General features: G+C 68.6%; 56 protein-coding genes (2 of these 56 cut by a window edge). 22 read left to right on the plus strand and 34 right to left on the minus strand.

Annotated features, from left to right (window positions below):
* A protein-coding gene (gene kynU, locus CF8_RS15990) for a kynureninase (protein WP_036491243.1) crosses the window boundary here: on the plus strand, positions 1-222 show its end. The gene continues 1,014 nt to the left of window position 1, outside the view; only the last 222 of its 1,236 coding nucleotides appear in the window; the start codon falls outside the window, past its left edge; the stop codon is at positions 220-222.
* Between the two features lie 51 nt (positions 223-273).
* Here kynU and CF8_RS15995 read toward each other — a convergent pair whose 3' ends face one another.
* Positions 274-1,137: a DUF559 domain-containing protein gene (locus tag CF8_RS15995; protein ID WP_156887246.1), complete on the minus strand. Its 864-nt coding sequence runs from the start codon at positions 1,135-1,137 to the stop codon at positions 274-276.
* A gap of 143 nt (positions 1,138-1,280) precedes the next feature.
* The gene (galE, locus tag CF8_RS16000) at positions 1,281-2,300 is read right to left on the minus strand and encodes a UDP-glucose 4-epimerase GalE (RefSeq protein ID WP_010834149.1); all 1,020 of its coding nucleotides are present in this window, start codon (positions 2,298-2,300) and stop codon (positions 1,281-1,283) included.
* A 43-nt stretch (positions 2,301-2,343) separates the two neighbouring features.
* On the opposite strand from galE, the gene CF8_RS16005 reads away from it, so the two are divergent.
* Genes CF8_RS16005 through CF8_RS16015 form a run of 3 tightly spaced genes read left to right on the plus strand, consistent with a single transcriptional unit; the run spans position 2,344 to position 4,975 of the window.
* Entirely contained in the window at positions 2,344-3,324 is a 981-nt protein-coding gene (locus CF8_RS16005) for a GDP-mannose 4,6-dehydratase (RefSeq protein WP_010834150.1), read from the plus strand.
* On the plus strand, positions 3,321-4,265 hold the full coding sequence (locus CF8_RS16010) for a GDP-mannose 4,6-dehydratase (RefSeq protein WP_010834151.1): 945 nt from the start codon (positions 3,321-3,323) through the stop codon (positions 4,263-4,265). Before CF8_RS16005 ends, CF8_RS16010 begins: the two co-directional genes overlap by 4 nt.
* A 44-nt stretch (positions 4,266-4,309) precedes the next feature.
* Positions 4,310-4,975, plus strand: a complete 666-nt coding sequence (locus tag CF8_RS16015) for a sugar transferase (RefSeq protein WP_010834152.1) — start codon at positions 4,310-4,312, stop codon at positions 4,973-4,975.
* On the opposite strand, the gene rfbA is transcribed toward CF8_RS16015, so the two are convergent.
* Positions 4,969-5,844, minus strand: a complete 876-nt coding sequence (rfbA, locus tag CF8_RS16020; RefSeq protein ID WP_010834153.1) for a glucose-1-phosphate thymidylyltransferase RfbA — start codon at positions 5,842-5,844, stop codon at positions 4,969-4,971. The genes CF8_RS16015 and rfbA overlap by 7 nt on opposite strands.
* Before the next feature lie 43 nt (positions 5,845-5,887).
* On the opposite strand from rfbA, the gene CF8_RS16025 reads away from it, so the two are divergent.
* Genes CF8_RS16025 through CF8_RS16040 form a run of 4 tightly spaced genes read left to right on the plus strand, consistent with a single transcriptional unit; the run spans position 5,888 to position 12,105 of the window.
* Positions 5,888-7,771, plus strand: coding sequence for a DUF4012 domain-containing protein (locus CF8_RS16025; RefSeq protein ID WP_010834154.1), 1,884 nt, complete (start codon positions 5,888-5,890; stop codon positions 7,769-7,771).
* A 5-nt stretch (positions 7,772-7,776) separates the two neighbouring features.
* On the plus strand, positions 7,777-9,627 hold the full coding sequence (locus CF8_RS16030) for a DUF4012 domain-containing protein (protein WP_156887247.1): 1,851 nt from the start codon (positions 7,777-7,779) through the stop codon (positions 9,625-9,627).
* A gap of 10 nt (positions 9,628-9,637) precedes the next feature.
* Positions 9,638-10,636: a dTDP-glucose 4,6-dehydratase gene (gene rfbB / locus CF8_RS16035; RefSeq protein WP_010834156.1), complete on the plus strand. Its 999-nt coding sequence runs from the start codon at positions 9,638-9,640 to the stop codon at positions 10,634-10,636.
* A 56-nt stretch (positions 10,637-10,692) separates the two neighbouring features.
* On the plus strand, positions 10,693-12,105 hold the full coding sequence (locus tag CF8_RS16040; RefSeq protein WP_010834157.1) for a sugar nucleotide-binding protein: 1,413 nt from the start codon (positions 10,693-10,695) through the stop codon (positions 12,103-12,105).
* Positions 12,106-12,123: 18 nt separating this feature from the next.
* Here CF8_RS16040 and CF8_RS16045 read toward each other — a convergent pair whose 3' ends face one another.
* Positions 12,124-13,299 carry a hypothetical protein gene (locus CF8_RS16045; protein WP_156887248.1) on the minus strand — a complete coding sequence of 392 codons (1,176 nt, stop codon included), beginning with the start codon at positions 13,297-13,299 and terminating at the stop codon, positions 12,124-12,126.
* Between the two features lie 154 nt (positions 13,300-13,453).
* Entirely contained in the window at positions 13,454-13,807 is a 354-nt protein-coding gene (locus CF8_RS16050) for a phosphomannose isomerase type II C-terminal cupin domain (RefSeq protein ID WP_232211525.1), read from the minus strand.
* Between the two features lie 79 nt (positions 13,808-13,886).
* Here CF8_RS16050 and CF8_RS16055 point away from each other — a divergent pair, with 79 nt between their 5' ends.
* Positions 13,887-14,174 carry a DUF2516 family protein gene (locus tag CF8_RS16055; protein ID WP_010834160.1) on the plus strand — a complete coding sequence of 96 codons (288 nt, stop codon included), beginning with the start codon at positions 13,887-13,889 and terminating at the stop codon, positions 14,172-14,174.
* Positions 14,175-14,280: 106 nt separating this feature from the next.
* Here CF8_RS16055 and CF8_RS16060 read toward each other — a convergent pair whose 3' ends face one another.
* Both CF8_RS16060 and CF8_RS16065 read right to left on the minus strand, forming a co-directional pair.
* Positions 14,281-14,979 carry a hypothetical protein gene (locus CF8_RS16060; RefSeq protein ID WP_010834161.1) on the minus strand — a complete coding sequence of 233 codons (699 nt, stop codon included), beginning with the start codon at positions 14,977-14,979 and terminating at the stop codon, positions 14,281-14,283.
* 1 nt (position 14,980) lies between these two features.
* Positions 14,981-15,376, minus strand: a complete 396-nt coding sequence (locus CF8_RS16065) for a helix-turn-helix domain-containing protein (RefSeq protein ID WP_010834162.1) — start codon at positions 15,374-15,376, stop codon at positions 14,981-14,983.
* Positions 15,377-15,507: 131 nt separating this feature from the next.
* Here CF8_RS16065 and CF8_RS16070 point away from each other — a divergent pair, with 131 nt between their 5' ends.
* Positions 15,508-15,921, plus strand: coding sequence for a VanZ family protein (locus tag CF8_RS16070; protein ID WP_010834163.1), 414 nt, complete (start codon positions 15,508-15,510; stop codon positions 15,919-15,921).
* On the opposite strand, the gene CF8_RS16075 is transcribed toward CF8_RS16070, so the two are convergent.
* Positions 15,915-16,874 carry an asparaginase gene (locus tag CF8_RS16075; RefSeq protein WP_010834164.1) on the minus strand — a complete coding sequence of 320 codons (960 nt, stop codon included), beginning with the start codon at positions 16,872-16,874 and terminating at the stop codon, positions 15,915-15,917. The two genes, CF8_RS16070 and CF8_RS16075, sit on opposite strands and share 7 nt — an antisense overlap.
* 40 nt (positions 16,875-16,914) lie before the next feature.
* On the opposite strand from CF8_RS16075, the gene cysC reads away from it, so the two are divergent.
* The 3 genes from cysC (at position 16,915) to CF8_RS16090 (ending at position 20,240) form a co-directional block, all read left to right on the plus strand.
* On the plus strand, positions 16,915-18,144 hold the full coding sequence (gene cysC, locus CF8_RS16080; RefSeq protein WP_010834165.1) for an adenylyl-sulfate kinase: 1,230 nt from the start codon (positions 16,915-16,917) through the stop codon (positions 18,142-18,144).
* Between the two features lie 106 nt (positions 18,145-18,250).
* On the plus strand, positions 18,251-19,261 hold the full coding sequence (locus tag CF8_RS16085; RefSeq protein WP_010834166.1) for a sulfite exporter TauE/SafE family protein: 1,011 nt from the start codon (positions 18,251-18,253) through the stop codon (positions 19,259-19,261).
* 139 nt (positions 19,262-19,400) lie between these two features.
* Positions 19,401-20,240: a DUF559 domain-containing protein gene (locus CF8_RS16090; RefSeq protein ID WP_010834167.1), complete on the plus strand. Its 840-nt coding sequence runs from the start codon at positions 19,401-19,403 to the stop codon at positions 20,238-20,240.
* 95 nt (positions 20,241-20,335) lie between these two features.
* On the opposite strand, the gene CF8_RS16095 is transcribed toward CF8_RS16090, so the two are convergent.
* Positions 20,336-21,160 (minus strand): 3-keto-5-aminohexanoate cleavage protein, encoded by an 825-nt coding sequence (locus tag CF8_RS16095; RefSeq protein WP_051204242.1) that lies wholly within the window; start codon positions 21,158-21,160, stop codon positions 20,336-20,338.
* Positions 21,161-21,178: 18 nt separating this feature from the next.
* Here CF8_RS16095 and dtd point away from each other — a divergent pair, with 18 nt between their 5' ends.
* The 4 genes from dtd to CF8_RS21610 all read left to right on the plus strand — a co-directional run bounded on the left by dtd (position 21,179) and on the right by CF8_RS21610 (position 25,574).
* A complete protein-coding gene (dtd, locus tag CF8_RS16100) occupies positions 21,179-21,625 on the plus strand; it encodes a D-aminoacyl-tRNA deacylase (protein WP_010834169.1) in 447 nt (148 codons plus the stop codon).
* Positions 21,626-21,692: 67 nt separating this feature from the next.
* On the plus strand, positions 21,693-22,607 hold the full coding sequence (gene cysD, locus CF8_RS16105; RefSeq protein WP_010834170.1) for a sulfate adenylyltransferase subunit CysD: 915 nt from the start codon (positions 21,693-21,695) through the stop codon (positions 22,605-22,607).
* Complete coding sequence (locus tag CF8_RS16110) at positions 22,607-23,893, plus strand: sulfate adenylyltransferase subunit 1 (RefSeq protein ID WP_010834171.1); 1,287 nt, start codon at positions 22,607-22,609, stop codon at positions 23,891-23,893. The genes cysD and CF8_RS16110 overlap by 1 nt, the downstream gene beginning before the upstream one ends.
* A gap of 289 nt (positions 23,894-24,182) precedes the next feature.
* Positions 24,183-25,574, plus strand: a complete 1,392-nt coding sequence (locus tag CF8_RS21610; RefSeq protein ID WP_198016867.1) for an O-antigen polymerase — start codon at positions 24,183-24,185, stop codon at positions 25,572-25,574.
* A 598-nt stretch (positions 25,575-26,172) separates the two neighbouring features.
* Here the strand turns inward: CF8_RS21610 and CF8_RS16115 are convergent.
* The 19 genes from CF8_RS16115 to CF8_RS16210 form a co-directional block, all read right to left on the minus strand.
* Positions 26,173-27,363, minus strand: coding sequence for a hypothetical protein (locus CF8_RS16115; protein ID WP_036491253.1), 1,191 nt, complete (start codon positions 27,361-27,363; stop codon positions 26,173-26,175).
* A 65-nt stretch (positions 27,364-27,428) separates the two neighbouring features.
* Positions 27,429-28,124: a hypothetical protein gene (locus CF8_RS16120; protein WP_156887250.1), complete on the minus strand. Its 696-nt coding sequence runs from the start codon at positions 28,122-28,124 to the stop codon at positions 27,429-27,431.
* Positions 28,121-29,053, minus strand: coding sequence for a hypothetical protein (locus CF8_RS16125; protein ID WP_156887251.1), 933 nt, complete (start codon positions 29,051-29,053; stop codon positions 28,121-28,123). The genes CF8_RS16120 and CF8_RS16125 overlap by 4 nt, the downstream gene beginning before the upstream one ends.
* Before the next feature lie 53 nt (positions 29,054-29,106).
* Positions 29,107-30,063, minus strand: a complete 957-nt coding sequence (locus CF8_RS16135) for a glycosyltransferase family 4 protein (RefSeq protein ID WP_156887252.1) — start codon at positions 30,061-30,063, stop codon at positions 29,107-29,109.
* Positions 30,060-31,181 (minus strand): non-hydrolyzing UDP-N-acetylglucosamine 2-epimerase, encoded by a 1,122-nt coding sequence (gene wecB, locus CF8_RS16140; protein WP_036493394.1) that lies wholly within the window; start codon positions 31,179-31,181, stop codon positions 30,060-30,062. The genes CF8_RS16135 and wecB overlap by 4 nt, the downstream gene beginning before the upstream one ends.
* A 5-nt stretch (positions 31,182-31,186) precedes the next feature.
* Positions 31,187-32,296: a polysaccharide biosynthesis C-terminal domain-containing protein gene (locus CF8_RS16145; protein WP_036491265.1), complete on the minus strand. Its 1,110-nt coding sequence runs from the start codon at positions 32,294-32,296 to the stop codon at positions 31,187-31,189.
* Positions 32,293-33,420 (minus strand): DegT/DnrJ/EryC1/StrS family aminotransferase, encoded by a 1,128-nt coding sequence (locus CF8_RS16150; protein ID WP_036491266.1) that lies wholly within the window; start codon positions 33,418-33,420, stop codon positions 32,293-32,295. The genes CF8_RS16145 and CF8_RS16150 overlap by 4 nt, the downstream gene beginning before the upstream one ends.
* Positions 33,417-34,049 (minus strand): sugar transferase, encoded by a 633-nt coding sequence (locus CF8_RS16155; protein WP_010834177.1) that lies wholly within the window; start codon positions 34,047-34,049, stop codon positions 33,417-33,419. The genes CF8_RS16150 and CF8_RS16155 overlap by 4 nt, the downstream gene beginning before the upstream one ends.
* Entirely contained in the window at positions 34,039-34,905 is an 867-nt protein-coding gene (locus CF8_RS16160) for a sulfotransferase family protein (protein WP_010834178.1), read from the minus strand. The genes CF8_RS16155 and CF8_RS16160 overlap by 11 nt, the downstream gene beginning before the upstream one ends.
* The gene (locus CF8_RS16165) at positions 34,902-36,149 is read right to left on the minus strand and encodes a glycosyltransferase family 4 protein (protein ID WP_010834179.1); all 1,248 of its coding nucleotides are present in this window, start codon (positions 36,147-36,149) and stop codon (positions 34,902-34,904) included. The genes CF8_RS16160 and CF8_RS16165 overlap by 4 nt, the downstream gene beginning before the upstream one ends.
* Complete coding sequence (locus CF8_RS16170) at positions 36,146-37,174, minus strand: polysaccharide biosynthesis protein (RefSeq protein WP_269634794.1); 1,029 nt, start codon at positions 37,172-37,174, stop codon at positions 36,146-36,148. The genes CF8_RS16165 and CF8_RS16170 overlap by 4 nt, the downstream gene beginning before the upstream one ends.
* A 23-nt stretch (positions 37,175-37,197) precedes the next feature.
* Complete coding sequence (locus CF8_RS16175; RefSeq protein WP_084623142.1) at positions 37,198-38,988, minus strand: polysaccharide biosynthesis protein; 1,791 nt, start codon at positions 38,986-38,988, stop codon at positions 37,198-37,200.
* 330 nt (positions 38,989-39,318) lie between these two features.
* Positions 39,319-40,452, minus strand: coding sequence for a glycoside hydrolase family 16 protein (locus CF8_RS16180; protein ID WP_156887253.1), 1,134 nt, complete (start codon positions 40,450-40,452; stop codon positions 39,319-39,321).
* Positions 40,453-40,467: 15 nt separating this feature from the next.
* Positions 40,468-40,881: a DUF4395 domain-containing protein gene (locus tag CF8_RS16185; protein WP_036491268.1), complete on the minus strand. Its 414-nt coding sequence runs from the start codon at positions 40,879-40,881 to the stop codon at positions 40,468-40,470.
* Complete coding sequence (locus CF8_RS16190; RefSeq protein WP_010834184.1) at positions 40,878-41,300, minus strand: TlpA family protein disulfide reductase; 423 nt, start codon at positions 41,298-41,300, stop codon at positions 40,878-40,880. Before CF8_RS16190 ends, CF8_RS16185 begins: the two co-directional genes overlap by 4 nt.
* 63 nt (positions 41,301-41,363) lie before the next feature.
* A complete protein-coding gene (locus tag CF8_RS16195) occupies positions 41,364-41,660 on the minus strand; it encodes a DUF1416 domain-containing protein (RefSeq protein WP_010834185.1) in 297 nt (98 codons plus the stop codon).
* Positions 41,660-42,514 carry a sulfurtransferase gene (locus tag CF8_RS16200; protein ID WP_010834186.1) on the minus strand — a complete coding sequence of 285 codons (855 nt, stop codon included), beginning with the start codon at positions 42,512-42,514 and terminating at the stop codon, positions 41,660-41,662. Before CF8_RS16200 ends, CF8_RS16195 begins: the two co-directional genes overlap by 1 nt.
* A gap of 355 nt (positions 42,515-42,869) precedes the next feature.
* On the minus strand, positions 42,870-44,117 hold the full coding sequence (locus CF8_RS16205) for a glycosyltransferase family 4 protein (RefSeq protein WP_010834187.1): 1,248 nt from the start codon (positions 44,115-44,117) through the stop codon (positions 42,870-42,872).
* Between the two features lie 4 nt (positions 44,118-44,121).
* The gene (locus tag CF8_RS16210) at positions 44,122-45,096 is read right to left on the minus strand and encodes an NAD-dependent epimerase/dehydratase family protein (RefSeq protein WP_010834188.1); all 975 of its coding nucleotides are present in this window, start codon (positions 45,094-45,096) and stop codon (positions 44,122-44,124) included.
* Positions 45,097-45,245: 149 nt separating this feature from the next.
* Here CF8_RS16210 and CF8_RS16215 point away from each other — a divergent pair, with 149 nt between their 5' ends.
* The 3 genes from CF8_RS16215 to CF8_RS16225 are packed head-to-tail and all read left to right on the plus strand — an operon-like array spanning position 45,246 to position 48,219.
* Positions 45,246-46,400, plus strand: coding sequence for an acyltransferase family protein (locus tag CF8_RS16215; protein WP_156887254.1), 1,155 nt, complete (start codon positions 45,246-45,248; stop codon positions 46,398-46,400).
* Positions 46,397-47,125: an FkbM family methyltransferase gene (locus tag CF8_RS16220; RefSeq protein ID WP_010834190.1), complete on the plus strand. Its 729-nt coding sequence runs from the start codon at positions 46,397-46,399 to the stop codon at positions 47,123-47,125. The genes CF8_RS16215 and CF8_RS16220 overlap by 4 nt, the downstream gene beginning before the upstream one ends.
* A 5-nt stretch (positions 47,126-47,130) precedes the next feature.
* A complete protein-coding gene (locus CF8_RS16225; protein WP_036491271.1) occupies positions 47,131-48,219 on the plus strand; it encodes a glycosyltransferase in 1,089 nt (362 codons plus the stop codon).
* On the opposite strand, the gene CF8_RS16230 is transcribed toward CF8_RS16225, so the two are convergent.
* Positions 48,152-49,426 carry a lipopolysaccharide biosynthesis protein gene (locus CF8_RS16230; RefSeq protein ID WP_010834191.1) on the minus strand — a complete coding sequence of 425 codons (1,275 nt, stop codon included), beginning with the start codon at positions 49,424-49,426 and terminating at the stop codon, positions 48,152-48,154. The genes CF8_RS16225 and CF8_RS16230 overlap by 68 nt on opposite strands.
* A gap of 2 nt (positions 49,427-49,428) precedes the next feature.
* The gene (locus CF8_RS16235) at positions 49,429-50,487 is read right to left on the minus strand and encodes a Wzz/FepE/Etk N-terminal domain-containing protein (RefSeq protein WP_010834192.1); all 1,059 of its coding nucleotides are present in this window, start codon (positions 50,485-50,487) and stop codon (positions 49,429-49,431) included.
* A gap of 80 nt (positions 50,488-50,567) precedes the next feature.
* Here CF8_RS16235 and CF8_RS16240 point away from each other — a divergent pair, with 80 nt between their 5' ends.
* Positions 50,568-51,875: an O-antigen ligase family protein gene (locus tag CF8_RS16240; RefSeq protein WP_010834193.1), complete on the plus strand. Its 1,308-nt coding sequence runs from the start codon at positions 50,568-50,570 to the stop codon at positions 51,873-51,875.
* Here the strand turns inward: CF8_RS16240 and CF8_RS16245 are convergent.
* The 3 genes from CF8_RS16245 to CF8_RS16255 form a co-directional block, all read right to left on the minus strand.
* Complete coding sequence (locus tag CF8_RS16245) at positions 51,788-52,663, minus strand: FkbM family methyltransferase (RefSeq protein WP_036491274.1); 876 nt, start codon at positions 52,661-52,663, stop codon at positions 51,788-51,790. The genes CF8_RS16240 and CF8_RS16245 overlap by 88 nt on opposite strands.
* A 100-nt stretch (positions 52,664-52,763) precedes the next feature.
* On the minus strand, positions 52,764-54,911 hold the full coding sequence (locus CF8_RS16250; RefSeq protein ID WP_156887255.1) for a carboxypeptidase-like regulatory domain-containing protein: 2,148 nt from the start codon (positions 54,909-54,911) through the stop codon (positions 52,764-52,766).
* A gap of 171 nt (positions 54,912-55,082) precedes the next feature.
* Positions 55,083-55,382 (minus strand): MoaD/ThiS family protein, encoded by a 300-nt coding sequence (locus tag CF8_RS16255; protein ID WP_010834195.1) that lies wholly within the window; start codon positions 55,380-55,382, stop codon positions 55,083-55,085.
* Positions 55,383-55,427: 45 nt separating this feature from the next.
* Here CF8_RS16255 and CF8_RS16260 point away from each other — a divergent pair, with 45 nt between their 5' ends.
* A complete protein-coding gene (locus CF8_RS16260; protein ID WP_010834196.1) occupies positions 55,428-56,153 on the plus strand; it encodes a response regulator transcription factor in 726 nt (241 codons plus the stop codon).
* A 36-nt stretch (positions 56,154-56,189) separates the two neighbouring features.
* Here the strand turns inward: CF8_RS16260 and mshD are convergent, their stop codons facing one another.
* Positions 56,190-56,563 carry the 3' end of a mycothiol synthase gene (mshD, locus tag CF8_RS16265; protein WP_010834197.1) on the minus strand. Its footprint extends 424 nt past the window's final position, so 374 of the gene's 798 nt are visible here — the last part of the coding sequence; its start codon lies off the right edge, out of view; its stop codon occupies positions 56,190-56,192.

Below are 56,563 nucleotides of genomic sequence, written 5' to 3' on the forward strand. Positions count from 1 at the left end.
CAGGTCTCGCTGCGCCACGAGGACGGCTACGCCCCCATGCAGGCCCTGATCGAGCGCGGAGTCATCGGCGACTTCCGCGCTCCCGACCTGATGCGCTTCGGCTTCACACCGCTCTACGTCGGGTACGCCGATGTGTGGGACGCCGTCGACGTGCTTGCCGACGTCCTGACGACCGAGGTCTGGCGCGAGCCGCGCTACGCGACCCGGAACGCCGTCACCTGACTCAACTGCAGGCAGCTCAACGCCGTTGGCTTCGCCTCCACGCTCAGTCACTCAGATCGGCATCCGAACTGCCTGCAGTTGGCGGACCGCGACCACGTCGGCCAGCGCCTGACGGACGTAGTCGGGCGCGTACATCACCTCGGCCCAGGTGAACCGGACGACGACGTACCCGAGCCGCGCAAGCGCGGTGTAGCGCCTCACGTCTCGTGCAAGCGCTTCCTTGGTCCCGTGGTGCGCGAAGGATTCACACTCGACGACGATGCCGAGCTCCTTGTCCAGCAGATCGACCCGCGCCGTACGACCGATCCATGCCTGCGGCCGCACACACAGGCCTGGCACCGAGTTGGCGATCGCCCGGGTGCAGGACTCGAAGGCATTGGCGGACCGGTAGTCGGCGTCCCTCGCGACTCGGAGTGCCTTCGCTCGACCCGACCTGGGTGACGCCAGCGCCGCCGCGATGAGCTGGGTCTGGGTCACGGTGCGCTCGCGAAGGGCGGAGTCGGCCACGCACAAAGCCACGTCGTAGTCATAGCTGCGAGCGCACGCGATCACTGTGTCGATGCGCGAGGTCACGCGGTCTTCGAGCTCATCGGTCCGGAGCGGGCGCCAGTGGCATTCGAAGCCGGACACGGCCCGTGAGGTGCGTGGGAGGGTGATGGTCGACCGGCTCGGGACGGACTTGAGGGTCCACTCGTAGTGCAGCGCCGCACTCAGGTGCGACACCACGCCGCCGAGGGCTTCGGCCGTCGCGATCAGGCCTGCCCCGTCGCCGGCGACGTACTTGCCGTGCCGGACGCGGGTGATCTCCTTGGCCTCCAGCGCCTTCGTGATGGCCGTGATCGGCACGCCCATGGCCACCAACTGCTTGCGGCTGGCCACGCACCCGAGCTCCTCGAGAGCGGCCAGTGGAGTCATGCCCTCCACCTTGCCCGGGATCGCGCTCAGGCGTCGCCCGTCATCCACAGGCGATCAACTGCAGGCAGTTCGAGGCGCCGTACGGCGTTGCGGAGCGTGACAGCCGCAGCGCCGCGTCCCAACTGCCTGCAGCTGGTGGTGGATCAGCCCCCGAAGCCCTCGGCGTTCTGCGACTGCCAGCGCCACAGGTCGGTGAGCATGTCGTCGATGGAGCGGGTGGCCTTCCAGCCCAGCTCGGCCTCGGCGCGGGTGGGGTCGCCGAAGGACTCGGTCAGGTCGCCGGAGCGGCGCGGGCCGACGGTGTAGGGGACCTTCACGCCGGTCGCCTTCTCGAAGGCCGCGATCACCTCGAGGACCGACGAGCCGTGGCCGGTGCCGAGGTTCCACGCGCGGGCGCCACCCTCCATGGCGGCGAGGTGCTCCAGCGCGGCGACGTGGCCCGACGCGAGGTCAAGGACGTGGATGTAGTCGCGCAGCGGGGTGCCGTCGGGGGTGTCGTAGTCGTCGCCGAAGACGGTCAGCGACTCGCGTCGGCCGACCGCGACCTGGGCGATGTAGGGGGTGAGGTTGTTGGGGATGCCCGACGGGTCCTCCCCGATCTCGCCCGACTCGTGGGCCCCCACGGGGTTGAAGTAGCGCAGGATGCCGATGCGCCACGACGAGTCGGACGCGGCGACGTCGCGCAGGACCTGCTCGATCATCACCTTGGTCCAGCCGTAGGGGTTGTTGGCGCCCAGCGGCTCGTGGTCCTCCTGGTAGGGCACGGGGGCGTGGTCGCCGTACACCGTCGCGGAGGAGGAGAAGACCAGCTGGCGGGTGTCGGAGGCAGCCATGGCGCGCAGCAGGACGAGGGTGGACTCGAGGTTGTTGCCGTAGTAGGCGAGCGGCTTCGCCACGCTCTCCCCCACCGCCTTGAGGCCGGCGAAGTGGATCACCGAGTCGTAGCCGCCGCCGGCGAACAGCGCCGTCACCGCCGGCTCGTCGCGCAGGTCGAGCTCGTGCACGGCCACCGTGCGCCCGGCCAGCTTCTCCACCCGCCGGATCGACTCGGCCGAGGAGTTGTCGAAGTTGTCGAGCACCTCGACGTCGTGTCCGTGGGCGAGCAGCTCGAGAACCGTGTGCGAGCCGATGTAGCCGGCGCCGCCGGTGACCAGGATCTTCATGGTGCGGAAGCCTACGGCCAACGCGGCTGCCAGACTCACCCTCATGCCCACCGCACTCATCACCGGCATCACCGGCCAGGACGGCCTCTACCTCGCTGAGCTGCTGCTCGCGAAGGGGTACGACGTCCATGGCGTGATCCGCGGCCAGAACAACCCGCGACGCGAGCTCGTCGAGCGCCTCGTGCCCGACGTCCGGCTGCACAACGGTGACCTCACCGACCTGTCCAGCCTGATGCGGGCGCTGCGCGAGTCGCAGCCCGACGAGGTCTACAACCTCGGTGCGGTGAGCTTCGTGGCCTACTCCTGGGAGAACGCCTTCGTCACCAGCGACGTCACCGCGATCGGGGTGCTCAACCTCCTCGAGGCCGTCCGTCTGCACTGCGGCGACGACCCGTCGGCGGTGCGCTTCTACCAGGCGTCGAGCTCGGAGATGTTCGGCAAGGTGCAGGAGACCCCGCAGCGCGAGTCGACGCTGCTGTGGCCGCGCTCGCCCTACGGCGTGAGCAAGGTCTACGGCCACTACATGACGATCAACTACCGCGAGTCCTACGGAATGCACGCCAGCTCCGGGATCCTGTTCAACCACGAGTCCCCGCGCCGCGGCGAGGAGTTCGTCACCCGCAAGGTCAGCAAGGCCGTCGCCGCGATCAAGCTCGGCATGCAGGACGAGCTGGTCATGGGCAACCTCGACGCGCGCCGCGACTGGGGCTTCGCCGGCGACTACGTCGACGCCATGTGGCGGATGCTGCAGCAGCCCGAGGCCGACGACTACGTCATCGCGACCGGCGAGACCCACACGATCGAGGAGCTGGTCCGGGTCGCGTTCGCCCACGTCGGCATCGACGACTGGAAGCGCTACGTCCGTCAGGACCCTGCGTTCATGCGCCCCGCCGAGGTGGACGAGCTGATCGGCGACGCCAGCAAGGCGCGCGAGGTTCTCGGCTGGGAGCCGACGGTCCGCTTCGAGGAGCTCGTCGCGATAATGGTCGACGCCGACGTCGCCGCCCTGAAGGCGGGCTGGTGACCCGGGCCCTGGTCACCGGCATCGGCGGCCAGGACGGCAGCTACCTCGCCGAGCGGCTGCTCGCCGACGGCACCGAGGTGCACGCCCTCGTCCTGCGCGACGACGCGTCTCCGCCGTACTGCCCGCCCGAGGTGACCCTGCACGTCGGCGACCTCGCCGACGTCGAGGCCACCCGCCGGCTCGTGCTCGACCTGGCGCCCGACGAGGTCTACAACCTCGCGGCGATCAGCTCGGTCGCGCAGTCGTGGGACGAGCCCGACCTGACGGCGCGGGTCAACGGCTTCGCGGCCGTCGCGCTGATGGAGTCGGCGCGACTGGTAGGCGAGCACGTGCGGATCGTCCAGGCCTCCAGTGCGGAGATCTTCGGGCAGCCCGACCACTCGCCGCAGACCGAGCACACGCCCGTCCGCCCGCTGAACCCGTACGGCGCCGCGAAGGCCTTCGCACATCTCGCGGTCGCCGTACACCGCCAGCGAGGCGTGCACGCCTCGAGCCTGGTGCTCTACAACCACGAGTCCCCGCGCCGGCCGACGAGGTTCGTGACCCGCAAGATCACGGCCGGCGTCGCTGCCATCGCCCAGGGGCGGGCCGAGAGCCTCACCCTCGGCAACCTCGACGCCCGCCGCGACTGGGGCTGGGCGCCCGACTACGTCGACGCGATGGTGCGGGCCGCCCGGGCCGACTCTCCGGACGACTACGTCATCGCCACGGGCGTGGGCCACACCGTCCGCGACTTCGTGGCCACCGCCTTCCGGCACGCCGGCATCAGCGACTGGGAAGGGCTGGTGAGCAGCGACGCCGCGCTGACCCGACCGGCCGACGCCACCGACCTCACGGGCGACGCCTCGCGGGCCCGCGAACGGCTCGGCTGGGCCCCCACCGTCGACTTCGACGGCGTCGTCTCGGCCATGGTCGAAGCAGACCTTCGTGAGATCACCTGACGATGGCGCGGTGACCTGAGAGGGTTGTCAGCGTTGTCAAGGGCATGAACACCGTCGAGGCGAGGTCGAGCGTGAGGCTGGAGAGTGCGGACACCGTGCGCTCTGCCGCCGCGACCCGCTGGGCCAAGCGCACCTTCGACGTCGCGGGGGCGCTCGCCCTGCTGGTGCTCTTCGCGCCGGTGATCGCGCTGGCCGCGGCCCGCATCCACCTGCACGACCGCGGCCCCGTGTTGTTCCGGCAGCGCCGCGTCGGTCGCGACGGCGAGCACTTCAGGTGTCTCAAGCTGCGCTCGATGGTGGTCGACGCCGAGGACCTGCTGCCCGACCTGCAGACCCGGAGCGGGCACACCGAGGGCCTGTTCAAGCTGCGCGACGATCCCCGCATCACGAGGCCGGGCGTGTGGCTGCGCCGTTTCTCGCTGGACGAGCTGCCCCAGCTGGTCAACGTGCTGCGCGGCGAGATGAGCCTGGTGGGCCCCCGCCCGCCACTGCCGACCGAGGTCAGCGCCTACACCGACGAGATGCATCGACGACTGCGCGTGCGCCCCGGGATGACCGGCCTGTGGCAGGTCTCCGGGCGCTCGGAACTGTCGTGGGACGAGGCGATCCGCCTCGACCTCCACTACGTCGACAACTGGTCGATGCTGCAGGACCTGGTGATCCTGGCCCGTACCTTCACCGCCGTGATGAGCGGCCGCGGGGCCTACTGACCCTGCAGCTCCTCGAGCAGTCCGAGGAGGTAGGCGCCGTAGCCGCTCTTGACCAGGGGTTCGGCGCGCTCGGCCAGCTCGGCATCCGAGAGGAAGCCCATCCGCCAGGCGACCTCCTCGGGCGCACCGATCTTGAAGCCCTGCCGGCCCTCGATCGTGCGGACGAAGTTGCTCGCGTCGTTGAGCGAGTCGAAGGTGCCGGTGTCGAGCCACGCGGTGCCGCGCGGCAGAACCTCCACCTGGAGGTTGCCCTGCTCGAGATAGATCCGGTTGAGGTCGGTGATCTCGAGCTCGCCGCGCGCCGACGGCTCGAGGTCGGCGGCGTGGCCGATCACGTCGTTGTCGTAGAAATAGAGGCCCGGGACCGCGAAGTGGCTCTTGGGGTGTTCCGGCTTCTCCTCCAGCGAGAGCGCCCGGCCCTCGTCGTCGAACTCGACCACGCCGTAGGCCTTGGGGTCGGCCACGTGGTAGCCGAACACCGCTGCGCCCTGCAGGTCCTCGAAGCGTCGCAGCCGGGTGCCGAGGCCGGTGCCGTAGAAGATGTTGTCGCCGAGCACGAGCCCGACCGTCTCGTTGCCGATGTGGTCGGCACCGATGATGAAGGCCTGGGCGAGCCCGTCGGGACTCGGCTGCACCGCGAAGGTGATGTTGATGCCGAACTGGGAGCCGTCACCGAGCAGGCGGTGGAAGCCCTCGGCCTCGTGCGGCGTGGTGATGATCAGCACGTCCCGGATCCCCGCCAGCATCAGCGTCGAGAGGGGGTAGTAGATCATCGGCTTGTCGTAGACCGGCACGAGCTGCTTGCTGATGCCCTGGGTGATCGGGTGCAGTCGCGACCCCGTGCCCCCGGCCAGAATGATTCCGCGCATGGCGGCCACCCTATGGCCTGGGGCGTTTGGCACCATGACGGCCATGCCCGCCGCCGCCGAACTGCTCCGCCACCCCCGTCGGCGCCACGTCTCGCTGGCGCTGGGGGCGATCGCGGTGCTGCTGACGCTCGCGTTCGCCGTACCCGTCGGCTGGTCGTGGTGGCAGGGGAAGCAGGCCCAGGTCTCGCTCGAGCAGGCGATCGTCGCGCTCCAGGACGAGGACGTCGACACCGCGCGCGAGCACGTCGAGGACGCCCGGGCGTACGCCGATCGCGGGATCGCTTCCCGCCACGGACTGCTCGGCGTGCTGTGGCGCAACCTGCCGGTCCTGTCAGCGGCAGCGGACGACGCCGTCCGGATGGCCGACTCCGTGGACGACCTGACGGCAGTGGCCGAGGCGGCGATGGCGGTCTACCCGCAAATCTCCGGCGACGAGGGCCGGCTGGTGACCGACGGCAAGGTCGACCTCGACCTGCTGGACGACGTCCTCGGCTCCTTCGACGAGGTCGAGGGGCGTCTGGCCGACGCCCACGCCTCCTTGGCCGCCGTCGAGGCCGACGCTCCCCTGCTCGGGTCGACGATCGCGGAATTGCGACACGACGGGCTCGCCGGGATCCGGCCGGTCCGGCGCGGCATGAAGACGCTGGCCCCGATCGTCGACGTGCTGCCCAGCGTGCTCGGGTCCCGAGGAGAGCGCGACTACCTCATCGCCATCCTCAACCCGGCCGAGCAGCTCTTCTCGGGCGGCACCCCGCTGACCTTCACCCCGATGTCGGTGCGCGACGGCCGGATCGAGATGGGCGAGCCGCAGGACACCGCCACCCACGGCGTCGCCTTCCAGCCCCGCTTCTGGCCGAAGGTCAAGGGCAACCCGTTCCACCACGGCAAGCTGCGCATCGGCACCGCGACCTTCGCGCCTGACTGGTCAGTCTCCGGCGAGGAGGCGCTGCGCGCGTGGCGCAGCCTGCGAGGCAAGCAGATGGACGGGTTGATCGCCATCGACGTGATGGCCCTGCGCGACCTGGTGGCGATCACCGGGCCGCTCGACGTGCCCCACTACGGCGAGGTCTCGGCCGACAACTTCGTCCAGGTCCTGATCGGCAACTACGACGCCATCCCCGACTACCGCGTGCGGCACCAGATCAACCAGTCGCTGGTGCCGATCTTCCGTGACAGGTTCTTCCGGACCGGGCAGTTCGTGGAGAAGTTCCAGGCCGTCCGGGCCTCTGCCCGGGGCAGGCACTTCGCGGTGTACCTGCGCGACCCTGCCGCCCAGGCCGCCTTCTCCGGGCTCGGCCTCACCGGCGAGCTGTCCGACACCCGCCACGACTACCTCGGCGTGTTCACGCAGAACGCGGTGCCGAGCAAGACCGACTACTGGCAGAACCGCACGGTGACCTCGGACGTCCGGCTCGAGCCGGACGGCAGCGCCCGCGTCACCACGACGACCCAGATCCACAACGACAGCACCCCCTATCCCTTCGAGGGGCCCGATCCGCGCGAGGGCTACTCCACCCGCTTCGCCACCCTCTCGATCGGCCAGTTCTTGCCCAAGGGCGTCCGCAACGTGCAGGCACGCGTCGACGGCGAGCAGTTCGTGCCGACGCTCAACGACTTCTACGGTCGCCCGTTCGTACGCCGCACGGTCGCCTTCGAGCCCCAGGAGACCCGCGAGTTCGCGGTCGCCTACGACGTGCCCCGCGCCGCCGATGTCGAGGCCGACGAGCTCACCTACCGCCTGGACATCGACCCGCAGGGGCTGGTGCGACCGTCGGCGATCAGCGTCACGCTGCACCTGCCGCGCGGCTACCAGCCCGTAGACCTGCCCGAGGGGTGGATCGAGCTCGACGCGGACACGATCGGCTGGGGTGGCTCCGCGCTCGTCGAGACACAGTCGTTCGAGGTCAGGCTCGCCCTGACAAGATGACCGCCGTGCCTTCACTGTCGTCCCTCCGCAAACCCATCGTCCTGCTGGCCGCCACGGTCGGGCTGGTAGCACTCGGGGTCTCGGTCGCCCGCGTCCCCGGCGCCGCCGACGACGCGCGCCAGCAGCTCGACGTCGCGAAGATCGCCATCCAGGCCGGCGACGAGGCCGCTGCGCAGGCCGCCGTCGAGCGCGCCCGCGACCACGTCGACACGGTCCAGGTCGGCCTACAAGGACCAGTGGGGCTCGTCGGCCAGTGGATCCCGGTCGTCGGCACCAGCATCCGTGACGGCCGCCACCTCGGTGACGCCCTGGACGCGGTGACAGCGGTCGCTGAGATCGGGGCGGAGTCCTATCCCGAGATCACCGGCGACGACTCGACGTTCTTCACCGACAACCAGGTCGACCTGCCCACCCTCGAACGGCTCGTCGACCACGCGGCCGAGGCCCAGAAGGAGCTCTCCCGGGCGACGACCTCCCTGGCCGAGATCGACGGAACAGGTCCCGGCGGCTCCCGGTTGGGTACGGCGCGCGACCAGGCCCTGGCACAGGTGCAGCCGCTGCACGACGGTCTCACCGATGCGCTGCCGATGTTGGAGGAGCTGCCCGACATCCTCGGCGCCGAGGGCGAGCGCAAATATCTCGTCGCGATCCTGAACCCGGCGGAGCAACGCTATTCCGGTGGCACTCCCCTCGCCTTCGCGCCGGTGTCGGTGCGAGACGGCGCACTCGAATTCGGCGAGGCGGTCGACACCAACCAGAGCTTCATGTTCCGCGAGCTCTATTGGAAGAAGGTGCAGGGCAATCCCTTCCACCGCGGCCGCCAGCGAGTCACGGCAGCCAACTTCGCCCCCTCCTGGCCGGTGGCCGGCGAGGAGACGCTCAACGCATGGCGAGCACTGCGAGGTCGCAACGGATCGGGCCTGGTCGCCATCGACGTCGTCGCCCTCGCGGCGCTGGCCAAGGTCACCGGACCGATGGACGTGCCCGGGATCGGGTCGGTGGATTCCACGAATCTCGTCGAGACCCTCGTCGGCAGCTATGAGCGCTTCCCCTCCAACGAAGAGCGGCGGACCGCCAACCGGGCTCTCATCGACCTGTTCCGGGACAGACTCTTCGCGCCGGGACAGCTCAAGGAGAAGATCACTGCGCTCGGCAAGGCCGCGGACGGACGTCACTTCGCGGTCTACTTCCGCGACGACGACGTCCAGGCGGCCTTCGCCGGCCTCGGCCTGACCGGTGACCTGTCGGCCACCGAGCACGACTACATCGGCACGTTCTCCCAGAACGTCGTCCCCTCCAAGTCCGACTACTGGCAGCGGCGCACCGTCACCTCGACCGTTGCTCTGCGTGCCGACGGAAGTGCCAGGGTGCGCCAGGTGGTCGACATCCACAACGACACCACCCCCTACCCGCTCCCCGACGTCGACCCCCGCCAGGGCTATATCACCAGGTGGCTCCAGACCTCGGTGGCGGCGTTCCTCCCGAAGGGGGCGGATGTCCACTCGGCAAGCGCCCTCGGGGAGCCGTTCGACTTCACGGTGGGCGACTACTTCGGTCGTCCCTTCGTGCGCCGCACCATCGTCCTGCCACCCCAGGCCAGGGGCCGGGTGGTCCTCGACTACGACGTCCCCGCTGCCGCCGTCGTGGGCGATGACGGAGCACTGACCTACAAGCTGGACGTCGATCCCCACGGGCTGGTCATCCCGGAGGCCCTGGACGTCACGGTCACGTGGCCCAAGGGACACCGCCTCAGCGACCTGCCCAGCGGCTGGAAGAAGCTCGACGCCCACACCGCACAGTGGCGGGACGCAGGTCTGGTGACGTCACCGCGCTTTGCGATCACCGCTGCCCCTTAGACTCCCGCCCATGGATCGTCTTCTCGTGACCGGCGGCGCCGGCTTCATCGGCTCCAACTTCGTCCACTACCTCATGCGTGAGACCGACGCCCGCGTCACGGTGCTGGACAAGATGACCTACGCCGCCAGCAAGGAAGCCCTCGACGGGCTGCCCGAGGACCGGGTCTCCCTGGTCGTCGGTGACATCGCCGACGCCGACGTGGTCGACCCGCTGGTCGCCGAGCACGACGCGGTCGTGCACTACGCAGCCGAGTCCCACAACGACAACTCGCTCAACGACCCGTCGCCGTTCATCAAGACCAACATCCTCGGCACCTTCACCATCCTCGAGGCCGTCCGCAAGCACGAGAAGCGTCTTCACCACGTCTCCACCGACGAGGTGTACGGCGACCTGGAGCTCGACGACCCGAAGCGGTTCACCGAGGACACCCCCTACAACCCCTCGTCCCCCTACTCCGCCTCGAAGGCCGGTTCCGACCACCTCGTGCGCGCCTGGGTCCGGTCGTTCGGCGTCCAGGCGACCGTGTCGAACTGCTCGAACAACTACGGCCCGTGGCAGCACATCGAGAAGTTCATCCCGCGCCAGATCACCAACGTCATCGACGGCATCCGCCCCAAGCTCTACGGCTCGGGTGAGAACGTCCGCGACTGGATCCACGCCGACGACCACTCCTCGGCCGTGTGGACGATCCTGAACAAGGGCGCGATCGGCGAGACCTACCTCATCGGCGCCGACGGCGAGAAGAACAACCTCGAGGTCGTGCAGCTGATCCTCACCCTGATGGGCCAGCCCGCCGACGCTTTCGACCACGTCAACGACCGCGCCGGTCACGACATGCGCTACGCCATCGAGTCCGGCAAGCTGCGCCAGGAGCTCGGCTGGTCGCCGCAGTTCCAGGACTTCGAGTCCGGGCTGGCCAACACCATCGAGTGGTACCAGACGCACGAGGACTGGTGGCGCCCCGCGAAGGAAGCCGTCGAGGCCGCCTACGCCCAGAAGGGCCAGTAGCCTCTTCGCTGGTTGAGCAGCGAGGTACGAGCGTGTCGAAACCAAGGAGCTTCTAGATGTCCCTGCCCTCCCTCGAGACCACTCCCATCCCCGGCCTGGTCGTCGTCCGCCTCGACCGTCGTGACGACTCCCGCGGGTTCTTCAAGGAGAACTGGCAGCGCGAGAAGATGCTGGCGATCGGGCTGCCCGACTTCGGCCCCGTTCAGAACAACGTCTCCTTCAACTCCGACCGAGGCGTGACCCGCGGCATCCACACCGAGCCGTGGGACAAGTTCGTCTCGCTCGCGACCGGCCGGATCTTCGGCGCCTGGGTCGACATGCGCGAGGGCGAGTCGTTCGGCGCGACCTTCACGCTCGAGATGGACACCGCCGTCGCGGTCTTCGTCCCGCGCGGTGTCGGCAACAGCTACCAGGTGCTCGAGGACTCGACGGCCTACACCTATCTCGTCAACGAGCACTGGCGTCCCGGTGTCGCCTACCCCGCACTGGCGCTCGACGACCCGACCGTCGCGATCGCGTGGCCGATCCCGCTCGCCGAGGCGATCATCTCGGACAAGGACCAGAACAACCCGACGCTCGACCCGACCACCGCGATCGCGCCGAAGAAGACGCTGATCATCGGCGCGCTCGGCCAGCTCGGCCGCGCCCTGCAGGTCGACTTCCCCGGGGCCGACCTCGTCGACCTGGTCGCCGGCGACGGCGTGACCGCGCTGGACCTGACCGACGCTGCGGCGGTCGCCGCCTGGCCCTGGCACGAATACGCAGCAGTCCTCAACGCCGCCGCCTACACAGCCGTCGATGTCGCTGAGACGGCCGATGGTCGCCGTACGTCCTGGGCAGCGAACGCCACGGCGCCCGCGACCCTGGCGGGCCTGGCCGCGACGCACGGCTTCACGCTCGTGCACTACTCGTCGGAGTACGTCTTCGACGGCACCGCGGAGGAGCACACCGAGGACGAGCCGGTCTCCCCGCTCGGCGTGTACGCCCAGTCCAAGGCCGCCGGCGACATCGCCGTCGGGCTCGCGCCGCGGCACTACCTCCTGCGGACCTCGTGGGTGATCGGCGACGGCAAGAACTTCGTCCGCACCATGGCCGACCTCGCCGCCAAGGGCGTCTCGCCGTCCGTGGTCAGCGACCAGGTCGGACGCCTCACCTTCGCCGACGAGCTCTCGCGCGCGACGAAGCACCTGATCTCCTCAGGGGCGGGCTTCGGGACCTACAACGTCTCCAACGGCGGCGCAGCGATGTCCTGGGCGGAGATCGCGCGCGAGGTCTTCACCCGCTCCGGCCGCGCTGCCGAGGACGTCTCGGAGACGACGACCGCGGAGTACGCCGCCGGAGTGCTCGAGAAGGGCAGTCCCTTCGCCCCCCGCCCACTGCAGTCGGCGATGTCGCTGGCGAAGATCCGCGCCACCGGCTTCGAGCCCGAGGACGCGCTCGTCGCCCTCGACCGCTACCTCGCCGGCTAGCAGGCGCGTCGGCCACGGTCAGCGGCGCGGTTTCGAGTCCTGCCCACGGCCCGCTTCACGCTTGGACTCGACCATCACCGGCACCAGGCCGACCCGAACGCGCCTGCGCGAACCGATGTCGCTCACCGTCCCGTCAGCGGAGAAGACCTCGGTCGTCCGGTCGGGCACCACGACGCGCCGTTCTCGTCCCGACATGCTCCAGATCACTCGGCGCTCGACTCGCCGGGTGGTGAACAGGCAGGTGTAGAGGTCGTCCTTGGTGACCGTGCACCCTTCGGCCCGGGTGCCGATCAGCCACGGCTGGATCACCTCAAAGGCCTTGCCGGGGGGCGCTACCTGCTTGTCGGAGGTCAGCATGCTCGTGTTCATGTTCGGCTTCGGCGAATACCAGTAGTGCCAGTAGACCCGCTCTGTCCCGATGGCGGCATTGAGCACGTAGGTCTTGACCACGTTGGCGACCTGCTCGTCGATGCCGATCGGGACCGTCGGTCGCTTTCCATTCACGTCGTAGTTGATCTCGACGATCCAGATCGGCCCGTCGAAGCCGTGCTCGGCCGTCATGCGGCGTAGCCAATTGACGAGCCAGAGCCCCTTCTCAGGCCCATGCTTGGGGCGGGGAAACCCGCTGAAGGATGCCACGTCGACCCAGTCTGCCGCCGTCTTCCCGAAGACTCGTTCGCCCCAGAAGTCGCGGAACCAGTCCCGGCCCCACTGCTCCCGGATCGGCCCCTGCGGCGCGACCACCTTGGCCCCGGGTGCGTGCAGATGGACCTCTTGCGCGGCGACCCGTGCCAGCTTCGCCAAGCCTCGAGGAGAGCCGATGTAGTTGCCCGCCGCGTTCATCTCCGCCCACATCTGGTAGTCCACCCCTGAGCCATATCGCTGCGCCAGGGCCCGCACGAAGCCGCGATAGCCGCTGGGCTTGGGCGGGCGGAGGTGCGCCGACACGTAGTCCGGCATGCCGGGTTCATACACGGCATAGAAGTCCGGCGTGCTGAAGAGCGTGAACAGCGGCCTGGAACCGTGCTGACGCGCCATCTCGACCCTGGCATCGAGCTCCGACCAGTCGAATTGACCAGGAGATGACTCCACCTTGGACCAGCGGACGATCAGGCGCATCGTGGGCGTGGACACCAACGGTGCCGCAGGAGCCGTGAACTGGACCAAGTCCATCCCGAAGAGCTCCGGTTTCACCCGCTCAGCGTGTGCCGACGGGGCCAACGAGACGACCAGGGCTGCAGTGAGTGCGCCGACGAAGGCGCGAGAGACCGCGCGCGGCAAGAGAGCTTTCATTGACACGGAGCGTACAACGCTGATGCCGGAGGCTGTCTCGACATCGCGGTGACTCTCAGGCAGGGGAGTCGCTGCGTCCGTAGTCGTCCTCGAGCCGGCAGATGTCGTCCTCACCGGTGTAGGCGCCGCGCTGGACCTCGATGATCACCAGCTCCTCGTCGTGCACGTTGGTGATCCGGTGCGCATCGCCCTGGGCGATGTCGACGGAGTGACCGGCCTCGGCGACGACCGTCTCGCCGTTGACGACACAGGTCGCCGTACCGGAGATGACGACCCAGTGCTCGGAACGGTGCTCATGGGTCTGGTAGGACAGGCGTTGCCCGGTCGAGACGTGGATCCGCTTGACCTTGTAGCCGTCACCTTCGTCGATGACGTGCCACGAGCCCCACGGTCGATCTTCCGAGTACATCGACATCCACAAAACCCCGTCTACCTCGCTTGATGACGGGCACACCTTAACGGCTGGCGGCGCACGTAAGGTTAACGGTGTGACCGTCTACGCCCTCGAGGGCTACACCTCGCTGCTGGTGCTCCTCGTCATGCTCGGCGTCAAGGGCTTCGCCTTCATCAACGCCGTGCTCTACCCCACCGAGGCCTACCCCGCGTCCAGTCGCGGCACCAAGGCCGCCTGGACGATCGGTCTCGGTCTCGGCCTGGTCGCGCAGATACTGATCCCCACGCCGCTGACCCTGATCAACCTGGCCTTCACGATCGCCGCGTTCGTCTACCTCGCGGACACACGTCCGGCTCTCGCGGAGGTCACCCAGCGACACTGACCCGCAGATGCACGAAGCCCCCGGCATGACGCCGAGGGCTTCGTCAGGATCCTGGGATGGAGGATCCAGGGAGTCAGAACAGCGTCAGCTGTCCGTCGTCTTCTCTTCAGTCGCCCAGCTTCTCGGCGGCGTCGGAGACGGCCTTGACCGCGGTGCTGGCGGTCTTCTTGGCGGAGGTGACCGTGGCCTTGGCGGACGACTTGGTCGCCGCAGCCTTCTTGGCGGCCGGCTTCGCGGCGGTCTTGGTCGTGGTGGCGGTCTTCTTCGCGGCGGTCTTCGCCTGCGTGGTGGACGTGCCGGTGGCCTTCTTGGCCTGCGTGGTGGTGGTCTTGGCCTTCGACACGGTGGTCTTGGCGGACGTCACGGTCGCCTTGGTGGACTCCTGGCGACGGATGCGGCCGACGAGCGACTCGCCGCGCTTGACCAGGTCGGTGTAGGTGTCGGTGGCGACGGTGACGTTGTCGTCGACGAGGGTCTGGACCTTGGCGGGGTAGGCCTTGGCCTCGGTCTGCAGCTCGGCGACGCGGGCCTCGATCGCCTTGCGGCGAGCCTTGGCGTCGGTGGTGAGGGCGTCGACACGGGCGTTGACGACCGTCACGGCCTGCTCGCGCAGCGCCTTCGGGTTGGCGACCTTCGTCTGCACGTCGGCGACGCGAGCGGTGACGTCCTTCTGAACGCCCACGAGGCGGGTCTGGGTCTCCGACACGAAGTCGCGAACGACCTCGACGGCGAGGTCGGTGACGCCGACGCCCGCGAGGAGCGGCTTGGTGGCCTCGGTCTTGATGTCGAACTTGGTCTTCGCCATGTCATTTCTCCATGTGTTGGGTTGCTTCGGGATCCTGCCCCGCGTTGAGCGCGAGGAAGGAGGAATAGACATCCAGCAGGGACTGCTTCTGGCGCTCCGTGAGACCCGCATCCGCGAGGATGGCGAGCTCGACCGTCGCACCGACGTGCTCGGCGGGGCTGACGATGCCGGCCCGGACGTAGAGCTGTTCGGCGGAGATGCGCAGCGCCTTGGCGATCTGCTGGAGAACTTCTGCCGAGGGCCGGCGCAGACCGCGTTCGATCTGGCTCAGGTAGGGGTTGCTGACGCCGACCTGCTCGCTGAGCTGCCGCAGGGACAACCGCGACGCGAGTCGCTGCTCCCTGAGGAAACCCCCGAGTGACTCGACGACGGTCTTCCCGTCCTTGCCCTTGGCCATGTCACCATCTTGCTAACGATAGTTAGCAAAATGCAAACAGAGCAGCGGTGATCGCGCTCACATCACCCATTCCAGGCGGGTATGCGTGCTAGCAGACGAGTCACCACCGGGCGCATCGTAGGCTCCGCACCATGTCCCCATCGGTGCGTCGCGTCCTGAGTCTGGCGCTGATCGCGTACGCCACCGTTCTGGTGATCGTCCTGCTCAACCCTTCCCCTGCCATCGGGTCGGAGCTCGTCTCGCGCGTGGCAGCGCTGGGCACGCGTCTGCACTTCCCAGCACAGTTCGTGGTGTCCGCTCGGGTCGAGTTCGGACTCAACGTGCTGGCCTTCATGCCACTGTCGCTGCTCGGGTCACTGCTGCGCCCGACCGTGTCCGTGAGCGCGTGGATCGCGGCCGGGTTCGTCGGCTCGATGCTCGTCGAGCTCATCCAGACGGCTCAGCCGGACCGCTCAGCCACCCATTCCGACGTGGTCGCCAACACCCTCGGCGCAGCACTCGGCGCGCTGGCCGCGTGGGTCGTCCTGCGCGCGCGGCGTCAGTAGCAGGCGCGGATCTCGCCGACCGGCTTCCCGCCACCCAGCAGGGTCAGCTCCCCGGTCTTGCGTACGGCGACGCCATCCACCCCGTCGAGGTCGACAACGCCCGAGCGCTCCAGCGCCGCCGCCATCAGCACCGGCCGAACCCGAGGCGCTCCGTCGTCGGTCTTCAGCGCGAACGCCCGCCCGTCGGTCAGCGCCACGACGTAGCAGGACTCGGCGCCGGCCTTGCCGATGGAGCCGGGGATGGCGGTGAGCAGCGCGAGCTCGTCGCGCGTGGTCCCGGAGACGAAGGCCGGGTGCGCGCGGATGGCCTCGGCGATCTGACGCTCAGGACCCGCGTCGGCGACGGCCAGCGCGCGGAAGGCGCGAGCGAGGCTGATCAGCGACGTCGAGAGCAGGGGGGCTCCGCAGCCGTCGACGGCCACGATGTCGATCGGCTCGCCCGTGAGCTCGGCGAAGGTGTCCGCGATCGCGACCTGCAGTGGGTGCTTCGGTTCGAGGTAGTCGTCGATCGACCAGCCGTTGAGCACACAGGTGGCGAGCATCGCGGCGTGCTTGCCCGAGCAGTTCATCTGGAGGGACGTCTTGGCGCCGCCGTCGCGGATCACCGCGTCCCGGGCTGTGTCGTCGAGCGGGTAGTCGAGCGGGGTCTGCAAGGCGGACTCGTCGAGTTCGGCGCCGGCCAGGATGCGGCGTACTCCCTCGAGGTGGAAGGGCTCCCCGGAGTGCGACGCGCACGCGAGCGCGAGCAGCTCGGAAGGCAGGTCGAGGCCGGCTCGCACCATGGCGAGCGCCTGGATCGGCTTGTTGCAGGACCTCGGCAGGATCGGCGCGTCGACCATGCCGACGGCCCACTCGACCTCGCCGGCGGCGTCGAGCGCCACGACCGATCCGTAGTGGTGGCCCTCCACGAAGCCCGAACGCACGATCTCTGCAACGACGACTGGTGCTGACATGCCTGCAGGCTAGTGCCCGCGGACTGGCAGGATTGCAGCCGTGTCGACACCCCAGCCCAGCCCTCAGCACTGCCCCACGCCCCGCGAGCTCGATGACCTCCAGCTCCTCACGACCGGCGCACTGGCTCCGCTCACCGCGTTCAACGAACCCGGCAGCGTGGTCACCGTGGACCTGCCCGCCGAGATCGCCGCCGCCGAGTCCGTCGAGCTCGTCGATCCCGAGGGCCTGCCGCTGGCGACCCTGTCGCCCGCGACCGGGGCCGTGACCGCGCTGACGCACGCACAGTTCGGACCCTTCCGCCGGCTCCACCTGTCCCCCGCCGAGGTGCGCGAGCAGCACGCCGGTCGCACGGTGGTGCCGGTGACCGATGCCCTCACCGAGGCCGAGCTCGACGAGCTCCGCGCCCTCGGTCCGGTGCTGCTGCTCGCCTTCGCCGGTCACGGCACCTCCCGCCTGTCCTCGGTCGCCCTCGTCCGCGCCACGCTCGCGGCCTGTGACCTCCTCGACGATGCAGCCGTCGTCGTGGTCCCGCTCGCCGCCCACGGTGACCCCGAGGCCGATCACGACCTCGGGGTGCAGGTCGCAGCGACGTACGCCGCGGGCGACCCGGTCCACGCCCTGGCCGACACCGACGGGCCCTACCCCGAGACCATCGCCGCGATCGTCGAGCGCGACCTGCCTGCACCCGAGGACCAAGGACTGGTGCTGTTCTTCACCGGCCTGTCCGGCAGCGGCAAGTCCACGCTCGCCCAGGCGCTGATGGACCGCGTGCTGGAGCAGGGGCACCGCACCGTCACGAGCCTCGACGGCGACGTCGTGCGCCGCAACCTCAGCGCCGGCCTGACGTTCAGCAAGGCCGACCGCGAGACGAACATCCGCCGCATCGGCTGGGTGGCGGCCGAGATCTCGCGCCATGGCGGGCTCGCCGTGTGCAGCCCGATCGCGCCCTTCGACGAGACCCGCAAGCAGGTGCGGGCGATGGTCGAGGAGGCCGGCGGCGCCTTCTTCCTCGTGCACGTCGCCACGCCGCTGGAGGAGTGCGAGCGCCGCGACCGCAAGGGGCTCTACGCCAAGGCCCGCCGCGGTGAGATCCCGGAGTTCACGGGCATCTCCTCGCCGTACGAGGAGCCCGAGGACGCCGCTGTGCGCGTCGACACCACCGGGCGGACGATCGAGGCCGCGCTGGACGACGTGATCGAGGCGCTGGCGGAGTCCGGCCACCTCGACCTCCGCACCGCCCCGGTGGTCGAGCAGGAAGGGGCGAGGTGAGGTCGGCGGCCGGCCGGCGGCGTGGGAATTCGGCTGCCGTGGCGGCAGCGTGCACAATCTCGACTATGTTGAGCGTGATTGTTCCCGTACGTCCCGAGGAGGACTGATGGCTGACCTTCTCACCATCACCGCACTGTCGATCCTGGCGGCCGGATTCTTCGTCGGCATCGTCGTCGGGCTGACCGGGATGGGCGGCGGCGCGCTGATGACGCCCGCGCTGATCTTCCTCGGCGTCGGTGAGGCCGCGACCGTCGTCACGGCCGACCTGACCGCCGCAGCGGTCTACAAGACCGGCGGCGCGATCGTGCACAAGCGCGAGGGCTCGCCCAACATGCAGCTCGCCAAGTGGCTGATCATCGGCTCGGTGCCGATGGCGCTGCTCGGGCCCCACCTCGTCAGCTGGTTCGCCGACCCCGCGGATCTCGACGCGACCCTCAAGCTCTGCATCGGCTTCGCGCTGCTCTTCGCCGCCGCGACCTATGCGCTGCGGCTCTACATCAACCTCAAGCGTGTCCGCGGCGACGGCGTGCAGGCGGAGGAGAACCCCGCCATCCGTCCGATCCCGACGCTGCTCGTCGGGGCCCTCGGCGGGCTCCTGGTCGGCATCACCAGCGTCGGGTCCGGCTCGGTGATCATGATCGCGCTGCTGATGCTCTACCCCGGCCTCAGCGCCGTGAAGCTCGTCGGCACCGACCTCGTGCAGGCCGTGCCGCTGGTCATGGCCGCCGCCATCTCCAACATCGCCCTGCACGGTCTCGACTGGGGCGTGCTCATCCCGCTCGTCATCGGCTCGGTCCCCGGCACCCTCCTCGGCGCCAAGATCGCGCCCAGGGTCCCCCAGTCGATCATCCGCCGCGGCATCGTCGTGGTGCTGACCATGAGCGGCGTCGCGCTGCTCGACAAGGCCGGCTGGGCCCCGCTCGGTGCCGGTGAGGACGAGACCCACCCGATGCTCATCGCGGGAGTCGGCCTCTTCGTCGTCGTCGTGCTGCCGATCGTGTGGGGCTTCATCCGCAAGTCGCAGGGGTTGCCGATGTTCGGCTCCCCCACCATCGCGCAGCTCGAGGACCCCAACTACAAACCGGGGCTCGTCGGGATGAAGCGCACCGGCGACTAGGGCCACGTCTTCACAGCACCCGCCGTCTCGTGCGGCGTGGCGCTCTCGCCGTACGGCGTGTTGCGGCCCTGCGCCTCGAGAAGCGGCCCTCTGTGGAGAACCGTTCGCGCCTCCGCCGCCCGTTGGCGAGACTCGCGGCATGGACCCCGTGGCCGCACTCACCCGCCTGGGTGGCATCGCGTCCACGCGTGAGGTGATCGGCCTGACCACGCGCAAGCGTCTGCGGCGCGCGGTTTCCACCGGCCGGGTCGTGCACGTGTCGCGTTCGCGCTACGCCTTGCCCTCCCAGGACGAGGCGCAGGCCGTGGCAGTCGCGATCGACGGCCACCTCCGGCTGCTCTCCGCGGCGGCACACTGGGGGTGGAAGGTGAAGTGGTCGGCACAGTGGCCACACATCCAGGTGGCGGCGACGCCGTCCGAGACGATCGACGCGTCCCTGACCGTCGGGGCCCTCCCACGCGCCGACCTCGACGGGTGGGCGACCTCCCGGGTCCGCACCGTGCTGGACTGCGCGGCCGAGCTGCCCTTCGACGAGGCCCTGTCGGTGGCGGACTCGGCCCTGCGCAGCGGGGAGGTGACGCGCGAGGAGCTCGAGGCCGCCCTGACGGCAGCCGCCCCTGCGGCTGCACGGCGCGTGGTGGCGCATTCGACCCACCTCGCCGCCAACCCGTTCGAGTCGGTGCTCCGCGCGATCCTGATCGAGGCGGGCATCGCCGTGGTGCCCCAATGGGCGACCACCATCAACGGGGTCACCTACCACCCTGACCTCGCCGACCCCTTCAACGGCATCGCCATCGAGGCGGACTCGTTCGCGCACCATGGCGAGAAGGACGCCCACGACCAGGACTGCCTGCGCTACAACGCTCTGGTCACCGGCGGATGGATCGTGCTGCGCTTCACGTGGGACCAGGTGATGTTCAAGCCCGCTGAGGTCGTGGCCACCGTCCGCGCAGCCCTCGCCCTGCCCCGCGCCGCCTGACGGGGCCACTTCCTGGCGCCGCCGGGCGTTGCCTGCGGCGTGTCCTCTCGCCGTACGGCGCGTTGCGGGCCATTCGCCAGAAAACGGGCCCTTCCTCAGCTCAGCCCGAGCAACGAGCGGCACTCGGCGGGGGTCATCGGGGTCCGCTGCGCCAGCTCCCCCAGCGCGACGGCCCGTGACACGAGCTGGGCGTTGGACTCGACGGGCACGCCGCGGCTGATGGTGAGGACGTCCTCCATCCCCACGCGCAGGTGCCCGCCCATGGACAGCGACGCCATGGCGACCGACAGCGTCGAGCGCCCGATCCCGGTGGCCGCCCACGACGTCACCTCGGGAGGCAGTGCCGCGACGGCGGCGACCAGCGCGGGCGCCGTACCAGGCATGCCGCCCGGCACGCCCATCACGAAGTCGACGTGCGCCTTGCCGCCGGCCGGCACCCCGAACTCGCGGAACAGCCGTCCCAGCGCGTGCACCTGCCCGAGGTCGAAGAGCTCGAACTCGGGCGCGATCCCCCGTGAGAGGGCGAGCTGGTAGAGCTCCTTGACGAACGGCCACGGGTTGAGGAACACGTCGTCGCCGAAGTTGGTGGTGCCCATCGTCAGGCTGCAGCTGTCGGGCTCGGCGTCGAGCACCTTGAGCCGCTCCTCGATCGGGTCGTGGACCGAGCCGCCGGTCGAGAGCTGGACGACGAGCGAGGACGACGCGCGCACCGCCGCGACCCACTCGCGCAGCAGCGCCTGGTCGAGGGTCGGCGCGTGCGACGCGTCGCGCACGTGGATGTGGATCATGGCGGCACCTGCCGCCTCACAGTCGGCGGCAGTCTGGGCGAGCTCCTCGGGGGTGGTGGGGAGCTGCGGGCAGTCGGCCTTGGTGGTCTCGGCGCCGGTGGGCGCCACGGTGATCAGCAGTGGAGCGGACATGAGCGGCATCCTTGCACCATGCGTGCAGTCATCCAGCGGGTCCTGAGTGCCAGCGTGTCCGTCGACGGCGAGGTCGTCGGCGCGATCACCGACCCCGGCCTCCTCGTCTACCTCGGCATCACCCACACCGACGGGCCGCGCGACGTCGAATGGATGGCGCGCAAGGTCCGCGACGTCCCCATCCTGCGCGACGAGCAGTCCGCCGGCGACGTCGGCGCGCCCGTCCTGGTCGTCAGCCAGTTCACGTTGTACGGCGATGCGCGCAAGGGTCGCAGGCCCACGTGGATCGCCGCCGCTCCGCGCGAGATCAGCGAGCCGACGTACGCCGCTGTGTGCGCCGAGCTCGAGCGGCTGGGCACCCCCGTGGCCCGCGGGGTGTTCGGGGCCGACATGCAGGTGAGCTCGGTCAACGACGGCCCGATCACCGTGATCCTCGACTCCCCGGGGCCCGCCAGCGACGCGTGATGCGACGTTCCCCGCGGGCATCGCTACGATGTGGGCTGCTGTCCCCCAGAGAGGCCCCTCGTCTGTCATGACCACCACCCACGCCGACTACCAGCTGAGTCAGCTCGACCAGCTTGAGGCAGAGTCGATCCACATCTTCCGTGAGGTCGCCGCCGAGTTCGAGAAGCCGGTCCTCATGTTCTCCGGTGGCAAGGACTCCATCGTCATGCTCCGGCTGGCGGAGAAGGCCTTCTACCCCGCCAAGCTGCCCTTCCCGCTGCTCCAGGTCGACACCGGCCTGGACTTCGACGAGGTGCTCTCGACCCGCGACAACTGGGTCGACCGCCTCGGCGCGCGGATCCACATCGCCAGCGTCGACGACGCGATCGCCAACGGCGTCGTGATCGACGACGGCAAGACCTCGCGCAACCGTCACCAGATCGGCACCCTGCTCAACGCCATCGAGGAGAACGGCTTCACCGCCGCCTTCGGTGGTGGCCGTCGTGACGAGGAGAAGGCCCGCGCCAAGGAGCGCGTCTACTCCCACCGCGACGAGTTCGGCCAGTGGGACCCGAAGATGCAGCGCCCCGAGCTGTGGAGCCTCTACAACGGTCGCATCCACGCCGGCGAGCACATGCGGATCTTCCCGCTGTCCAACTGGACCGAGCTGGACATCTGGCACTACATCGACCGCGAGCAGATCGAGATCCCCTCGATCTACTTCGCCCACGAGCGCCAGGTCATCCTGCGCGACGGCATGTGGCTCTCGCTCTCCGACGCCGTGCAGCCCGTCGGCAACGAGAAGGTCGAGACCAAGATGGTCCGTTTCCGCACCGTCGGCGACAAGTCCCAGACCGGTTGCGTCGAGTCGACCGCATCCACCACTGCCGAGATCATCGACGAGATCGCGATCGCCCGGGTCACCGAGCGCGGCGCGACCCGTGGCGACGACCGGTTCTCCGAGGCGGCCATGGAAGACCGCAAGAAGGAAGGCTACTTCTGATGGGCACCCCCCAGACCTCCTCTGACCACGGTCAGATGGACCTCCTCCGCTTCGCCACCGCCGGCTCCGTCGACGACGGCAAGTCCACCCTCATCGGTCGCCTGCTGCTCGACTCCAAGTCGATCTTTGAGGACCAGCTCGAGGCCGTCGAGGCCTCCTCGGTGTCCAAGGGCTACGACTACACCGACCTGGCACTGCTGACCGACGGTCTGCGCTCCGAGCGCGAGCAGGGCATCACCATCGACGTGGCCTACCGCTACTTCGCGACGCCCAGCCGCAAGTTCATCATCGCCGACACCCCGGGCCACATCCAGTACACCCGCAACATGGTCACCGGTGCCTCCACCGCCGACCTGGGCCTCGTGCTGGTCGACGCCCGCCAGGGCCTGACCGAGCAGTCGCGACGTCACGCCGTGCTCCTCTCGCTGCTGCGGGTCCCGCACCTCGTGCTGGCCGTGAACAAGATGGACCTCGTCGACTGGTCCGAAGAGGTCTACGACAAGATCCACAAGGAGTTCACGACCTTCGCCACGAAGCTGAACATCCCCGACCTCGAGGTCATCCCGATCTCGGCGCTGCAGGGTGACAACGTCGTGACGCGCAGCGAGAACACCCCGTGGTACTCCGGCCCGACGCTGATGCACCACCTCGAGAACGTGCACGTGGCCTCCGACCGTGACCTCGTCGACGTCCGCTTCCCCGTGCAGTTCGTGGTGCGGCCCAAGTCCGACGAGTTCCACGACTACCGCGGCTACGCCGGCCAGGTCGCCGGTGGCGTCCTCAAGCCCGGCGACGAGGTCGTCGTGCTGCCCAGCGGCATGACATCCAAGATCCAGGGCATCGATCTCTTCGACCAGGAGGTCGCCGAGGCGTTCCCGCCGATGTCGGTGACCGTCCGCCTCGCGGACGACGTCGACGTCTCGCGCGGCGACATGATCGCTCGCGTCAACAACGCTCCGAAGCCCAGCCAGGACATCGACGCGATGGTCTGCTGGATGACCAACGAGCCGCTCAAGCCTCGGCAGAAGCTCCAGATCAAGCACACGACGCGTACGGCGCGCGCCATGGTCAAGGACATCCAGTACCGCCTTGACGTGAACAGCCTGCACCGCGACCAGGACACCAAGGAGCTCGGTCTCAACGAGATCGGCCGCATCCAGCTGCGCACCACCGTCCCGCTGCTGTGCGACCCCTACTCGAAGAACCGCACCACCGGGTCCTTCATCCTGATCGACGAGGCGACCGGCGTCACCGTCGGCGCCGGCATGATCAACGCCGGCAGTTGACTCCGGCTCCACGTGGCACCATCAGGGGCTGGTTCCATTTTGCGCTCCTTGGCGCGGGGCCTGAAGGACTTTTTCCTTCGCGCCCCGCGCCGATGACGGGGCGATAGGATTCCCCCGTGAACAGTGGCGAAGCATCGTTCTCCACGGCGGTCTCGACGTTTACGTCGTGGCCCTCCGCGACAAGGCACAACAGACGCGAGACAGCTGCGTGAATCTATCCACCCGCGATTGGGCCATGACCGCGGCATCCACAAAAGCCCTTCGCAGGGGCCGCCGATTGCTTGTGGCTATGAGCGGCCCCCGCGTCATGCCCACGCTTGTGGCGCTACTCGCCGCAGGATTAGCGCTGTCAGCACTTTCGCAGGCCGACACCCCACCAGCCGTGAAGTCCGCGCTCGTCGCAAGCACCTTGGTACTCGCCGCCGGGCTTGCTCTGTCGGTGCGCGTGCTGATCACATCAGGCGATGCGTTCGCATCACGTGTATTTCCTCTCGCCTACACGTGCGCGTGCCTTCTGGGGCCAGCGATCTACGCAGCCACCGGCGGATTCGGCCCATACTTCCTCAAGCCCTCGCAATTGACTGTGACGAGTGTCGCTGCATTGACCATCTTTGTCGCGTCCCTAGCCGCGGGCCTGTGGGTCCCGGTCCCTGGTCGGGCAAAAAAGACATCCCCACCACATCGTCAGGTAGTTGGCACGAGGTTGCCGTTCGCAACTAGACAGACTTTGTTTCGCATCGCCCTCGCCCTGCTGCTCGTGGCCGCGGCTCTGCGCCTTGCGCACCTCGTTATGTTTGGTCCTGGATCCTTCAACACATTCAATGGATTTGGAGCGACGTGGCAAATCACTGCGTTCCGCTACGCAAGCCTGCTGCCACTACCTGCAGTCATGCTCCTGTTGATTGCCGTCCGACGGCCACTTGCGACATTGGTGCCACCCAGCGCCCTAGCCCTGCTCGGAATTTGGGGTATCACATCGCTCATAATTGGGACCCGCGATGAACTTCTCGCGCCCACGATCGTGCTCCTCTGGGCATACCATCACCGCATCAAAAGAATCCCTATTGGCAAACTCGCGGCCGTTGCATGCGCTGGCTTTCTCGCCTTAGCGATCGTTGGCCTCTTGCGGACAGGGACCGCAATGAATCCCATCTCGGCGATACTACGCCCTGTTGCATCTGCGACCAATACAAGCACGCTCGCCGTTAATGCAATCCCTTCCCAGTCCCAGCATCTATACGGGGAAACATATCTTGTCGCCATGATGCACGCACTTCCCGTAGTTCCAATCGACCTGGATGACCATCCAACCGCAACACATCGATTTCCCGATGTGATCAACCACACCGCTCAATCTGGACTTGGCTTCTCGCCCGTCGCCGAGGCTTGGTGGAACTTTGGGTGGCTGGGACTAGTAACAATTCCCCTTTTGTTCGCGTTCATGCTGCGAATGGCAGAAATGAAGGCTCATGCGTGGCCCGTGCAGGCGACCTGCCTTGCATACCCACTCATTATTTCCCGGATCCCTGTCATGCTTCGGGGAGATTTCCTGCAACAGTACAAGGGCATCTTGGTGCCTCTTCTGGCCGTTGGTCTCGTTGTTTTCGTGACCTCTTGGGCTTCATATCGGCGCAGCGGGCAGACAGGGTCGCGATCCGCAAAGGGTCGATCCTCCACCTAGAGCCGGTAAGTTCGAGCCACTCGTGGCAGTCTCACCGACATGCGGAGCGAGTCGATCTGGCCAGGCTCCGCAAGGAGGTTGCCGAGCTGAAGTTGAACCGGGCGTTCTTGAAAAAAGCGTCACTCTTCTTCGCCCAGGGAGCCTCGGATACGAACGTGAAGCGTTCGAAACTGATGCACGTGGAGAAGAACAACTTCGCCGTCGTCCGGATGGCACGACTGCTGGGGGTGTCGAGGTCGGGGCACTACGCCTGGACCACGCGAGGCGGTGCGGATCTAGAAGAAGGTCGCCTGGGTACACGGCGATTCCGACGAGGTCTCCGGTACGCCTCGGCGTCCTGGCCGACCTCCGCTAGGACGGCGAGATCATCTCGCGCAGCAAGACGATACGTTGCCTCGGGCTGCGTGGTGTCTGTCCGAAGCGATGGAAGACAACGACCGTGACCGACAGCAAGGACACCTAACCGCCCGATGCGGTGAAGCGGCAGTGGGACACCGGGGTCCATCAACGCTGTCTGGATCGGCGACATCACTTTGAAAACGAGGATGGATTCATGCCGAGGGACACCACCCTGGGAAAGCCGACGTCACGTCGGCCCTCAGCTCGCAACTCCCCGAATCTCCGACCATCGGCCGCGGCGCACAGCCCTCAGCGCCATGCCGTTTGCAACGACAGCACTCAGCACAATTCCCCAGACAGCACCGTGGAGTCCAAACACCAGTGCCCCAGTCCACGGAAGAACCACTGAAGGAAGAGTCGTCCACACACGGAGTCGAAGAGCCGCCCCGACTCGATCGCTTGCACGAAGCGCGATCGGCACGCCAGTAAACGGACCGCGGAGCATCGAATGGAGCGCCAAAGGCAAAATGAGCAGTGACGCGGTCTCCCAGGTGCTGCCCAACAATTCTCGCCCAAGAGATTCGGGCAGGGCGAGTAGTAGGGCGCCGTTGAACACCGAGACGACGAAAAGCACGGCCGACCACGACCACAGGAAGCGGTGGACGTCACCAGACGCATCCTGTTGTCTGCGGGCTGCAAGCGTTGCGATCGGCGTAAGCCCCGCGACCAAGACATTGATGCCTCCCATCAGTGTGAACCCACCGCGGAGTGCACCAGCGGCGGCGAGCCCCGCGCTGGCCGCAACCAGAACCGGCAGCGCTTGAGTCACAGCGCTGGCCAAGGCGCTGTCGGCAAGCAGTTTCACCCCATCGGCTCGGGTCTCGCGCCAAAAGGATGCGATGGCGTCCCGGCGTGGGACGAAATGGCTTCGGATGGAAAGCCACAGGACAGCAGGTAATGCCGAGATCGCCCACACAACGGTGGCGATGCCCATGGAGTTCGCACCGACGAGAGTGAGTGCCACGAAGGCAGCGCATTGGAGCGCCACCCACGAGACGTCGAGCGCGGCAGGGATTGAGGGGCGTGAACCCGCGAACCCGAAGTGTCGCAGCACATCTTGGGCAAGGAGCAACGGCATGCACAGTGCGAAGGGAATGAGCGCGCCACGGAGATCCACGGCGGCCCACCCGAGGGCGCCGACCACGACGCTCATAGCCAACCCCAGGCAGAGCGCTAGGCCGACGGCGCCCGAGGAAGCCTTCCGCAGCGCCTCCGGAGATTCGTGACGCCCGAGGAGCAAAGGGGTGCAGCTCAAAGACCGCACGACGGCTAGCGCCATCATGTAGGCGGCATAACCGATCGACCAGGCGCCGAATTCGGTTGGGGTCACCTGCCGAGCGACAAAGACAGCAAGCAGGAGATTGCCGCCAGAGTTGGCCGCTTGGCTCATCAACGAGTAGACGGCGCTACCTCCGCGCCTTCCTCTGGGCGGCTGTTCGGTGCGGTTCGCCTCCGTCACGAGCGCAGCCGGTCGTAAAGGTCGGTGCATTGGCGGAGAATTCGCAACTCGCGACGCGAAAGTGCCAGGGTCTCCACGCCTGAGCGCGACGATGACGGTCGAGCGAGAGTGTGGGCTGCCCCTCCGGCGTACACCTCGTTCGCCTGGTCCAACATCGCGCTGACGGCGGCTTCGCTAACGTCGTCCTTGACGAATGGCGCGAAGTTAGTGCCGGCGAACTGGTTGAACTCGATCAGCACCGCTCCGAAGTCACGGATGACGTCGGCAAAGTCAGCCACGAATATCGATTCGCGGTGGACCTCCAGCCTGCGGTGGAACCTCCTATAGTGCCGGAGCGCGGAAGAAAGTTTGAGTCCAGGAACGTATTGGGTGAAGCTTGAGGCGCAGGCGAGCGGCTCCCGCACGAGCAGCATCGCAGGGACTCCCAGCGTGACGGCTGAAGCGAGAGCGGTTGCGGAGTGGCAGTGCCCAGCCAAGAGCGCCGTGGGGTTGCTTTGCTTGAACGCGTAGAAGGCATAGGAGTTCGCAGAGCGCGGGAAGCCGTCCAGGTACAGATCGGAATCTGCTGACGGCAATAGCGGCCGCATCGTTGCCCTCCTCGCCAGATACCGCGTACCGATCGGGCCGTCGACGAGCCGACGGTTGATGGCGAGCCGCAGCACCGCGCGAGCTGGCCAACGCACCATCCTCATGCCTCTGAAGCGACGATCGCCGCCTCGATTTCGGTTGCCCGAGCCCGCATCTCGGCTGTCCAGTCATCTTGCGACAGCAACCCGCCGGTGCCATTGGCGATGCCGATGAGCAGCGTCGGATTCAGCATCTGGTCCACGACCAGGTCACCCCTGTTTCCCAGCAGTCCACCAGCAACGATCTCGACGCCACGAAACTCTCGACGCCCCGCGATCTGGGCAAAAAAGGGATTGGGAATGACGGGGAGGGGGTCTCCCGCGGAGCGGACATCGACTCGGCTGCATATATGGCCTGCGGCGATGGCCGCCTCGATGAAGGACGGAGAAAGGTTGTTGATCCCGACGTCAAGGCACAGCGCCGCGGGAGCAAGCTTTCCCAACCATTCGGGGGTAATCACGTGCTCGGCTGTCACGGCGGATACAAGCACATGAACCGCACCAGTCGGCACCTCGCCTGCAACCGGAAACTGCGTGAATGCCGGCAGCACAGTGTTGATGACGTCGATAAGTCGTTCGGTCTTGGCCATGTCGCGGCCGACCAAGAAGACCGCGCATCCTGACTCCGCCAGCCGAAGAGCGAACTTGAAGCCAAGGTTGCCCGAGCCGTTGATCGCGACCCGCACACCAGTCAGGTCAGGTCCGAAATGCTCAACCAAGACCGCCACCAGTGCATCCACGGTGATGTCGTTTGGCTTGATCGCGAAACGCTCACCGAGCCGTACGACGGCGGCGGCGGTCTCCATGAGATGCAGGTCCTGTTTCCGCTCCACATCGAGATAGAACCGTCGCCCTGCACGGTCAAGCGTGCGCAGGACTTCCTCAGCTTGGGCGTCGGTCTCGACTTGGATCGCGGCAATGCGCCGCTCTCGGTCAATCCGATCAGGCAGGCGTGTTGGCCCACGACCGTGCTGGCGAGCTGTCGACAGGATCATCACGTCGTCGTAGCGATCTGAGACTCCGTTGACAGCTGCACTGACCCGAGTCATCAACGGCTTGCCCTCGAACTCAGCCCGCGGAGTGCCTGCGCCAGACGGTTGCCCCAATCAACGCGCTGCTGCTCGCGAAACTCACTGCTACTGAGCGGGTGTACGACGTCCACGCCCCCCAAGACTCCCAACAACTTGGCCGCCAGTTCCTCGGGTCGATCGTGCGAGAAGTAGTCCGGTCCGCGAGTCCCGTCCGGGACGATGTCAGGGTGACCCGGGATGTCGCTCGCCAAGACGTTCGACTGCACCGCGAGAGCCTCAAGGACTGACATGGGCGACGTCTCGACGTACGACGGCAGCACGGCTGCATCCGCGAAACGAAGCCAGGCAAGGACCTGGGGCCTGGTCACCTTTTCAGAGTGCAGGTGGACACCGCCAACCTCACTCGCAAGTTCTTGGATTCGGGCGACGTAATGCGGCTGGCCACCGCCGACCACGTGCAGGGTTGTCGTCCCGCCCTCAGCGCGGTATCGGGCGTAGGCGCGAATCAAGAAGTCCACGCCGCGATAGCTGTTCAGAGATCCGACACTCACGAAATACGGCTCAGGCGTCGGTCGCGCCAGTTCCCGACTCGCTACCTCGGCGGAGTCGAAACCCTCGTCGAGTGGATTCGGCAGGATCCCGCTCCAGACATTGCCTCGTTCCGGAATTGAGCGGCCAGCACGGATGACCCCGACCGCACGGCGCATCGCGAGTTCTGAGAAGGCACGCATGGTCGCCATTTTCATGTGCTCACGCGGTCCGATCTTGGGCCCGGCCCATGCCCACGCGTTCTGCGGAATGAGAATGAACGGTCCTCGCTGCCCGCGGGGCGGAAAATTGCGATTAACGATGGCTATGTCGCCTCCGTCGAAGCGGATTTCGGGGTGCCGTTCGGCAGCGTGTCGGAAGTTGTCCAGGACAGCTTTGCCGCCACCAGACCAACTTCCTCCCGTCGGCACGAAAAAGGTCGTCACGATTGAATCCCCCGAATCCCGGCCCACTGATGATGCCTCGTGGCAGTCGACAGAATGAAGCGCACGGTGCGCGCGCTCGTGTCGGTGATCTCGTAGCCCGCAGGGATCGTGGACGAAATGACGCCGTCGGCCATCGCGACCGCGACCGCTCGAACCACGTCGACTGCGTTCAGGCCCGTCATCATGATCGATCCCGAGTCGAGAGCCTCCGGTCGCTCGATCGAGTCACGCAGCGTGATCGCCGGGAACCCCAGGATCGACGACTCTTCTGAGATCGTGCCCGAGTCTGACAGCGCGCAGGCGGCCTCGAGCTGGAGCTTGTTGTAGTCGTGAAACCCGAAGGGCTCCATCCAACGGATATCGGCGCTGCCCAGGTCGGCACCGAGTGACTCGAGCCGTTTGCGGGTCCGGGGGTGCGTCGACACGATGACGGGCAACTGCCACTTCGCGTGGACGGCAAGCAAGCAATCGAGGAGTATGCGCAGCCGGGCAGGTGAGTCGACGTTCTCCTCGCGGTGCGCGGACACCAGGAAGTAGCCCTGCGGGGTCAAGTCGAGACGATCGAGCACGTCGCTGGCGTCGATCTGCGGACGGTAGTGCTCGAGCACCTCCCGCATCGGAGACCCCGTCACCAACACCCTGCGTGGGTGCAGGCCCTCCGCCAGGAGGTTGCGACGGGCGTGCTCTGTGTAGGCCAGGTTGAAGTCCGCGACGTGGTCGACGAGACGTCGGTTGGTCTCCTCCGGGACGTTCTCGTCGAAGCAACGGTTGCCGGCCTCCATGTGATAGGTCGGGATCCGCATCCGCTTGGCCATCACGGTGGCAAGGCATGAGTTTGTGTCGCCGAGCACGAGAACCGCATCCGGCTTCTCCGCCAGGATCACCTGCTCCGTCCCGATCAGCACCCCGCCGAGGACGGCGCCGAGAGTGCTCGTGTCGACTCCCAGGTAGTGGTCCGGAGCTCGAAGACCCAGGTCGTCGAAGAACACCTGGTTGAGGTTGTGGTCGTAGTTCTGCCCGGTGTGCACGACCACGTGCTCGATTCCTTCGGTCTGGTCGAGCCGATCCATCACTCGAGCCAGTCGAATGATCTCGGGTCGGGTTCCGACGATCGTCATGACCTTCACGGCAGGGCCACCTTCTCGGGGTATTGATCCGGGTTGTCGAGGTCGAGCAGCTGGTCCGCCCAGAACATCGTGACCAGCTCGGAGCCGCCCACGTTGCGGATGTTGTGCACCCACAGCGTCGGCATGTCCACGAAGGACGGCTTGTCGCCGCTCAGCCTGAAGGACACCACGTCATCGTGCAGCAACCGACGGAGCGAGATCTCGGCTTCGCCCTTGACGACGAAGAACCGCTCGACCTTGTGCAGGTGGTAGTGCTCGCCCCGCACCTGACCGGGATTCGTGGTCGAGACGAATGCCTGGCCGGTGCCGCCATGAGCGCGCACGGTCTCGAACAGGTCGCCACGGTTGTCAGCATGGACCTGCGGGGACAGCGGCCACATCTGCGGGAAGGCGGCAGCGCGGTAGGTGTTGAACAGGTCGACCTCGAACTGTCCGGGCAGCGGCGGGATCTCTCCGCTGGTGGCATAGAGCTCGTGACTGCGCTGAAGGAGAGCGAGTACCTCCCCGATACCGCGCGACTCCGCAGCCACCACCTCGCGTACGTCGGAGCCGAGCGCAGCAATCAAGGCCGCTGCAGCACCTTGGGCGTGCAGGAGAGGGATCTCGCGATCGCCGGAGACCGTCGGGGTGCGACCTGCAGCCACCTCGTGGGCGAAGGTCGCGACGAACGAGTTGTAGCCCGGGCGACCGTGCTCGCCGAAGAGGTTGGGCAGCAACAGGTCGGCGAAACGGCCCCCTGAGGCACGCACCGCGTCCCCGATGAGATCGGCTGCGGCTGCCTTGCCGCGGCCGTAGGCGTTGTCCAGATCTGCCTGGACGGAATTGGCGAACACGACATCCATCGGCCGGCCGGCGGCCTTGATGGCGGCCGCCAGAGTGCGGGCGAGCTCGATGTTGCCCAGCTCGACCGCCTCGTCATTTTCGGCCCTGTTGACCCCGGCGATGTGCACGATCCGGTCGACGCCGGTCAGTGCCTGCGCCAGCACCGCGGGATCGGCGAAGTCAGCGCGCCCCAGGCGCACGGGCTCGGTGCCGTGCACGGCGCGCAGCCGGCAAGCTGTGTGCCAACCGAGGAAGCCGTAGCCGCCCGTGATCGCGGTCGTCATCGTGACCTGAGGATCTCGGCGAGGGCGGCACACACTCGTTCGATCGCATCGACTCCGTGGACGGAGCCGCTGGGCAGGGTGACACCTTGGGCGAAGAGTCGTTCAGAGATCCCGTTGGTGTAGCTCGGCGCATCTGCGAAGACCGGCTGCAGGTGCATGGGGTTCCACAACGGCCGCGCCTCGAGGTCACGGGCCTCCAGGCCCTGCAGCAGCTCCTGCGGCGTCAACGAAGCTGACTCGTCGACCACGAGAGCCGTCAGCCAGCAGTTGTCGTCGACGTCGCCCTCGCGCTGGAAGACCTCGACACCGGCCACGTTCGAGACGACCTCGGCGTAGGCGTCACGGATCTCTCGGCGGCGCGCGATCATGCCGTCAAGCCGGGCAAGCTGGGCGCGCCCCAGCGCGGCCAGGATGTTGGACATCCGGTAGTTGTACCCGATCTCGCGGTGCTCGTAGTGGGCCACGGGTTCGCGAGCCTGGGTGGAGAGGAAGCGGCAGTGCTCGGCGATCGCGCGATCGTCGGTGAGCAGCATCCCTCCCCCAGACGTCGTCATGATCTTGTTGCCGTTGAAGCTCAGCACCGCTGCGCGGCCGAAGCTGCCGGCAGGTCGGCCTTGGTAGGAGGCGCCCAACGCTTCCGCGGCGTCCTCCAGGATCGGCACACCGTGTCGGTCGCACACCTCGGTCAGCGGACCGTAGTCGGCACACCGACCGAGCAGGTCGACCACCATCACGGCCGCGACGCGACGCCCTCGCGAAACCTGGTCGGCGATCGCTTGATCGAGAAGCTCCGGATCAATGTTGCCGTCGGGCCCGGAGTCGACGAAGCACGGCTGCGCCCCCGTGTAGGCGACGGCATTGGCGGACGCGACGAACGTCATCGTGGAGACCATCACGATGTCACCTGGCCTGACCCCGAGGTCCACCATCGCGAGGTGCAGCGCGGCGGTGCCGGACGACATGGCAACCGCATGCTCCACACCGCATCGCGCAGCCATCTCCTCCTCGAAGGCCGTGACCTCCGGGCCGGTCGGCGCCACCCAGCCCGAGCGCAAGGCTCTCAGGACGTATTCCTCCTCCAGGGCTCCGACATCGGGCGGTGACATCAACAGTCGTTCAGTCATGGGCGCACTTCCTCCGTGGTGAGGACACTCTTGATCGTGTCCGAGATGCAGCGGATGTCGGCCGCCAGCGACCAGTTCTCGACATAGGCGCGATTGATCCGCACCTTGTCGGGCCAGATGACGTCCCGGTTGTAGGCCTCCGGGTCCTCGGCGCTCGCCAGCAGGTCTTCCTCGTGGCGGTAGGCGATGGCGGCTGGTCCGGTGATGCCCGGACGGACGCTGAGCACGATGCGATCACTGCCGTGCAGCTCGTCGGCGAAGCCGGAGACGTCGGGACGTGGGCCGACCAGGCTCATGTCGCCGCGCAGCACGTTGATCAGCTGCGGGAGCTCGTCGACCTTCAGGCGGCGCATCGCGGCTCCGGCCCGAGTGATCCGTGCATCGTTCGCGGTCGTCACCGTCGTCCCACCGACGGCTCTCATGGTCCTGATCTTCAACACGGTGAAGGGCTCACCGTGCCTACCGATCCGCGTCTGCCGGAAGATGCCGTTGCGCCGGGTGCTCGCCGTCGCGACCAACCACGCCACGGCGCACAGGGGCGACGTCACGACCAGGCCGACCAGCGCCAGCGCCACGTCGAACGATCGCTTCTGCGCCGACTGGATCCGCGACAGACCCTCAGCCGGCATAGCCGAGGCTCCTCAATGTCTCCGATGCGAGCGCCCCGAGTCGGGCGCTGCTCTCGGCCCCGAGCTTGGCGCGTCCCTTGCCGATGCTGCTCGCGGACACCGAGGCCACCGCCTTGGCGTCGAACTTTTCGGGCTGCCCGAGGAAGTCGAGCAGGTCCCTCAAGCCAGCCTCGGGCTCGCGCACGAAGTCCTCGTAGGAGACGTGGAAGACCTGCGATGACGACATCGCGGCCAGACCTCGTTGCGAGACCTCCACGCAGCGCTGCCACTGCAAGAGGCACACCTCGTCCAGCGGCCGGGTCCGGGCCAGCTCCTGCCAACCTTCGGTCTTGGGTCCCCACCAACCCACCGTCTGACCCGGGGCTGCCGTGGCTCGGCGCTTCTTGAGCTGGTTGGCGACGAAGCGCGCGCCGTAGTAGGGCAGGTCGCTCGGCGGTACGAACTTGGTCTTCGCGGCCGTGTAACGCACATCCAACGGCGCGTTCCAGCGAGCCATCGCCGAGGCAGTGGCGTCGAGCCCGTCCCTCGTGATGAACACGTAGCGGGCATCGGGCTTCACCTCGTGCACGAACTCGACCCGCAGGGAGTTGGCGCAGGTCTTCTCCACGATGCTCTGGGCGGCGTACCGGTGCCTGGCCTTCTCGAACTCTCGCCGCAGGTAGCCGACGACCTCGGGAGTGGCCTGCTCGGCGCGCAGCTCGTCCGACGGGAAGGCTCGATTGCCGTGCCGCCAGGTCAGGTTGATCTCGTCGCACGGCCAGGTTGCGTAGCCCGGGAGCGCCGTCAGGACGTCCCTCAACATGTTGGTGCCGGAGCGAGGGGCCCCAACGATGACGACGTCGTTGTCAACGCTCATGCCAGATTCCCATCACGGTGTTCGGCCAGAAGTTCGGACCAGCGCGGCAGTACGACGCTCGCTGCGAACTGTCGTTCCCAGACCTGACGCGCGCGCTGCGACATCGCGTCGAGCTCGGCCCTTGCTTCGACGACCGCGACGAGCCGCTGCTCGATGGCCCGCGCGTCATCAGTGGGCAAGTGCCAGCCAAGTCTCTCGTCAACCACGAGATTCGCAAGTTCGCTGTCGCGCTCCACGGCAACCAGGAGCGGTAGCCCGGCAGACAAGTAGGTCGCAGTCTTCGAGGGGAACGCGAAGCCGATGACCTTCGGCGTGAGGCTCACGAGCCCCACATCGGCCGTGCCCAGCAGCGCGCGCGCCTGGGCCGACGACCCGTGCGGGACGAAGGCGACCCGGGGGCGCCTGTCTGCGGGGGCACTGTTGACGAGTGCCTGCAGGGCCCCCTTGGCTGCGCCCTCCCCCATGAAGACCAGCTCGATCCCGTTCAGCTCCGGCGAATCGGAGAGGACTGCCTGGGTGATCGTCTCCAGGCCCTGGAAGCGACCGATGTTGCCGGTGAAGGCAATGCGCAGGCGGTCGGGCGTGGACGCCACCGGGGTCGTCTGCTGGACGCCGTCGAAGTCGGGCAGGTCGAAGTTGTTGATCACCACGATGCGAGCGGCCAGCCGTGGGTCGCGAGCCAGGAGCGCGCCGCGCATGTCCTCGGACAGGACGACGATCGACTCCGCCCGTCGACAGGTCGCCAGGTCGAGACGCGCCATCAGCCGGTAGACGAAAGGGTTGGCGAACTCACCCGAGAGGGCACCGATCTCCGGGTGCAGGTCCATGCAGTGGTAGATGAAGCGCGAGCCACGCAGCCGAGCGGCGATCGAGACCGCCATCCCCAGCAGCACCGGTGGCGCGGTCGAGCACATCACCACGTCGCGCTTCGGGCCGAAGAGCACCCGCAGTCCGACGATGAGCGGGAACCACGCCACGTTGAACAGTCGACGCAGCTTGCCCGACCTGTCCGATTGCATCGAGACGCGCCGGACCCTCGCGTGGTCGACGGTCTCCACCGACGCGCGTCGTTGCGGCGCGCTCTCCGGCTTGTAGGACGGCTGGCTGGAGAGGACGTCGACCCGGTGCCCGTCCTGGTGCCACTGCTCGACGATCGAGCGCAGGATCGTGGCGTACGGCGGAGTGTCGGGCCAGTAGTAGCGGTGAATCGCCAGGACGCGTAGGGAGGCAGGCGTTCGGCTCACGACTTGTCCAACAACCCCTGGAAAGCGGGAAGGCTCAGGAGCAGTTCCTTGACACCGTCGACATCGAGACGCTCGGTGTTGTGCGAGTGGTAGTCGTCGAAGGTCGCCTCGGCGACGTCGCCCTCGTCGAAGTACTGGCTGTAGTTCAGGTCGCGGGCATCCACCGGCACGCGGTAGTAGAGATCCTGCTCCTGCGCACGCGAGAGCTCCTCGCGGGTGGCCAGCGTCTCGTAGAGCTTCTCGCCGTGACGGGTGCCGATGACGTCCATCTGTGCCTCGACGCCCACGAGCTCGGCGACCGCCTGGGCCAGGTGGGCGACTGTGCTCGCCGGCGCCTTGCGCACGAACAGGTCGCCCGGAGTGGCGTGCTCGAAGGCGTGCTCGACGAGATAGACCGCCTCGTCGAGGGACATCAGGAAGCGCGTCATGTTCGGGTCCGTCAGCGTCAACGGCTTGCCGGCCTTCAGCTGCTCGACGAACAGCGGGATCACGGAGCCCCGAGAGCACATGACGTTGCCATAGCGAACCGTGGAGACGACGGTGTTGGCCGTCGGGTTGTTGCGAGCAAAGGCCTGGGCGGTCTTCTCCATCATGGCCTTGGAGATCCCCATGGCGTTGACGGGATAGACGGCCTTGTCCGTGCCGAGGCACACGACCTTGCTGACGCCGTTGGCGTTGCTCGCCTCGATGACGTTGGAGGAGCCGAGAACGTTGGTCTTCACCGCCTCGAGCGGGAAGAACTCGCACGAGGGAACCTGCTTCAGTGCGGCGGCGTGGAAGACGAAGTCGACGCCGCGGGTCGCGCGGTCGACACTGTCGTAGTCACGCACGTCGCCGATGTAGAAGCGAACGCGCGAGTCGTTCAGCGCCCGGCGCATGTCGTCCTGCTTCAGCTCGTCGCGGCTGAAGATGCGCACCTCGCGCACGTCGGTCTCGAGCAACCGGCGCACCATCGTCGAGCCGAACGAGCCCGTTCCGCCGGTGACCAGCACAGTTGCCTGAGTCGCGGCCGTGGTTGTTGACACGTGTATATCCATCCCCGAGGGAGTCAGTTGTCTGAAGTGCGCGACCCGGCGTGCGCGGCGCTCGGGTCGGGCAGGCTCACCCAGTCCTCGAAGGCCTGCAGCATGCCGAGATCGTTGGAGCCTAGGTCATAGCCTCGCACCACGGCGGGCGACAGCGGCGAGACCGGTGCGTGCGAGACTAGCGGGTGCTTGGAGCGTTCGTCGTCCTCGGCGCCACCGAAGAGCTGCTCGTGCAGCTTCTCGCCCTCGCGCAGACCGGTGTAGACGATCTCGATGTGCTTGCCGGAGATCTGGATGAGCTGGCGCGCGACGTCGTCGATCTTCACGGGCTGTCCCATGTCGAGGATCATCACCTCGCCGTTCTCGCCCAGGGCGCCGGCCTGGACGACGAGCTGCACGGCCTCCTCGACGGTCATGAAGTAGCGCGTGATCTCGGGGTGGGTGACGGTCACCGGACCGCCGGAGGCGATCTGGGAGGTGAACGCGTGCAGGACCGAGCCACGACTGCCGAGCACGTTGCCGAAGCGGACGCTGATGAAGGCCCCGTCGGCCCGCTGGGCCATCGCCGCCGTGAGCCGCTCGGCGATGCGCTTGGAATAGCCGAGCACGCTCGTCGGATCTGCGGCCTTGTCGGTCGAGATGTTGACGAAGGTGGAGACCCCAGTGGCGGCCGCGACCTCGAGCACGTTGGACGTGCCGAGGACATTGGTCTTCATCGCCTCGTGCGGATATTGCTCGAGCATCGGCAGGTGCTTGAGCGCCGCCGCGTGGAAGACCACCTCGGGCCGTCGGTCCTGGAAGATCTTCTCCAGGGCGTGCAGGTCGCGAATGTCGTTGAGCACGACGTCGCGCCCGTCGAGCAGTCCGTGACCGTGGATCGTGAGCTGTACGGCGTGCAGTGCCGACTCATCACGGTCGAGCATGATCAGCTCGGCCGGCCCGAAGCGGTGGATCTGACGACACAGCTCCGACCCGATCGAACCGCCGGCGCCGGTCACGAGGACTCGCTTGCCGGTGAGGTAGCCAGCAATGGAGTCGATGTCGGTCTCGAGCGCGGCCCGGCCCAGGATGTCGCGCATGTTGACGTCGCGGACGTCGCGGACGTCGGCTCGCGTGTTGAGGCTCTCCGAGTAGGACGGCAGCATCTTGACCGCCACTCCCAGCTCACGCGCCCGGTCGAGCACCGGCTTGACGACGTCCTTGGACGCACCCGGGATGGCAACGACGACCACGTCGACACCGCTCTCGGTGACGACGTCTGCGAGATCCTTCAGAGTGCCGAGCACGGGGACGCCGTAGTGACGCCGCTGCCGCTTCCAGGGGTCATCGTCGAGGAAGCCGACCGGCTTCATTCCTGCATTCGGCGTGCTCAGCATCGAGAGGGCGAGCCTGCTCCCGGTGAAGCCGGCACCCACGATGAGTGCTCGCTCGAGGTGATCTCCGCTGGCGAAGAAGGTGCGATCGGTGTTGTAGCGCCACAGCGCACGAGCAAGCGCCATCACGAAGAGACCGAGGAACGTCGCGGTCAAGGGAAGGCTGCGCGCCACCCACGGGGTTGGGAGAACCGCGTTGGCGAGGAAGACGGCGAGTCCGGCAGAGGTGGCGGCCAGGCCGAGGAAGATCGTCTCCTCGATGCTGGCGACACCCACTCGACCCCGATAGACCCGCCAGGCGAGACCGCTCACCAGGTGCACTGCGATGGCCAGCACAGCCACGCCCAACAGGCGGAGCACCACGTCGCGGTCGAGGATCTCGTAGCGCACCAGGGCCGCCAGCACGTAGGCCATGCCCAACGCCGTGGCGTCGAACCCCATCAGCACCAGCGTGCGGCGTGACCGCAAGTTCTGCGAGACCTTTTCCCGAGTCAAGATTCCCTATCCCCCATAGCTGCATTGGACCACGGGCGTCCCGTGCGTCCCAACCTGGCTGCCTCCGCAGTTTCACACGCGAAAGGCGTGTTCGGGCAGGAATGGTTGAAATTCATCGTTCCTGTGACGCACGGCTCAATGTCAGCAACGTCGATCGGGTCGACACAACGCCTGGGAGGTCCACGTAGAACGTCGCCCGGAGTGGATCGGCGGTGTTGTTGACGTCTCCCAGGTCGAGGCCGAGCGAAGAAACCCGGCTGACCCGGAGCTACCGGGTCATGCCACCGGGTCGGCCCAGACCTTCACCCAGTCGACGTCCATGTGCTGCGGGAGCTTGTCCTCGCCCCCGAGGTGCTGGAGCTCGTAGTCAGAGCTGAGCAGGCTCAGGATGAGGAACTCCGGCTGCCCGGACACGCCCTGCGTGATGGTGTTGGTGACCTGGCCGTCGATGCGGAAGACGTACTTCTTCGGGGTCCACTCGACCGAGAACACGTGGAACTTCGACGACCAGTCGCCGCCGAACTGCTCGGGGTCAGGCAGCCAGCCGCCGGCCGTCTTGCCCTTCGCGGTGGGGTGCCAGTAGACGAAGCTCGTCAGGCCGCCGTCGGGGTGGTCGTCGCCGAAGTACTCGATGACGTCGATCTCGGCGCCGGTGACCTTCGCGTCCCCGGTGGGCTTGGGCCCGAAGCCCTGCATCCAGAAGGACCCGTGCTGGCCACGGAGCTCCTGGAACTTGATGCGTGCGGCGGCGTGGCCGTACCTGAAGCTGAAGCCCGTGCCGATGTGGCCGTTGAGGCGGTAGTTGTACTTCTCACCCTTGACCCGGCACGTGCCCTTCTTCGGGTCGTCAATGACGCTCAGCCGCACGACACCGTCGACCCACTCGACTGCGTCGTCGGAGGCACGCGAGCACAGCCGGACACCGGCATAGCCTTGGTCGCGCGTCGCCCAGACGTCCTTGAGCTGCTCGTCGAACTCGTCGGTGAAGGTCGCCTCGGGCGCGTCGGCGGTGGACAGGTGGATGCCCACGGGCTCGTCACCCTCGGACACCACGCGCAGCTCGCTCGCCTCGCCGACGGTCAGCGCGACCCGGCCCTTCTCGTCGGTCTCGGCACTGTCCTCGAGGGTCCAGTCGTCACCGTCGGCGACCTGGAGCTCCACCACCTGGCCGGCCGAGGCTCCCTCGATCGTCGCGTCGACGACGTACTCCGCGTCGGACGACTCCTCGGTGTCCTCACCGGGAGCCGCGAGCTGGGGCAGCACCACGGCTGTGATGCCGGCGCCGTCGTCGTAGTCGGACTCGGCGACGTCGATGCCGGAGGCTCCGGAGCACGCGGTGAGCGCGGTGAGGCAGACGAGGGCGGCGGTGTGCCGCAGGGCAGTGCTGGTTCGAGACCTGGTGCGAGACATGGCCTGCATCTTGCCCTAGCGCGCGAGCCGCATCCCGAGGAGGTAGAGCTCGCACCCCAGGCAGAAGCCGAAGACGGCGTTGAGCAGCGCCGCAGCCACGGCGAAGCCGATCGCCACCTGCGCGACCACCAGCGCACCGGCAGCGAAGCCGAGCAGCGCCACGACGGTGAAGGCCAGTCCGACGGCCTGGGCGAACCGCGGCGGCCTCGGGTCCTCGAGCGCGGCCGGCGGCGCGAGGCGCGGCTTGACCAGGGTCTTGAAGACGTAGGCCGTCGGCGTCCGCTGCACACCGAGGGTGGCACCCGTCAGGAAGAAGAGTGCCTGCACGGCGACGAGCGCCACGGCGACCGGCGTCGGCGCCAGCAGCGCCGCGGCGAGCAGCACGAGGGTCACAGCCGCGGTGAAGCGCGGGCCACGGGGATCGATCACGAGTCAGCTCCGGTCGGTAGGGCGGCGAGCACCTGGGCGCGCTGCGGGGCACCCGCAGCGCGGGCGACCTCGTGGCCGCGCGAGTCGAGCACGAGCGTCGTGGGAGTACGCCGCACGTCGAGCGCCCGCACGAGGTCGAGGTGCTTCTCGGCGTCGATCTCGACGTGGCGTACGCCGATCTCCCGCTGTGCGACGTCCGCGAGCACCACCCGGGTCGTCCGGCAGGGTGCGCAGAAGGCAGAGGAGAACTGGACGAGCGTGGCCCGCTCGCCGAGCGACGCGGCGGGGAGCGCGTCGCTCACGTGCCCCCACGTGTGGGACACCGGCTCGCTGCCGAAGTCCCCGTCGGTGGCGCGCCGGAACAGGCCGAAGCCCACCGCCACGACGACGGCGAGAGCGAGGATCACGATTCCGGTCACACCAGCCTCCAACAACACGAGCGGCTCCCGATGTTCCGGGAGCCGCTCGCGAGATGCATCACGTCAGATCGCGACTGCGACCTCGGCGACCGAGCCGACGGCCGCGGTGACGCGGGTGTCGACGGGCTCGGCCTTGGGGGCCAGCGTGCGCAGGGTCCACTCGCCGTCGCCGGCGAAGAAGCGGAAGTGTCCGGTCGCGGAGGTGGGGACCTCGGCGGTGAACTCGCCCGACTTGTCCAGCAGACGCACGTAGGCGTTCGGGACCGGCTCGCCCTCGCGGGTGACCTGGCCCTGGATGACGGCCTCGATCTTGGTGTTGACGCCGTCGAGCGACAGGCCGCCCTCAGTTGCGCCGCACATCAGGCGTCAACCGTTCCGGGCTCGTCGCCGAGGGCGATCGGGACGCCGACGAGGGAGCCGTACTCGGTCCACGAGCCGTCGTAGTTCTTGACGTTCTTGCGACCGAGCAGCTCGCTCAGGACGAACCAGGTCAGCGAGGAGCGCTCACCGATGCGGCACAGCGCGATGGTGTCCTTGCCCTCGTCGAAGCCGACCTCGTCGTAGAGCTTGACCAGGTCCTCGTCGGACTTGAAGGTGCCGTCGTCGTTGGCGTTCTTGCTCCAGGGCACGTTGACCGAGGTGGGGACGTGGCCGGCGCGCTGCGACTGCTCCTGCGGCAGGTGGGCCGGCGCGAGCAGGCGACCGGCGTACTCGTCGGGGCTGCGCACGTCGACCAGGTTCTGCACGCCGATGGCGGCAATGGTCTCGTCACGGAAGGCGCGGATCGAGTGGTCCTGCTCCTGCGCGACGTAGGTGGTCGCGGCGCGGGTCGGCAGCTCGGCGGTGAGCTCGCGGGAGTCGAGCTCCCACTTCTTGCGGCCGCCGTCCATGAGCTTGACGTCGCCGTGGCCGTAGAGCTTGAAGTACCAGAACGCGTAGGCGGCGAACCAGTTGTTGTTGCCGCCGTAGAGCACGACGGTGTCGTCGTTGCTGACGCCACGCTCGGACAGGAGCGCCTCGAACTGGGCCTTGTTCACGAAGTCGCGACGGACCTGGTCCTGGAGGTCCGTGGTCCAGTCGAGCTTGATGGCGCCCCGGATGTGGCCCTTGTCGTAGGCGGTCGTGTCCTCGTCGACCTCGATCAGGACGATGCCGGCAGTGTCGAGGTTGTCCTCGACCCACTGGGCCGAGACGAGCGAGTTTTCGCGGCTCATGGGATGTGCTCCTTGGTTGTGGTGACGCGATGGAAGAAGTGGCATGACTGCGTCGGGGCACGCGGCTCGGAGACCACGCGCAGAGGACGAGCCCGCGCCCCGCGAATTGTCCACAAGAGTGGTGGACTTAGCGGAGGATGAAGTGCGGACCCGTCAGGACATTCGACACAGCGCCGAGCGCGTGCGGCAGTGATCCACTGCGCGGCGCTTGGTCAGCATGGTCGAGAACATGCTGAGGACTCTAGGGCGGGGACGGTGACGAGCTTCGATCCGTCTCGCATGCTGGATGGGCGTACCACCGATTGAGACGGACGGGAGTGAGGCCCGCGGCGGCCGCCCAGGGACCGCCGGCGGCCTACTTGCCCGAGAGGGCGAAAGGACGTGCGCGGCCGCGACGGAAGGGCAGGACCGAGGTCGGCAGCACCGAGTCGAGGATCGACTCGAACTGGTCGGCACACCCCTCCAGCGCGAACTCCTTCTCGGCGAGCAGGCGCGACTCGGCGCCGAGCTGGGCCAGCCGAGCGGGGTCACGCAGCACCTGGTCGGCCCAGAGCGCAGCAGGCCCCAGCGAGGAGCGCAGCGGCGGTGCGATGAACCCACCGGCGTCGAGCACCAGCCCGGCCGCGAGGTTCTCCGGCGGCATCAGGCCCAGCACCGGTCGCCCGGCCGCGAGGTAGGAGAGCGTCTTGGACGGCACGGAGAACTCGCCGGCGTCCTGCTCGAGCAGCACGACGAGCAGGTCTCCCGACGCGAGGACGTCCGGCAGGTCGGCGTACGGCTGGAACGGCAGCAGGCTCAGCGGGACCGAGAGCCGCGCGGCCGCCGCACGCACGACGGGCACCGCGGGGCCCTCGTTGACCACGACCAGGCGGACCGGGGTGCCCTGCGCGCGCACGGCCGCGGCCAGCTCGACGAGCAGCTCGGGGTCGTGCTTGAGGCCGAGGGTGCCGGAGTAGAGCAGCGTCTGCTCCTCGTCGAGGCCCTGGGTGACGGCCCAGTCGTTGTCGCGCGGACGCGGGGAGATCTCGTCGAGCGGAGCCCAGTTGGGGATGACGGTGACCTTGTCGGCCGTGCCCCACTTCTCGTGCACGGAGCGGAACGCCTCGGTGATCACCACGATCGCCGCGGCCCGCCGCGACCCCCAGCGCTCACCCCACTCGAGGGCCCGCGCCAGCGCGCCGAAGATCGGCGACAGCTTGGTGCCGGCCAGCCGCGCGACCGCGACGGCCTGCACGTCCTGGTGCCACAGCACCCAGGGCGTACGGCGCAGCCACAACGTCGCAGCGAGCATCACCAGCATCGGCACGGGCGTGGTCGACACGAGCACCACGTCCGGTCGGGCGCGGCGCACGAACCGGACGAGGTCGACCCCGAGGCGCAGCTCCTGCAGCGAGCGCCGGAGATAGCTGGTCTTGGCGATCGTGCGACCGACCGACACCGGCTCGAAGCGCACGGTCTCCCCCGGTCCGGCCTCGAGCCGGCCGTGGCCGCTGACGTAGGCGTCGCACCACGCATGCGTCACGTCATGGCCCCGGCGGCCGAGCTCGCGGCTCAGCTGGGCCTGGAAAGGATGGCCACTGAAGTCGAAGACGAGGACCCGCACGACCTCAGCCCTGCGAGCGCTTCACCTGGTCATGGACCCAGGCGTAGGTGACCTCGAGCCCGTCGGCGAGCTGCGTCGAGGGCGCCCAGCCGTGCACCTGCTCGATGAGGGTGTTGTCGCTGTTGCGCCCGCGCACGCCCAGCGGGGCGTCGAGCTGGTAGCGGCGCTCGCAGGTGATGCCCGCGATCTCCTCGACGATGTCGACGAGCTGGTTGACGGTGACGAGCTCGGAGCTGCCGACGTTGACGGGCTCGCCGGAGTCGCCGTGCATGACGAGATCGGTGCCAGTGAGGCAGTCGTCGATCCACGTGAAGCTGCGGGTCTGCTCGCCGTCTCCCCAGATGTCGATCTCGTGCTCGCCACTGATCGCGGCCTCGGCGATCTTGCGGCAGATGGCCGCCGGTGCCTTCTCGCGACCGCCGGTCCAGGTGCCCTGGGGGCCATAGATGTTGTGGTAGCGCGCGACCCGAGTGACGAGGCCGAAGTCCTCCTCGAAGTGGCGACACATCCGCTCGGAGAAGAGCTTCTCCCAGCCGTAGCCGTCCTCGGGCATGGCCGGGTAGGCGTCCGACTCCTTCAGCGCGGTGACGCTGGCGTCCTCCTGCAGGCCGGCGGGGTAGACGCACGCCGACGACGAGTAGAAGTAGCGCTCGACGCCCTGCGCCTGGGCGGCCTGCAGCATGTGGGTGCTGGTCAGCACCGAGAGCATGCAGGCGGCCTTGTTGTTCTCGATGAAGCCCATGCCACCCATGTCGGCGGCCAGCATGTAGACCTCACCGACGCCCCGCGAGGCGCTCATGGCGCTCTCGAGCAGGGAGAGGTCGGCCGTCACGTTCTCGACGTCCGGGTGGACCTGGTGCCACTCGTCCAGGGGTTTGACGTCGACACTGCGCACCGTCCGCCCCTCGGCGAGGAGTCGCCCGACCAGATGTCCACCAATGAAGCCGCCGCCACCGGCGACCAGCACGTCCACGTTCACGCGATGCCCTTCGTCCTTGTCCCCGACTGTTCATTAACGGCTGAGGAGCGATTCCGTCACTGTGCCACCCTTGCGCGCTCGGCGTCGGCGGTCACGGGGATTGAGACAACCCGCGGCGGACATCGGCCAACGTGTGACAACCTCCGCGTGTGAGATCGAGGCCAGCCGGAACGCCGAGCCGGGCACCCACCCCACCACTGCCGTGGGCCGACGGGGTGCGCGCGCTGGCCATGCTCGTGGTCCTGGTCTGGCACACCCTGCTGACGGTCGCACCGGACGAGCCGACGGCGCCCTGGGCGTGGGTCATCACCCCGTTCGGGGGTGTCGCGCACGCCGCCGTGCTGACCTTCATCGTCCTGTCCGGCTATCTCCTGGGCCGGCACTGGCGCCCGGGCGAGCTGCGCACCGAGTCGCTGCACTACCTGCTGCGACGGGGCTGGCGGCTGCTGCCGCCCTACTGGGTCGTGGTGACCCTCACCGTCGTGGCGATGCTGGTCCTGGGCCTGCGCAACCCCGGCGGCACGCACTGGGACGTCGGCCTGCCCATGACGTGGGGCAACACCGCGCTCAACTACCTCCTCCTCACCGACCTGGCCGGGACGACTCCCTACAACCACCCGCTGTGGACGGTGCCGGTGGAGTTCCACCTCTACTTCCTGGCTCCGCTCCTCGTCCTCGTACGCCGCCGCGCGGCCGCCCTCGTCGTGGGCGCCGTCCTCACGCTGGCCGTCGCGTTCGCGGCCCCCGGCTTCGTCGCCCCGTTCTTCGCGCTCGCGTTCGCAGCCGCGTTCTGGACCGGCCACCACCGGCAGTCGCTCAGCGCCGCCGACACCCGACGGGCCCTCCGGGTGGTGCTGCCCGGAGCGGTCGTCGGGCTCCTGGTCGCGGTCGCCGTCGTCGTCGCGGGAGACCTCTCGCAAGGCGGCGTCCGGTTCCTGGTGCTCGACGCGGTCGCGACCCCGCTGCTGATCGGGTGGCTGCTGGTCAGCGACCTGTCGGGCGGTGCGGGCCGGACCCATGCCCTGCTGTCGAGCGGTCCCCTCCGCTGGACCGGCGCGCGCTCCTACAGCACCTACCTCGTGCACGCCCTGGTCATAGAGATCCTGTGGCGCTTCGCCGTCGAGCCGATCGGCCTGGCCGGCGACGCCGCGCCGTTCGGCGTGCTCCTGGTGCTCGCTGCGCCGCTGAGCCTCGTCGCCGGCAAGCTGCTCCACCAGTGGGTCGAGCTGCCCTCGGCCCGTCGCTCCGCGGCCGTGGGCACCCGGTCCGACCGTCTCCCCGCTCCGAGCAAGGACCCTGCGTGAACGCCAGGCACACCGCCACCGAACGCCTCAAGATCGGCCTGCGGCGAGCGCTGCTCCGCGCCGACCTCGACCTCGGCCGGGATGCCTTCGTCCAGCGCGTCGCGCGCACCCTCGCCGACCGCGACATCGACACGGTGCTCGACATCGGCGCCAACGAGGGTCAGTACGCCGCTCTCGTCCGGGCTGCCGGCTTCTCCGGCCGCATCGTCTCGGTCGAGCCGCTCCCCGACGCCTTCGACCGGCTCCAGCGCCGCGCCCGCACGGACCGCCAGTGGGTCGGCGACCGGCGGGCCGTCGGTGCCGAGCCCGGTCGCACCACGATCCGGGTGTCCGCCAACTCCTTCTCCTCCTCGGTCCTGCCGCTGACCGCGGCCCACCTGCACGTCGCCCCCGAGTCCCGGGTCGTGGAGTCGATCGAGGTCGACGTCACCACCGTGCCCGCCCTCGCCGCGGCCCACACCCTCGTGCCGGAGCGCACGCTGCTGAAGGTTGACACCCAGGGCTTCGAGAGTGCCGTGCTCGACGGAGCCGGCGAGTGGCTCGACCACGTCGCCGCCGTCCAGCTCGAGGTCTCCCACGTGGAGCTCTATGCGGGGCAGGCCCTCGAGCCCGAGCTGACCGCGCGGCTCGCCGGCCACGGCCTGGTGCCGTGGACCAACGACCCCGGCATCTCGGCCGCGGACGGCCGGCTGCTGCAGTCCGACGTGCTCTTCGTCCGGGCCTGAGGCGCATGCGGATCCTGGTCGAGGCGCTCTGCGCCGAGTACGGCGGCATCCGGACCTACGTCGACAACCTGCTGCCTGCCTGGATGGCCGTCGCCCCGGACGACGAGGTCCATGTGATGGTCCAGTCGGACTCCACGATCGTGGTGCCCGCTCCCCTGCTGCGCCACGACATCGCCGTACGCGGTCCGCAGTCCGTGGCGCGACCACTCGCCCAGACCAGGCACACCAGCCGCCTGGTCCGCGAGCTGCGGCCCGACGTGGTGCTGGCGACGCTGCCGTCCACGACGGTGCGCCGCCTCGACGTCCCGCTCGGGGTGGTCGTCTACGACCTGCGCCACGAGCTGCGCCCCGAGCAGTTCGAGCGGTCCCGCCGGCTGTTGCGCTGGGCGAGCTACGGGCGCGGCTACGCCACCGCCGACGGCTTCGTCAGCATCTCCCACCGCACCCTCTCCGACCTGCACGCCCTGCACCCGGCCACCGCCGACAAGCCCGCGGTCGTGGCCCACCTCGGCGGCGACCACGTCGACGACTGGCCGCACACCGGGCCGAGCGGTCGCGTCGTGACGTTCGCCCACCACACCAACAAGAACCTCGACCTGGTCCTCGACGGCTGGCAGCACCTCGGCCCCACGGCGCCGGAGCTGCTCGTCCTAGGTGTGTCGGGTGATCGCCGTACGACCCTCGAGGAGGAGGTGGCCCGCCGTGGCCTGGCGGGCGTCGTGACGCTGGCGCCGTTCCTCGACGAGGGCGACTTCCGGCGCACGCTGGCGGGTGCCGCGCTGGTGCTCTTCCCCTCCGACTTCGAGGGCTTCGGCCTGCCGGTGGTCGAGGGGATGCGGCTCGGCGTCCCGGTCGTGATCGGCCCCGAGCCGGCGACCCGCGAGGTGGCGGGCGGTCACGCGTTCGAGATGTCGACCTGGCAGCCCGACGAGCTGGCCCGGGCTGTCCGCGCCGGGCTCGCGGCCACTCCCGCACAGCTGGCGAGCGCGCGCGAGCACGCAGCCGGGTTCACGTGGGCCAACACCGTCACGCAGACGCGGGCTCTCCTGACGACGCTGCTCGAGCCAGCACCGCCAGCTGGCCGACCAGGGTGACGGTGCCCGCCACGAGCAGGACCCAGCCGGGGTAGGTGCCACCCACCGACGCGACCGCCATCACCGCGAAGCCCGCGAGCATCAGCGCCAGCCCGGCCATCTCCGCCAGGGTCGCGGTCGAGGCCCGGCCCAGGCCCACCAGGCACGACGAGGTGACCCGGCGCAGTCCCAGCACCACGCCCGCGGCGACGAGCACGCGGGCGAGCGGCACCGCCGGCTCCGCCTCGGCACCGAAGGCCAGCACGAGCAGCGGCGCGAGGACGACCTGGATCGCCAGGCACGCGGCCACACCGACCCCCACTGCGACGAGCAGCCAGAGGCGTACGAACGCCGCTCGCTGCGGCGCCGGCAGCGTGCTCAGCCGCGGGCCGACGAAGCTCGCCAGCGCGACCAGCACCACGACGGGACCGGTCTCGAAGGCCCAGCCGATCGTGAAGAGCCCGAGCAGGTAGTGACCGCCGATCAGCCCGACGAGCAGCTGCTCGATGCCCAGGGTGTCGATCGGCGCCGCGGTGGTGACCATCGCGCTGCGCGCATAGGAGCGTACGGCGCCGGGCGCCGGGAACTCCGTGCCGTCGCCCGGCACGCCGCGCGCGACCAGCCGGAGCGACACGACCGCGACCACCGCCCAGCCGGCGAGGTTGATCGCGAGCAGCAGGGCCACGGTTCCACCGCCGGTCACGAGCAGCAGCGCAGTGGCCAGGGCGTAGGACACGGCGGGCAGCGGCTGCAGCCGGGCCAGCACGCCGAAGCGCTGCTGCCCCTGGAGCGCGGCCATCCCGAGCATCGCCGCCATCACGGCGGCGACTCCCAGGGCGACGACGAGCGCCAGCAGCCACACCCGGGGCAGGGGGTGGTCGGCGATGTCCAGCAGCAGCACGACCGCGGCCGCGAGCACCGAGCAGGCGACGACCTGGCGCACGAACTGGCGCTGCAGCCGGGCCAGGAAGGCGGCGGCGTCGAGTCGCCGGCTCGCCACGAACCACGTCACGGCCGCCGGCAGCCCGGCCACCCCGACCTGGCTGACCAGCAGCACGACCGCGAAGACGAGCGCCAGCTGACCACGGTCGGTGACGCCCAGCATCCGCACCACCAGTGGCCCCGAGACCACCAGCGCGACCTGCGCCAGCAGTGAGGCGCGCAGCAGCCGGGCCGCGGGATGGCCTGCCGAACGACGGAGCCGCCCGACGCCCGGCTGCGGAGCCATGCTCAGGAGTGGTGGGGGCCGGCGAAGACGGCCCCGAGCACCTGGGCACGGGCGTCGGTGTGCTGCCGGGCCGTCTCGGCGACGGACGCGCGATCGACCCGACCCGGCTCGAGGACGAGGATCGCACCGTCGAGCCCGCCCGCGAGCAGCACTGCGTGGTTCGAGGCGACGAGCAGGACGTCGTACTGCTCGCGCAGCGCCGCCACCTGCCGCTCGCCGTCGGGCCCTGGCCCGGGCCGGACGGCGTGGGCACGGTAGCCGGCGGCCGCGAAGGCCTCGGTCAGGGTGTCGGCGACGTCGTCGAGTCCGTCGTGCAGCGGGGTGATCACCACGGCACGGTGGGCCGTCCCGGCCGTCGCTGCGAGCACGGCGTCACAGACGGCCTCGAGACCATCGCCCGGCGTGATCGTGCCCAGTGGCACCAGGCCCAGGCCACGGAGGTCGTCGGGCGTGCGGATCCGCTCGTCGAAGAGGTCACGCAGCGCAGCGAGCGCCACGCCGAGGAGCAGGCCCGCGAGGAGGGCTGCGGCGAGGTTGAGCAGCGGTCGGGGGGAGGTCGCGGCCTCGGGGAGGGTTGCCTGCTCGAGGACCGCGACCTGAACCTGGAGGCCACCGACGTCCGCAGTCTCCACGTCCGCCAGGACGTGGTTGTACTGGTCGACCACCGCACTGGCCAGCGCGTGGGCTTCCTCGGGCGAGGAACCGGTCGTGGTGAGGTTGATCAGCACCGTCGCGAAGGGCACCTCGGCGCTGATCCGGTCGGCGACGTCCTCAGCCGACTCGTCCATCCCGAGGTCGTCGATGACCCTCAGGGCCATCTGCTCTGAACTGGCCACTGCTGCGTATGACAGCGCCCGGCCCTTGACCTGGACACCGTCGGCGACCACCGCCTCGAGGTCGGACTCGTCGCCAGCGCTTGCGACGTAGAGCTGCGCGCGCGAGGTGTAGACCGGGTCCGCCGTGAGCGTGACCGCCAGCCCAGCGAGCGTGAGGGCGACCGCCACGACGGCGATGATGCGCCAGCGCGCGAGGATGCGCCGCACATAGGCGTTCACCGACATGGCTGACCCCCTTCGGGTCTCGACTGCGCGCAAGTATCACACCCGCCACGCGCGCCGGGGCGACGGCCTAAGGTGTCGCCGTGCCGACCGACTTCGTCCTGCCGCTGCTGGGCTTCGCCCTGAGCGCCGCCGTCGTCGCGGTGGGCATCGGGTTCCATCGGTACGGCAGCCCGTCGCCCTCCTGGGTGCTGGGCATCGTCGCCTTCCTCCAGCCCCTCAACGGCGTGCGTCCCTTCGGAACCAGCGCCTCGTTGGGCGACCTCGCGCTGGCAGCGCTCGCACTGGGCTGCCTGCCGTTCCTGGGCCGGCTGCACATGCCTCCGCGCGTGCTGGTGCCGTTCGCGGGTGCGCTCGTCATGTGTGCGGGGGGCCTGCTCGGGATGCTGGTGACCGACGGCTGGTGGCAGTTTCCGTGGTTGCTGCGCTTCCTGCTCGGCATCCCGCTAGTGATGATCATCCTCGCCATCGTGCGGCCGAGCCACCAGCTCGCGACCTGGCTGGCCGGTTGCTATGCGGCGGGAGCCACGGTGAGCGCGATCTCGGCGATCACCGGCCCGGTCGTTCCCGGCTTCGCCCGTGCGTCCGGGTTCGGGGAGCACCTCATGCACCTGGCGGTCTCGACGATGTTCGCCGTCGTGCTCGCGATCGGCTGGTTCGTGTCCACGTCCTCCACCTGGCAGCGGGTGCTCGCCTCGGCGATCATCGTCATCTGCCTGTGGGGCCAGCTGCTCACGGGTGCACGGTCCGCGCTGCTCGGGACCCTGCTCGCGGTCGGCTACCTCGCGGTCCTCGGGCGAGCCCGCGGCGTCGCGATCGCCGGAGGCATGGCGCTGCTGGCCGCGGCCGTCCTCGCGGCCGTCATGCCTGCCCTGCCCCAGGGCAGCACCCTGCACCGGATCTTCGGCGGCGAGCTCACCGGACTGGTCACGCTCAGCAACGGCGCGCACGTCCAGGACGCGCTGGAGGCCATCTCCGAGATCGGCGCCCACCCGCTCACCGGGCTCGGCTTCGCCCAGGGCCTCGACGCCCACAACCTGTTCCTCGAGGCGGCCAACATGGGCGGGGTCCTGGGGCTGGCCGGCTTCTTCCTCATCTGGGGGACGATCGCGGCACTGCTGGTGCGACAGCTGCGCTACGGCGTACGCCGCAAGGACTGGCTGCGAGCCTCCCTGCTCGTCGGGGTCGCCGGCTACTTCGTGCTCGCGCAGCTCGAGAACATGGTGTGGGACCGGCACCTGTGGTTCTTCATCACGCTGGCGCTCTACGCGCTGCCGAGGACCCTGGCCGATCCCGACGACCGTCAGGATCCCCAGGCCTCCGGCAGCACCTCGACGAGCGCGGCCAGTCCCGAGCCGTCGCCCGCGTGCACCACCGCGACGTCCCAGTAGTCCCACGCGGGGCGAGGCACGTCCAGGGCGCCCGCGACCTCGACCATCCGGGCCAGCGGCAGCCGCCCGAGCGGGGCGCCGTGGTTGTCCCAGACCCCGACCTCGGTGTAGCCCAGCGCCGCCAGGCGTGGCCAGACGTCCAGGGGGTCGTTGCCCGCCAACCGTGACAGTCCGTGGTCGTACTCGAAGAACAGCACAGGCGCGGCCGTGGCATAGGCCTCGGCCAGGGCCGGCACCAGGCGCACGTCGTGACCGTCGGTGTCGCTCTTCACGAGGCGGACCGAGTCGAAGGCGGGGTGGGCCGCCCGCAGCCCCAGTGCGGTGACGACCGTGGCCGCGTCGGCGCTGCCCCGCTCGAACCGGGTGGTCCCGCCGCGGCGTACGGGCGCCAGGTCCGGGAGTCCGTCGCCGCTCCACAGCAGGCCGGGGTGCACGGTGACCCGCGGGTCGTGGCCGACGTTGCGGCGCAACCAGGTGAGCCAGTGCGGATCCCCCTCCACGCACAGCACCTCGCCGTCCACGGCGGCCAGGACCTGCAGGGCGGTGTCGCCGACGTTGGCGCCGACGTCGATGAGGCGCAGCGGCTCGTCGGTCGCGAGCGCGGAGGCCAGGGCCACGATGTTCTGTCCGTACGCCGGCTGGAGCCGCGCGTAGTCCGGGAGCCGGTGCGACCAGGGCAGGCGCAGCTCGACGCCCTGCACCACGCGGCGGACCTCCCGCTCGGGCCGCAGGCCACGCACGGTCCAGGAGAGCCGGTTGCGGACGCGGCCCGCGAGACTTCGTCGCATGGAAGCGAAACCTATCGGCTGATCGGCGGTCCCGACGCAGAACGGGCCCCGGCGGAATCCGCCGGGGCCCGTTGCCGGGACTTGCGTCAGTCGCTCGCGATCAGCGCTTGACCTTGACCTTCTTGGCTTCCTCGTTGGAACCGACCTTGCCCTTGCCGGTGAAGAAGAAGACGAGCTTGTGCTTGCCCTTCTTCAGCTTGCTGAGCGAGACCGTGCCCTTGCCCTTCTTGATCTTGGTCTTGGCGACCTTCTTGTACTTGACGGTGCCGTCGTCCTTGACCTTGACGATGACCTTGCCCTTGACCTTCTTGGCCTTGACGGGCGAGGCCTTGATCTTGAGCGACGCCTTGCTGCCCTTGACCTTGACCTTGATCTTGGGCTGGTAGCCGATCTTGACCGAGGGAGCGGACGATGCGGAGTTGATCAGGCGGCCGTTCTCGGCGGTCACCCGCAGGGTCAGGCGGTCACCGATGTGCGCGGCCGACGGGGTGAACGCGTCACCCTTGCCGACGACCGTGCTGCCGACGAACCACTCGTAGTTGAAGTCGGTGCCCGTCTGCAGGTTCCACACACCGGAGTCGGCCGTGATGACCTTGCCGACCCACGGGTAGCCCTCGATCTCGGGCCGCTCGGTGGCGATCAGCTGGGTGCCGAGGGCGGCGTTGAGGCCGCCCGTCATCTGCCCGGCCTTGACCGTCACGACGACGGCGTCGTCGACCTTGTACTTGTCCTTCCACCACTCGCCCGCGTGGAGGCCCGCGATGTCGTCGAAGCGGATCTTGTAGGTGCCCGGACGCAGCGAGCGCGACTCGAAGGTGGAGTCGGCCTTGAAGGTGACGCCGTCGGTGGCCAGCAGGCCGTCGTTGGCGCCGTAGACGTCGACGTCGGCGACGAGCGCCGTTCCGGCCGCACCGGTCACCGAGCCGGCGATGCCGCCCGCGCGGTCCAGCACGAAGTCGACCGCACCGACGGGCGTGCCCGGGGTGACGGTCACGACCGGCGAGGCCTCGTGGTTCTGCATGCCGCCGAACCAGGAGCCGAACAGGTCGAAGGCGTTGTCGTCGCCCTGCTCGTTGCTGGAGGCGTGGACCTTGAACTGGTTCTCGCCCTGGACCTTCTCCAGCTCGGTGAAGGCGTAGACACCCTGACGGTTGGAGTAGACGCCCTCGACGGACCTGCGGTCGCCGTCATAGGCCGGCGTGGAGTTGGCCGTGACGTAGGCCCCGACGACCGGGACGCCGGTGCTGTCCTTGACCGTGCCGCTGACCTCGACCGTCTTGGTGGTGTCGGCGGGAAGGGGCGTCAGGTTGGCGTTGATGCCGCCGACGGCCTGGTCGGCGCCGACCGGCACGAGCGTGGCGGCGGAGTAGTCGGGCGTGTTGTTGTAGTACTCCGCGGAGTACTCGCCGATCGGGTCGGAGAACCGGACCCGGCGGTTGCCCATGGTGACGTTCTTGATCGTGTAGACGCCGTTCTTGTCGGTGTAGTCGTAGACACCGTCGGCGGTGACCCGGACGAACTCGAGGGGGGCACCGGCGTCGCTGGTGACCTGACCGCTGATGGTGCCGCCCGCGGTCAGCACGACCCTGCCGAGGTCGGCCTGGGTGGGCGACGGCGCGACGGGGTCGGCGGTCTCGAAGTTGCCCTTGTCGTTGTAGTACTCGAAGGCATAGCCGTCGTCGTAGAAGCCCAGCTTGACGGGCGCACTCTGGGAGGGAGCCTTGAAGACACCCTTGGCGTCGGCGTAGAACGTGTCGCCGACGCTGTCACCGCTGGCCGCGTCCCACATGGCGATCGAGGCGCCCGCGAGCGGCTTGCCTGCAGCGTTCGTCACCGAGCCCACGACGTAGGGCTGGTCGACGGTCCACGTGCTGGTCACCGGCGTCCCGCCGGCAACCGTCACGACGTCGGCCGTCGCCAGGTCGGTCTTGTCCTTGTAGAACTCGGTGTAGGTCTCGGTGGCGAAGGCGAACTTGTAGACGCCGTCCGAGATCGTCTCCTGGAAGAGACCGGTGTTGTCGACGTAGTAGGTCGTCCACGGCTGGAAGACGCCCGCGCCGTCCCTGCGGTAGGACTTGATGTTGCCGGACATCGGATTGCCGAGTGCGTCGGTGACACCGATGGTGACGACCGAAGCGGCGTTCGCGGGTGCCATCACCCCCAGACTCAGTCCTGCGGCGACGAGTGCGGCGCCCGCACCCATCGCAGTCACACGGCGCCCGAGGCGCCGGAAAATGGCAGAGCTCATTACTTCCCCCTAGTTGTGTCTTCTGAACCGGACTGAGTCGTCCTCGGCGGCACCTTCCCACAAACCGGTGGGATCAAACGGCAAAGTGCGCTTTTGGATCGGTCCCGTGAGGGGGTGACGCATCCGGGACGCGTTTGGTTGCGTTCCCTTCGCGCTTCGTACGTCGAGGGGTCAGCCGCCGGCGAACGGTGGCAGGAACTCCACCGTCGTTCCGGGCTCGACCACGACCGCGCCGGCGTCCTGCGTGCTGACGGGACGATCGCCCACCAGGACAGAGCAGACACCGATCGTCCGAGCGACGTCCGGGCCGGGGTGGGCCGCCAGGACGAGCGCTCGCACCTCGGCCAGTGTGAGGGGTCCGGGGACCTCGAAGACGTCCTGCTCGACACCCGCCGCGGAGCGCGCCCCGGCCCAGTAGCGGGCCGTGATCGTCGTCTCAACCTCGGAACTGTGGCCGGTCTCAGGGCTCATGAGGCCTATCCTTACGTATTCCGCCATTGTGGGGAGGACTCAATCATGGGCACCTTGTTGCTGCTGACCGGCGCTCTGCAGCCGTCTGCCGAAGTGCTGCCCGCCCTCGCCCTGCTCGGCCACACCGTCAAGATCCTGCCTGCGGAGGGCAGCGCGCTGCTCGAGGCGCCCGACTCCGACCTCGTGCTCGTCGACGGTCGCCAGGAGCTCGCCCACGCTCGCGATCTGTGCCGGCTGATCCGCACGACCGGCAGCGACGTGCCGGTGCTGCTCGTGATCACCGAGGGTGGCCTGGCCGTCGTCGCCCACGACTGGGCGATGGACGACGTGGTGCTGCACACCTGCGGCCCGGCCGAGCTCGAGGCCCGGATCCGGCTCGCGATCGGACGCCTCGCTGCGGAGCGGGAGAATGCAGACCCCTCGTCCCACGTGATCCGGTCCGGCGAGGTCGTGGTCGACGACGCGACGTACACCGCGAAGATCAGCGGGCGCCCGCTCGACCTGACCTACAAGGAGTTCGAGCTCCTGAAGTACCTCGCCCAGCACCCGGGCCGGGTCTTCACGCGTCAGCAGCTGCTCCAGGAGGTCTGGGGCTACGACTACTTCGGCGGCACCCGCACCGTCGACGTGCACGTGCGTCGGCTGCGCGCCAAGCTCGGCCCCGAGAACGAGCACCTCATCGGCACCGTCCGCAACGTCGGCTACCGCTTCGTGCTGCCGTCCAGGGAGCAGAGCGTCGACGCACCCGAGCAGGCCCGCTCCGACGCCTGATCGGCCCCCGGTCGTCCCGACCTCGCTGGACGGTGCTCAGGCCTCGCGGCGATACATGACGTGCGTGTCGGCGTCGGCATGGCTGAACCCGAGCTTGGCGTACGTCGACCGCGCGGCGTGGTTGTCGGCCTCGACGTACAACAAGACCTCCGAGACGCCCCGGCCGGCGAGGTGGTGCAGCCCGGCCAGGGTGAGCGCGCGCCCGAGCCCGCGACTTTGCGCGGTGGGGTCGATGCCGACGACATAGACCTCACCGAGGTCGGGCGAGTGCTGCTTGGTCCAGTGGAACCCCAGCATCCGGTCGCCGTCGACCGCGACCAGCAGGCCGGCCGGGTCGAACCAGGGCTCGGCCATCCGGGCCGCGAGGTTGGCCTCGTCCATGCTCCCCTGCTCGGGGTGGTGGGCGAAGG

The organism is Nocardioides sp. CF8, assembly GCF_000389985.1.
GTDB lineage: Bacteria > Actinomycetota > Actinomycetes > Propionibacteriales > Nocardioidaceae > Nocardioides > Nocardioides allogilvus.

Coding starts and splice junctions, on each gene's coding strand:
- CF8_RS15995 (WP_156887246.1), bottom strand. CDS start 1,137: ATGACTCCACTGGCCGCTCTCGAGGAGCTCGGGTGCGTGGCCAGCCGC.
- galE (WP_010834149.1), bottom strand. CDS start 2,300: ATGAAGATCCTGGTCACCGGCGGCGCCGGCTACATCGGCTCGCACACG.
- CF8_RS16005 (WP_010834150.1), top strand. CDS start 2,344: ATGCCCACCGCACTCATCACCGGCATCACCGGCCAGGACGGCCTCTAC.
- CF8_RS16015 (WP_010834152.1), top strand. CDS start 4,310: ATGAACACCGTCGAGGCGAGGTCGAGCGTGAGGCTGGAGAGTGCGGAC.
- rfbA (WP_010834153.1), bottom strand. CDS start 5,844: ATGCGCGGAATCATTCTGGCCGGGGGCACGGGGTCGCGACTGCACCCG.
- CF8_RS16025 (WP_010834154.1), top strand. CDS start 5,888: ATGCCCGCCGCCGCCGAACTGCTCCGCCACCCCCGTCGGCGCCACGTC.
- rfbB (WP_010834156.1), top strand. CDS start 9,638: ATGGATCGTCTTCTCGTGACCGGCGGCGCCGGCTTCATCGGCTCCAAC.
- CF8_RS16040 (WP_010834157.1), top strand. CDS start 10,693: ATGTCCCTGCCCTCCCTCGAGACCACTCCCATCCCCGGCCTGGTCGTC.
- CF8_RS16050 (WP_232211525.1), bottom strand. CDS start 13,807: ATGTACTCGGAAGATCGACCGTGGGGCTCGTGGCACGTCATCGACGAA.
- CF8_RS16060 (WP_010834161.1), bottom strand. CDS start 14,979: ATGGCGAAGACCAAGTTCGACATCAAGACCGAGGCCACCAAGCCGCTC.
- CF8_RS16065 (WP_010834162.1), bottom strand. CDS start 15,376: ATGGCCAAGGGCAAGGACGGGAAGACCGTCGTCGAGTCACTCGGGGGT.
- CF8_RS16070 (WP_010834163.1), top strand. CDS start 15,508: ATGTCCCCATCGGTGCGTCGCGTCCTGAGTCTGGCGCTGATCGCGTAC.
- CF8_RS16075 (WP_010834164.1), bottom strand. CDS start 16,874: ATGTCAGCACCAGTCGTCGTTGCAGAGATCGTGCGTTCGGGCTTCGTG.
- CF8_RS16085 (WP_010834166.1), top strand. CDS start 18,251: ATGGCTGACCTTCTCACCATCACCGCACTGTCGATCCTGGCGGCCGGA.
- CF8_RS16090 (WP_010834167.1), top strand. CDS start 19,401: ATGGACCCCGTGGCCGCACTCACCCGCCTGGGTGGCATCGCGTCCACG.
- CF8_RS16095 (WP_051204242.1), bottom strand. CDS start 21,160: ATGTCCGCTCCACTGCTGATCACCGTGGCGCCCACCGGCGCCGAGACC.
- dtd (WP_010834169.1), top strand. CDS start 21,179: ATGCGTGCAGTCATCCAGCGGGTCCTGAGTGCCAGCGTGTCCGTCGAC.
- cysD (WP_010834170.1), top strand. CDS start 21,693: ATGACCACCACCCACGCCGACTACCAGCTGAGTCAGCTCGACCAGCTT.
- CF8_RS16110 (WP_010834171.1), top strand. CDS start 22,607: ATGGGCACCCCCCAGACCTCCTCTGACCACGGTCAGATGGACCTCCTC.
- CF8_RS21610 (WP_198016867.1), top strand. CDS start 24,183: ATGAGCGGCCCCCGCGTCATGCCCACGCTTGTGGCGCTACTCGCCGCA.
- CF8_RS16115 (WP_036491253.1), bottom strand. CDS start 27,363: ATGAGCCAAGCGGCCAACTCTGGCGGCAATCTCCTGCTTGCTGTCTTT.
- CF8_RS16120 (WP_156887250.1), bottom strand. CDS start 28,124: ATGAGGATGGTGCGTTGGCCAGCTCGCGCGGTGCTGCGGCTCGCCATC.
- CF8_RS16125 (WP_156887251.1), bottom strand. CDS start 29,053: ATGATCCTGTCGACAGCTCGCCAGCACGGTCGTGGGCCAACACGCCTG.
- wecB (WP_036493394.1), bottom strand. CDS start 31,181: ATGACGATCGTCGGAACCCGACCCGAGATCATTCGACTGGCTCGAGTG.
- CF8_RS16145 (WP_036491265.1), bottom strand. CDS start 32,296: ATGACGACCGCGATCACGGGCGGCTACGGCTTCCTCGGTTGGCACACA.
- CF8_RS16150 (WP_036491266.1), bottom strand. CDS start 33,420: ATGACTGAACGACTGTTGATGTCACCGCCCGATGTCGGAGCCCTGGAG.
- CF8_RS16155 (WP_010834177.1), bottom strand. CDS start 34,049: ATGCCGGCTGAGGGTCTGTCGCGGATCCAGTCGGCGCAGAAGCGATCG.
- CF8_RS16160 (WP_010834178.1), bottom strand. CDS start 34,905: ATGAGCGTTGACAACGACGTCGTCATCGTTGGGGCCCCTCGCTCCGGC.
- CF8_RS16175 (WP_084623142.1), bottom strand. CDS start 38,988: ATGGGGTTCGACGCCACGGCGTTGGGCATGGCCTACGTGCTGGCGGCC.
- CF8_RS16180 (WP_156887253.1), bottom strand. CDS start 40,452: ATGTCTCGCACCAGGTCTCGAACCAGCACTGCCCTGCGGCACACCGCC.
- CF8_RS16195 (WP_010834185.1), bottom strand. CDS start 41,660: ATGTGCGGCGCAACTGAGGGCGGCCTGTCGCTCGACGGCGTCAACACC.
- CF8_RS16200 (WP_010834186.1), bottom strand. CDS start 42,514: ATGAGCCGCGAAAACTCGCTCGTCTCGGCCCAGTGGGTCGAGGACAAC.
- CF8_RS16225 (WP_036491271.1), top strand. CDS start 47,131: ATGCGGATCCTGGTCGAGGCGCTCTGCGCCGAGTACGGCGGCATCCGG.
- CF8_RS16230 (WP_010834191.1), bottom strand. CDS start 49,426: ATGGCTCCGCAGCCGGGCGTCGGGCGGCTCCGTCGTTCGGCAGGCCAT.
- CF8_RS16235 (WP_010834192.1), bottom strand. CDS start 50,487: ATGTCGGTGAACGCCTATGTGCGGCGCATCCTCGCGCGCTGGCGCATC.
- CF8_RS16245 (WP_036491274.1), bottom strand. CDS start 52,663: ATGCGACGAAGTCTCGCGGGCCGCGTCCGCAACCGGCTCTCCTGGACC.
- CF8_RS16250 (WP_156887255.1), bottom strand. CDS start 54,911: ATGAGCTCTGCCATTTTCCGGCGCCTCGGGCGCCGTGTGACTGCGATG.
- CF8_RS16255 (WP_010834195.1), bottom strand. CDS start 55,382: ATGAGCCCTGAGACCGGCCACAGTTCCGAGGTTGAGACGACGATCACG.
- CF8_RS16260 (WP_010834196.1), top strand. CDS start 55,428: ATGGGCACCTTGTTGCTGCTGACCGGCGCTCTGCAGCCGTCTGCCGAA.